Annotated in this window: 45 protein-coding genes and 1 pseudogene (1 of these 46 running past the window's edge); 28 read left to right on the top strand and 18 right to left on the bottom strand. The window is 72.6% G+C overall.

Annotation, left to right across the window (positions count from 1 at the left end; translation table 11 throughout):
• The 3 genes from ACIBJF_RS23875 to ACIBJF_RS23865 form a co-directional block, all read left to right on the top strand.
• Positions 1 to 986 carry the 3' portion of an aspartate-semialdehyde dehydrogenase gene (locus ACIBJF_RS23875; protein WP_399176474.1) on the top strand. 73 nt of this gene lie to the left of the window's left edge, so only the last 986 of its 1,059 coding nucleotides appear in the window; its start codon lies beyond the left edge, outside the window; the stop codon is at positions 984 to 986.
• A gap of 315 nt (positions 987 to 1,301) precedes the next feature.
• Complete coding sequence (locus tag ACIBJF_RS23870) at positions 1,302 to 1,985, top strand: SigE family RNA polymerase sigma factor (protein WP_399176472.1); 684 nt, start codon at positions 1,302 to 1,304, stop codon at positions 1,983 to 1,985.
• Between the two features lie 128 nt (positions 1,986 to 2,113).
• A complete protein-coding gene (locus tag ACIBJF_RS23865) occupies positions 2,114 to 3,247 on the top strand; it encodes a hypothetical protein (RefSeq protein ID WP_399176471.1) in 1,134 nt (377 codons plus the stop codon).
• Positions 3,248 to 3,263: 16 nt separating this feature from the next.
• Here ACIBJF_RS23865 and ACIBJF_RS23860 read toward each other — a convergent pair whose 3' ends face one another.
• Positions 3,264 to 4,052, bottom strand: a complete 789-nt coding sequence (locus tag ACIBJF_RS23860; RefSeq protein WP_399176470.1) for an SURF1 family protein — start codon at positions 4,050 to 4,052, stop codon at positions 3,264 to 3,266.
• Positions 4,053 to 4,095: 43 nt separating this feature from the next.
• On the bottom strand, positions 4,096 to 4,935 hold the full coding sequence (locus ACIBJF_RS23855) for a class I SAM-dependent methyltransferase (protein ID WP_399176468.1): 840 nt from the start codon (positions 4,933 to 4,935) through the stop codon (positions 4,096 to 4,098).
• Positions 4,936 to 5,018: 83 nt separating this feature from the next.
• Between ACIBJF_RS23855 and ACIBJF_RS23850 the strand changes: the two genes are divergently transcribed.
• Positions 5,019 to 6,836, top strand: a complete 1,818-nt coding sequence (locus ACIBJF_RS23850; protein ID WP_399176466.1) for a prolyl oligopeptidase family serine peptidase — start codon at positions 5,019 to 5,021, stop codon at positions 6,834 to 6,836.
• A 28-nt stretch (positions 6,837 to 6,864) separates the two neighbouring features.
• On the opposite strand, the gene ACIBJF_RS23845 is transcribed toward ACIBJF_RS23850, so the two are convergent.
• Positions 6,865 to 8,724: an NAD-binding protein gene (locus ACIBJF_RS23845; protein ID WP_399176465.1), complete on the bottom strand. Its 1,860-nt coding sequence runs from the start codon at positions 8,722 to 8,724 to the stop codon at positions 6,865 to 6,867.
• 162 nt (positions 8,725 to 8,886) lie between these two features.
• On the opposite strand from ACIBJF_RS23845, the gene ACIBJF_RS23840 reads away from it, so the two are divergent.
• From ACIBJF_RS23840 to ACIBJF_RS23830, 3 genes are all read left to right on the top strand, one after another.
• A complete protein-coding gene (locus tag ACIBJF_RS23840; protein ID WP_399176463.1) occupies positions 8,887 to 9,906 on the top strand; it encodes a permease in 1,020 nt (339 codons plus the stop codon).
• A complete protein-coding gene (locus tag ACIBJF_RS23835; protein ID WP_399176462.1) occupies positions 9,903 to 10,616 on the top strand; it encodes a TIGR03943 family putative permease subunit in 714 nt (237 codons plus the stop codon). Before ACIBJF_RS23840 ends, ACIBJF_RS23835 begins: the two co-directional genes overlap by 4 nt.
• Positions 10,617 to 10,701: 85 nt before the next feature.
• The gene (locus tag ACIBJF_RS23830; RefSeq protein WP_399176459.1) at positions 10,702 to 11,718 is read left to right on the top strand and encodes a hypothetical protein; all 1,017 of its coding nucleotides are present in this window, start codon (positions 10,702 to 10,704) and stop codon (positions 11,716 to 11,718) included.
• Positions 11,719 to 11,744: 26 nt separating this feature from the next.
• Here the strand turns inward: ACIBJF_RS23830 and ACIBJF_RS23825 are convergent, their stop codons facing one another.
• Positions 11,745 to 13,793: an NAD(+) synthase gene (locus ACIBJF_RS23825; protein WP_399176458.1), complete on the bottom strand. Its 2,049-nt coding sequence runs from the start codon at positions 13,791 to 13,793 to the stop codon at positions 11,745 to 11,747.
• 158 nt (positions 13,794 to 13,951) lie between these two features.
• Here ACIBJF_RS23825 and ACIBJF_RS23820 point away from each other — a divergent pair, with 158 nt between their 5' ends.
• Both ACIBJF_RS23820 and ACIBJF_RS23815 read left to right on the top strand, forming a co-directional pair.
• Positions 13,952 to 14,923 carry an ATP-binding cassette domain-containing protein gene (locus tag ACIBJF_RS23820; RefSeq protein ID WP_399176456.1) on the top strand — a complete coding sequence of 324 codons (972 nt, stop codon included), beginning with the start codon at positions 13,952 to 13,954 and terminating at the stop codon, positions 14,921 to 14,923.
• A complete protein-coding gene (locus ACIBJF_RS23815; RefSeq protein WP_399176455.1) occupies positions 14,920 to 15,714 on the top strand; it encodes an ABC transporter permease in 795 nt (264 codons plus the stop codon). Before ACIBJF_RS23820 ends, ACIBJF_RS23815 begins: the two co-directional genes overlap by 4 nt.
• 66 nt (positions 15,715 to 15,780) lie before the next feature.
• Here the strand turns inward: ACIBJF_RS23815 and ACIBJF_RS23810 are convergent, their stop codons facing one another.
• The 6 genes from ACIBJF_RS23810 to ACIBJF_RS23785 all read right to left on the bottom strand — a co-directional run bounded on the left by ACIBJF_RS23810 (position 15,781) and on the right by ACIBJF_RS23785 (position 23,331).
• Positions 15,781 to 18,927, bottom strand: coding sequence for an ATP-binding protein (locus tag ACIBJF_RS23810; protein ID WP_399176454.1), 3,147 nt, complete (start codon positions 18,925 to 18,927; stop codon positions 15,781 to 15,783).
• Positions 18,928 to 18,946: 19 nt separating this feature from the next.
• Positions 18,947 to 19,465: a hypothetical protein gene (locus tag ACIBJF_RS23805; protein WP_399176453.1), complete on the bottom strand. Its 519-nt coding sequence runs from the start codon at positions 19,463 to 19,465 to the stop codon at positions 18,947 to 18,949.
• A gap of 111 nt (positions 19,466 to 19,576) precedes the next feature.
• Complete coding sequence (locus ACIBJF_RS23800) at positions 19,577 to 21,535, bottom strand: amino acid transporter (RefSeq protein ID WP_399176450.1); 1,959 nt, start codon at positions 21,533 to 21,535, stop codon at positions 19,577 to 19,579.
• 112 nt (positions 21,536 to 21,647) lie between these two features.
• Positions 21,648 to 22,529 (bottom strand): GNAT family N-acetyltransferase, encoded by an 882-nt coding sequence (locus ACIBJF_RS23795; RefSeq protein ID WP_399176449.1) that lies wholly within the window; start codon positions 22,527 to 22,529, stop codon positions 21,648 to 21,650.
• 87 nt (positions 22,530 to 22,616) lie between these two features.
• On the bottom strand, positions 22,617 to 22,694 hold the full coding sequence (locus ACIBJF_RS23790; protein WP_399176572.1) for a 50S ribosomal protein bL37: 78 nt from the start codon (positions 22,692 to 22,694) through the stop codon (positions 22,617 to 22,619).
• A gap of 31 nt (positions 22,695 to 22,725) precedes the next feature.
• On the bottom strand, positions 22,726 to 23,331 hold the full coding sequence (locus tag ACIBJF_RS23785; protein WP_399176448.1) for an SDR family NAD(P)-dependent oxidoreductase: 606 nt from the start codon (positions 23,329 to 23,331) through the stop codon (positions 22,726 to 22,728).
• 673 nt (positions 23,332 to 24,004) lie between these two features.
• Between ACIBJF_RS23785 and ACIBJF_RS23780 the strand changes: the two genes are divergently transcribed.
• Entirely contained in the window at positions 24,005 to 25,417 is a 1,413-nt protein-coding gene (locus tag ACIBJF_RS23780) for a hypothetical protein (RefSeq protein WP_399176447.1), read from the top strand.
• Positions 25,418 to 25,459: 42 nt separating this feature from the next.
• Here ACIBJF_RS23780 and ACIBJF_RS23775 read toward each other — a convergent pair whose 3' ends face one another.
• Positions 25,460 to 27,031, bottom strand: a complete 1,572-nt coding sequence (locus tag ACIBJF_RS23775; protein ID WP_399176445.1) for a Na+/H+ antiporter — start codon at positions 27,029 to 27,031, stop codon at positions 25,460 to 25,462.
• 234 nt (positions 27,032 to 27,265) lie between these two features.
• Between ACIBJF_RS23775 and ACIBJF_RS23770 the strand changes: the two genes are divergently transcribed.
• The 9 genes from ACIBJF_RS23770 (at position 27,266) to ACIBJF_RS23730 (ending at position 40,295) form a co-directional block, all read left to right on the top strand.
• A complete protein-coding gene (locus ACIBJF_RS23770) occupies positions 27,266 to 29,761 on the top strand; it encodes an ATP-binding protein (protein WP_399176443.1) in 2,496 nt (831 codons plus the stop codon).
• A 548-nt stretch (positions 29,762 to 30,309) separates the two neighbouring features.
• Positions 30,310 to 32,148, top strand: a complete 1,839-nt coding sequence (locus ACIBJF_RS23765) for an APC family permease (RefSeq protein WP_399176442.1) — start codon at positions 30,310 to 30,312, stop codon at positions 32,146 to 32,148.
• A 103-nt stretch (positions 32,149 to 32,251) separates the two neighbouring features.
• Entirely contained in the window at positions 32,252 to 32,410 is a 159-nt protein-coding gene (locus ACIBJF_RS23760) for a hypothetical protein (protein WP_399176441.1), read from the top strand.
• Positions 32,407 to 32,496: a K(+)-transporting ATPase subunit F gene (kdpF, locus tag ACIBJF_RS23755; RefSeq protein WP_009326374.1), complete on the top strand. Its 90-nt coding sequence runs from the start codon at positions 32,407 to 32,409 to the stop codon at positions 32,494 to 32,496. The genes ACIBJF_RS23760 and kdpF overlap by 4 nt, the downstream gene beginning before the upstream one ends.
• 8 nt (positions 32,497 to 32,504) lie before the next feature.
• Positions 32,505 to 34,169, top strand: a complete 1,665-nt coding sequence (kdpA, locus tag ACIBJF_RS23750; protein ID WP_399176439.1) for a potassium-transporting ATPase subunit KdpA — start codon at positions 32,505 to 32,507, stop codon at positions 34,167 to 34,169.
• Positions 34,166 to 36,295, top strand: coding sequence for a potassium-transporting ATPase subunit KdpB (kdpB, locus tag ACIBJF_RS23745; RefSeq protein ID WP_399176437.1), 2,130 nt, complete (start codon positions 34,166 to 34,168; stop codon positions 36,293 to 36,295). Before kdpA ends, kdpB begins: the two co-directional genes overlap by 4 nt.
• A gap of 5 nt (positions 36,296 to 36,300) precedes the next feature.
• Positions 36,301 to 37,008: a potassium-transporting ATPase subunit C gene (locus tag ACIBJF_RS23740; protein WP_399176435.1), complete on the top strand. Its 708-nt coding sequence runs from the start codon at positions 36,301 to 36,303 to the stop codon at positions 37,006 to 37,008.
• A gap of 79 nt (positions 37,009 to 37,087) precedes the next feature.
• Entirely contained in the window at positions 37,088 to 37,771 is a 684-nt protein-coding gene (locus ACIBJF_RS23735; RefSeq protein WP_356300154.1) for a response regulator transcription factor, read from the top strand.
• Between the two features lies 1 nt (position 37,772).
• Complete coding sequence (locus ACIBJF_RS23730; RefSeq protein ID WP_399176433.1) at positions 37,773 to 40,295, top strand: DUF4118 domain-containing protein; 2,523 nt, start codon at positions 37,773 to 37,775, stop codon at positions 40,293 to 40,295.
• Positions 40,296 to 40,333: 38 nt separating this feature from the next.
• Here the strand turns inward: ACIBJF_RS23730 and ACIBJF_RS23725 are convergent, their stop codons facing one another.
• Positions 40,334 to 40,900 carry a universal stress protein gene (locus tag ACIBJF_RS23725; RefSeq protein WP_399176432.1) on the bottom strand — a complete coding sequence of 189 codons (567 nt, stop codon included), beginning with the start codon at positions 40,898 to 40,900 and terminating at the stop codon, positions 40,334 to 40,336.
• Positions 40,901 to 41,178: 278 nt separating this feature from the next.
• Between ACIBJF_RS23725 and ACIBJF_RS23720 the strand changes: the two genes are divergently transcribed.
• From ACIBJF_RS23720 to ACIBJF_RS23710, 3 genes are all read left to right on the top strand, one after another.
• The gene (locus ACIBJF_RS23720; protein ID WP_399176429.1) at positions 41,179 to 41,505 is read left to right on the top strand and encodes an SAV_915 family protein; all 327 of its coding nucleotides are present in this window, start codon (positions 41,179 to 41,181) and stop codon (positions 41,503 to 41,505) included.
• A 15-nt stretch (positions 41,506 to 41,520) separates the two neighbouring features.
• Positions 41,521 to 42,846 carry a diaminopimelate decarboxylase gene (gene lysA, locus ACIBJF_RS23715; RefSeq protein ID WP_399176427.1) on the top strand — a complete coding sequence of 442 codons (1,326 nt, stop codon included), beginning with the start codon at positions 41,521 to 41,523 and terminating at the stop codon, positions 42,844 to 42,846.
• Between the two features lie 77 nt (positions 42,847 to 42,923).
• Entirely contained in the window at positions 42,924 to 44,048 is a 1,125-nt protein-coding gene (locus ACIBJF_RS23710) for an MFS transporter (RefSeq protein WP_399176570.1), read from the top strand.
• A gap of 58 nt (positions 44,049 to 44,106) precedes the next feature.
• Here the strand turns inward: ACIBJF_RS23710 and ACIBJF_RS23705 are convergent, their stop codons facing one another.
• From ACIBJF_RS23705 to ACIBJF_RS23695, 3 genes are all read right to left on the bottom strand, one after another.
• Positions 44,107 to 45,033, bottom strand: coding sequence for a hypothetical protein (locus ACIBJF_RS23705; RefSeq protein ID WP_399176426.1), 927 nt, complete (start codon positions 45,031 to 45,033; stop codon positions 44,107 to 44,109).
• A gap of 96 nt (positions 45,034 to 45,129) precedes the next feature.
• Positions 45,130 to 45,675: a hypothetical protein gene (locus ACIBJF_RS23700; protein WP_399176424.1), complete on the bottom strand. Its 546-nt coding sequence runs from the start codon at positions 45,673 to 45,675 to the stop codon at positions 45,130 to 45,132.
• A gap of 87 nt (positions 45,676 to 45,762) precedes the next feature.
• Positions 45,763 to 46,737 carry a hypothetical protein gene (locus tag ACIBJF_RS23695; RefSeq protein ID WP_399176423.1) on the bottom strand — a complete coding sequence of 325 codons (975 nt, stop codon included), beginning with the start codon at positions 46,735 to 46,737 and terminating at the stop codon, positions 45,763 to 45,765.
• Positions 46,738 to 46,943: 206 nt separating this feature from the next.
• Between ACIBJF_RS23695 and ACIBJF_RS23690 the strand changes: the two genes are divergently transcribed.
• Together ACIBJF_RS23690 and ACIBJF_RS23685 are read left to right on the top strand one after the other, a co-directional pair.
• Complete coding sequence (locus ACIBJF_RS23690) at positions 46,944 to 47,216, top strand: heavy-metal-associated domain-containing protein (RefSeq protein WP_399176421.1); 273 nt, start codon at positions 46,944 to 46,946, stop codon at positions 47,214 to 47,216.
• Between the two features lie 111 nt (positions 47,217 to 47,327).
• A complete protein-coding gene (locus tag ACIBJF_RS23685; protein ID WP_399176420.1) occupies positions 47,328 to 49,592 on the top strand; it encodes a heavy metal translocating P-type ATPase in 2,265 nt (754 codons plus the stop codon).
• 133 nt (positions 49,593 to 49,725) lie between these two features.
• Here the strand turns inward: ACIBJF_RS23685 and ACIBJF_RS23680 are convergent, their stop codons facing one another.
• Entirely contained in the window at positions 49,726 to 52,380 is a 2,655-nt protein-coding gene (locus ACIBJF_RS23680; RefSeq protein ID WP_399176419.1) for a glycosyl hydrolase, read from the bottom strand.
• Between the two features lie 293 nt (positions 52,381 to 52,673).
• Entirely contained in the window at positions 52,674 to 53,429 is a 756-nt protein-coding gene (locus ACIBJF_RS23675; RefSeq protein ID WP_399176418.1) for a helix-turn-helix transcriptional regulator, read from the bottom strand.
• Positions 53,430 to 53,878: 449 nt separating this feature from the next.
• Between ACIBJF_RS23675 and ACIBJF_RS23670 the strand changes: the two genes are divergently transcribed.
• From ACIBJF_RS23670 to ACIBJF_RS23655, 4 genes are all read left to right on the top strand, one after another.
• The gene (locus ACIBJF_RS23670) at positions 53,879 to 54,064 is read left to right on the top strand and encodes a hypothetical protein (protein WP_399176416.1); all 186 of its coding nucleotides are present in this window, start codon (positions 53,879 to 53,881) and stop codon (positions 54,062 to 54,064) included.
• A gap of 1 nt (position 54,065) precedes the next feature.
• On the top strand, positions 54,066 to 54,722 hold the full coding sequence (gene folE / locus ACIBJF_RS23665; protein WP_399176414.1) for a GTP cyclohydrolase I FolE: 657 nt from the start codon (positions 54,066 to 54,068) through the stop codon (positions 54,720 to 54,722).
• Positions 54,723 to 54,922: 200 nt separating this feature from the next.
• Positions 54,923 to 56,179: a serine hydrolase domain-containing protein gene (locus tag ACIBJF_RS23660; RefSeq protein WP_399176412.1), complete on the top strand. Its 1,257-nt coding sequence runs from the start codon at positions 54,923 to 54,925 to the stop codon at positions 56,177 to 56,179.
• Between the two features lie 598 nt (positions 56,180 to 56,777).
• On the top strand, positions 56,778 to 57,437 hold the full coding sequence (locus tag ACIBJF_RS23655; RefSeq protein WP_399176410.1) for a hypothetical protein: 660 nt from the start codon (positions 56,778 to 56,780) through the stop codon (positions 57,435 to 57,437).
• Positions 57,438 to 57,570: 133 nt separating this feature from the next.
• On the opposite strand, the pseudogene ACIBJF_RS23650 reads toward ACIBJF_RS23655, so the two are convergent.
• Positions 57,571 to 57,671: pseudogene (locus ACIBJF_RS23650) on the bottom strand (IS5/IS1182 family transposase); the annotation flags it as partial.

The raw sequence follows: 57,671 nt of genomic DNA, 5'->3' as shown, positions 1-57,671 counted from the left end.
CCCAGCGCGCGGACGTCTGGGGCGAGATCCGCCTGGTCGCCTCCGCGCGCTCGGCCGGCCGCAAGCTGGCCGTGCGCGGGGAGGAGGTCGAGGTGGTGGCCCTGAGCGAGGAGGCCTTCGACGGGGTCGACATCGCCATGTTCGACGTCCCGGACGAGGTCGCCGCGCACTGGGCGCCGATCGCCGCCGCGCGCGGCGCGGTCGTCGTCGACAACTCCGCCGCCTTCCGGCTGGACCCCGAGGTGCCGCTCGTGGTGCCCGAGGTCAACCCGCACGCCGTACGGACCCGGCCGCGCGGGATCGTCGCCAACCCCAACTGCACGACCCTGACGATGATCGTCGCCCTGGGCGCGCTGCACGCCGAGTTCGGGCTGCGCGAGCTGGTGGTGTCGTCGTACCAGGCGGTGAGCGGGGCCGGGCGGGCCGGGGTGGACACGCTGCGGGCCCAGCTGTCGCTGGTGGCCGGGACCGAGCTGGGCACCAAGCCCGGCGACGTACGGCGGGCCGTCGGGGAGGACACCGGGCCGTTCCCGGAGCCGGTCGCGCTGAACGTCGTGCCGTGGGCCGGATCGCTGCGGGAGGACGGCTGGTCGTCGGAGGAGATGAAGGTCCGCGACGAGTCCCGCAAGATCCTCGGGCTGCCGCGGCTGCCGGTCGCCGTGACCTGTGTGCGCGTCCCGGTGGTCACCACCCACTCCCTGACCGTGCACGCGCGCTTCCAGGGCGAGGTGACGGTCGACCGCGCCCGGGAGATCCTCGCGACCGCGCCCGGCGTGGTGCTGTACGACGATCCGGCCGCCGGCGAGTACCCCACCCCCGCGGACGTCGTGGGCACCGACCCGACCTGGGTGGGCCGGCTGCGGCGGGCCCTGGACGACCCGACCGCGCTCGAACTCTTCGTGTGCGGAGACAACCTCCGCAAGGGTGCCGCGCTGAACACGGCGCAGATCGCGGAGCTGGTCGCGGCCGAATGGGCCGACCGCTGATACGGGTCTTACAAGAAGTTTGTAGGATCCATGTAAGAAGTGTGGCAGGGAGCATGGTCCAAACCACTTGAACCATTGCTCAAGGCAACAGAGGATTTCCCTCCCCGTCCCCGCAACCACGCGGTGGGCGGGGAGCGTCTTTGTCGTCACTCTTCGGGCGTGGGGACGCCGTGATCGGGTGGGTGTCGGGACACCCGTCCATATCGGATATAGGGGAAGAGCGGGACGCATGACGGCACTTGAGGCACGGCCGGTTGTCGCACATGTGACGCCCGGCACGTACAACCCTGGCGGGGTCAGACGTGTCCAACTGGCGTGGCAGAGGTACTCGAATTCAGCGCGGCCCGCGGCGCGGCGGCCCTACGGCCGCCCCGTACGGCGCTCCGGCCCCGTACGCCCGGCGGCATGCCGGTGATCGCGCCCATGCCCGCAGCGCGGCCCGCCCGCATTCCCAGTCAGCGTGACGGTGCCGAGGAGGCCGCGACCACCGCGGCGACCGAGGCCGCCGGAACGACCGTCGACCACCTCACCGAGACCTACCGGGCGCACTACCGCTCGCTGCTCGGCCTCGCCGCGCTGCTCCTGGACGACACCGCCTCCTGCGAGGACGTGGTCCAGGAGGCCTTCATCCGCGTGCACTCGGCCCGCAAGCGCGTCCGCGACCCCGAGAAGACCCTCGCCTACCTGCGGCAGACGGTCGTCAACCTCTCCCGGTCCACGCTGCGCCGCCGCATACTCGGCCTGAAGCTCCTCTCCAAGCCGATGCCCGACATGGCGAGCGCGGAGGAGGGCGCCTACGACCAGCTGGAGCGCCGCGACCTCATCAAGGCGATGAAGGGTCTGCAGCGCCGCCAGCGCGAGGTCCTCGTCCTGCGCTACTTCGCGGACATGACCGAGGCCCAGGTCGCCGAGAGCCTCGGGATCTCCCTGGGCTCGGTGAAGGCGTACGGGTCGCGGGGCATCGCCGCGCTGCGGGTGGCCATGGAGGCACCGGCATGAGCGAGCGCGCCCAAGGGGGCGATTCCGATGAACGCCATTCCCACGAACGTCACGAGCCCTTCGCCTGGCACGAGCCGACGAGGCGGGATGAGCAAGAGCACATGCAATCGCACGCTGGGAACGGAACTGTGAACCACGGCCCCGACGAGCAGGGCCCGGAGGGCCTCGACCAGGGCCCCGAGGGCCGCGAGCAGGGTTCGGGCGCCGATTCCGACGGCCTCGGGTTCGATCTCGGCGGCCTCGGCGGCCTCGGCGACGACGAGCCGGCTCTGCGCCGGATGCTGCACTCCGCCGTCGACGGCATCGAGCCGCGCACCGGCACGCTGGAGCATCTGCGCCGGGCCGTGCCCGCGCGGCGGGCCCGCAAGCGGCAGGCCGTCGTCGGCATGGCCGCCGCGGCCCTGTTCTTCGGCACCGCGATCCCGGCTCTCGTGCACGTCTCCGAGTCCGGCGGCACCGACCCCAACACGGCCATGGCCGGCCAGTCCTCGCAGGCCCAGGGCGGCACCGGGCAGGGCAAGGACAAGGGCGGCGGCAAGGGCGCCGGCAGTACGACCGTCAAGCCCGGCACGGGGCCCGGCAAGCCCGGGGAGAAGGGCAAGGGCGGCGGTGGCGGCGGCGGCGCTTCCACCGGCGGAGCCAACCCGACCTCCACCGTCGCCTCCAGCGGCGTCCCGGTGTGTACGACGGCCCAGCTGGGCTCGGCGACCGGCACCGCCGACGCCCCCGACAGCGCGGGCGTGGTCTACGGCACGTTCCGCGTCGTCAACGTCTCCTCCGCTGCCTGCTCCGTCGCAGGTGCGGGCACCATCACCCCGACCGCTGTGGGCGCGGCCGACGCGACCAAGATCAGCATCGCCCGGCATGTGGCCGGGGACGCGGCCACCAGTCTGCCCGACCCCTCGCTGGAGGTGACCGGGCTGGTCCTGCAGCCGGGCGCGGCCTACGAGGAGAAGTTCGCCTTCGTACCCTCCGAGACCTGCCCCACCAACGGCGGCGGCACCAGCACCACGGGCGGCTCGGACGCCGGCGGCCCGACAGCGGATCCGACGCCGACCCAGGACGCGAGTGCCACCGGCGGTTCGACGGACAGCGGGGCCTCGGCGGGCACCACGACCCAGCTGATGACCGAGGACGGCACGGCCGACGGCAGCGTACAGATCACCCACACCGCGCAGGGGGGCTCACCCTCGGCGACGGCGACGGTGACCGGGGAGTGCGCGGGGACGGTCATCTACACCGGGGTGCTGGCGGGGGCGTAGCAGCCGGCGCGGGTGCTCAGCTACTGGTCACCGGTGCCGGAGTCTCCTCCGGCACCAGGCCCAGCGCAGCGTCCCGCGCGGCCTCGGCCTCGCGTCGCAGCAGCCGGAACCACATGAACACCACGAAGCCGGCGAAGACGAACCACTCCCCGGTGTAGCCGAGGTTCTGGAACGCCTTCAGGTCCAGCCCGGTGCCGTCCGGCGCCGTCGCGGGCACGGCCCTCATCCCGGCGTCGGCCTTGTCGAGGGTCACCCAGGCGTCGTACAGCCGGTACGGCACCAGGTTGACCAGTGACGCCGAGCTGATCGCCGCCGTCTGCCCGGACGGCAGTCCGCCGGCCGCGCTGACCCCGTTGTCCCCGGGCGTCTCGGACGCCTGCAGCGCACCGGTGACGGTGACCTCACCGCTCGGCGGCGCGGGCGCCTTCGCCGGGTCCGCCTTGCCGGGCAGCCAGCCCCGTACCACCGGCAGCGCCTTGCCGGAGTCGGTGCGCAACAGGGTGAGGACGTAGAAGCCGTTCTTGCCGTCGAGCTGCCGATCGGGCACCAGCAGCTGTGTGCCGTAGTGCCCGCGCGCGGTGACCCGGCGACCCGAGGTGGCCTTGTCGACGGGCAGCATCGACGCCAGCGGCCGGGCGGCCTCCTGCTTGTCCGACGCGGCCTGCTCGGTCGCGCTGCGATGCTCCTGCACCCGCCCCTCGAACCGGCTCAGCTGCCAGGACCCCATGAAGACGCAGAACGGGATGGCGAGCAGCACGAAGACGTTGATGCCCCACCAGCGGGGTGTCAGCAGAAACCGGTACACGCCCTCCACGGTACGGCGCCGCCGCCGGGCGTCCGCCCGCGGGTCAGCTCTTGCTCGCCTTGAGGGAGTAGATCAGCGGGATGCGCGGGTGGTCCGCGGGGAAGCGGTGGTAGCCGCCTCGGACCTCGAAGTTCTCGAAGCGCGGGAAGAGGGAGACGTCGTGCTCGTGCAGGAACTCGATCCGCAGCCCGGTCGCGGCGAGCGCGGAGACGACGTCGCCGAGGGTGTGCTGCCACTCCACGCTGCGGTTGTGGACGGTGACGGCGTCCGGGTCGGCGTAGGTGCCGGGCTCGTCCCACACCTGGGCGCCGCGGCGGAAGTAGTCCCGCACGATCTGCGTGCCGGTCGCGTCGTCCAGGGACTCGGTGATCGGGTGGAACTCGGCGAGGTAAAGGAACCCGCCGGGGGCGACGAGGGAGGCGGCCGTCTGTGCCCAGCGGCGGATGTCGGGCAGCCAGCACAGCGCGCCGAGCCCGGTGTAGACGATGTCGTACGAGGCCTCGGGCACGGCTTCGGCGGCGTCGTACACGTCGCCGGTGACGAAGGCGGCGCGCTCCGGGCCGTGGCCGAGGTCGGCGGCGAGGGAGCGGGCGGCCTCGACGGCCGGGGCGGAGAAGTCGAGGCCGACGACGCGGGCGGCGCCCCGGTGGACCCAGGAGAGGGTGTCGGTCCCGATGTGGCACTGCAGGTGGAGGAGCGTCCTGCCGGTCACGTCGCCGACCTCGGCCGTCTCGAAGTCCCGCAGGACGTCCGGGTGGGCGCGGAAGCCGTCGAGGTCGTAGTACTCACCGGCCACGTGCACGGGAACCCGCTCGTCCCACATGGCCCGGTTGTCCTCGCGCCAGCCGTCGGGGGCGCAGTGATGGTCGGCCTGGGTGGTCATGGTCGGGAAGTTATCCACAGGCTGCGCACACCCGCCACCCAATTGTCGGCGCGGCCAGGCAGTATGGGCGCATGACTGGGGCGATGAGTGAGAGCAACGAGCCGGGCGCGCGGGACGCGGCCGGCATGCCGGACTGGGAGAAGCGCTTCCGGGCGCCGCGGGTGTCGCTGCCCGACTGGGCGGAGGACGCACCGGACCGCTCCCTGTTCGTGTCGAACGCGACGGGCACCTACGAGCTGTACGCCTGGGACCGCGCGACGGGCGGGCAGCGGCAGGTGACGAACCGGCCGAACGGCACGACGGACGGCGCGCTCTCCCCGGACGGCGCATGGATCTGGTGGTTCGACGACAAGGACGGCGACGAGTTCGGCATCTGGCGCCGCCAGCCGTTCGAGGGAGGGCAGGACGAGCCGGCCGTCCCGGGCCTCGAGCCGTCCTACCCGGCCGGGCTCGCCCTGTCCCGGGACGGGCGTACGGCGGTCGTCGGCCGCTCCACGGACGACGAGGGCACCACGATCCACCTGGCGCGCGAGGGCGAGGACCCGGTCGAGATCTACCGGCACCGCGAGTCGGCGGGCGTCGGCGACCTCTCGCACGACGGCTTCCTGATCGCCGTCGAGCACACCGAGCACGGCGACGCCATGCACGCGGCGCTGCGCGTGTTGCGCCCGGACGGCACGCCGGTCGCCGAGCTGGACGACACCAAGGGCGGCACCGAGGAGCTGGGCCTGGAGGTGCTGGGCTTCGCCCCGGTCGACGGCGACACCCGGCTGCTCATCGGCCATCAGCGCCGGGGCCGCTGGGAGCCGCTGGTGTGGGACGTGGCGACGGGCGAGGAGACCGACCTCGCCCTGGACCTGCCGGGCGACGTCGGCGCGGAGTGGTACCCGGACGGCTCCGCGCTGCTCATCGCCCACGGCTTCGAGGCCCGCAGCGAGCTGTTCCGCTACGACCTGGCGAGCCGTGAGCTGACCCGCATCCCCACCCCGCCCGGCACGGTCTCCGGTCACACGGCACGTCCCGACGGCAGCGTGGAGTACCTGTGGTCGTCGGCCGCCGAGCCGCCCGCGGTCCGCTCGACGTCCGGCGGCGTCGTCCTGGACCCTCCCGGCATGGCCTGCCCGCCGTCGGTGCCCGTGGAGGACGCGTGGGTGGAGGGCCCCGGCGGCCGCATCCACGCCCTGATCCAGCGGCCGGCCGGCGCGAGCGGCCCCTTGCCGACGGTCTTCGACCTGCACGGCGGCCCGACCTGGCACGACAGCGACTCCTTCGCCGCCGGCCCGGCCGCCTGGGTCGACCAGGGATACGCGGTGATCCGCATCAACTACCGCGGCTCCACCGGCTACGGCCGCGCCTGGACCGACGCGCTGAAGCACCGGGTCGGCCTGATCGAGCTGGAGGACGTGGCCGCGGTCCGCGACTGGGCGGTCGCCTCGGGCCTCGCCGACCCCGCCCGGCTGGTCCTCACCGGCGCCTCCTGGGGCGGCTATCTCACCCTGCTCGGCCTGGGCACCCAGCCCGAGGCGTGGACGGTGGGCATCGCGGTCGTGCCCGTCGCGGACTACGTCACCGCGTACCACGACGAGATGGAGGCCCTGAAGGCCATGGACCGCACCCTGCTGGGCGGTACCCCCGAGGAGGTCCCCGAGCGCTTCGAGGCCTCCTCCCCGCTCACGTACGTCGACGCGGTCAAGGCCCCGGTCTACATCTCGGCGGGTGTCAACGACCCCCGCTGCCCGATCCGCCAGATCGACAACTACGTCAAGCGCCTGGAGGCCAGAGGCGCGAGCCACGAGGTGTACCGCTACGACGCCGGTCACGGCTCCCTGGTGGTGGACGAGCGGATCAAGCAGGTGAGACTGGAGATGGACTTCGCGGCCCGGCACCTGGGCGCTTCCTGAGCAGTGGGACCTGGTCGCGCGTCCTGGCTCAGCGGAGCTCCGCCAGGCCCCTGCGGGTGGCGGCGACGACGACCCGGTCCCCCTTCTCCAGGACATGGTCCGGGGCCGTGTCCGCCCGCCCCTCCAGGGCCAGCACCCGCCAGGACCCGGCCCGGAAGGCGTCCCGTACGGTCCGGCCCTCCAACTGGGGATGGCCGGAGACGTCGACCGCAGCGAACAGCAGCACCCTGCGCTCCACCGCGATGGCGCCCAGCACCTGCCGCCCCAGCATCGCCCCGGCGAACGCGGGCGCGGCCAGGTGCGTGACGCTCCGGCTCCGGGTGAGGGCGTGCGGGTACGCGGCCCGCAGGGTGCGGTACACCGCGGTGGCGAAGTCGTCGTCGTACAGCCGCAGCACCACCCGCAGGTCGGGCCGTACGTTCCGGGCGTACAGCACGGCCTCCAGGTTGGTGGTGTCCGCGCTGGTCACCGCGAGCAGCGCGTACGCCCGGTGGATCTTCGCGGACTCCAGCACGCCTTCCTGGGTGACGTCCCCGAGCACCACCGGCACCCGCAGCCGCCGGGCGGTCGCGAGTCCGCGCGCCTCCGGGTCGGACTCGACGCACACGACGGGGATGTTCAGTTCGCGCAGCCGGGTCAGCACCCGGGTGCCGATCTTCCCCAGCCCGAGCAGCACCACGTGCCCGCCGAGACCGCGCGGCGGTTTGCGCAGGGCGGAGGCGGTGCGGAAGGTGCCCAGTGCCTCCAGCACGGCCGCCAGCAGCACCGGCAGCAGCAGCAACCCGACCAGTCCGGAGAGGAGTTGGAGGATCTGCCGGCCGAGCGGCGCCCCGAGGGCGGGGTCGTCGATCGCGAACAGGTCCAGCAGCGTCAGGTAGAAGGCCCGCAGCGGATGGATCCCGGTGACCACCCACAGCGCGACGGCGAGCGCGACCACGCACGCCACCATGCCCGCCAGCGACCACCGCAGCCGCCGGGAGAACAGCGAGGCGAGCGGGGGCACCCCGCCGCGGCCGGGCGCGGCCGACTCCCCGCCGCCCGCGGAGGACACCTGCTCCAGTACGACGGCCGCCCGACCGGCGCCCTGCCGTACCTCGTCGTCGTCCGGCAGCAGCCGGGGTTCCAGGTCGGCGCCGCCCTCGGGATCCGCGCCCGGCGGGGAGAGCAGGGCGAGCGTGCACAGCCCGGTGCCGGCGGCCGGCCGTTCGACGGCCCGCAGCAGCAGCCCCTCGGTCTGGACGACCTTGCTGGTGCCGGCGACCGCGGTGGCGGCCAGTGCGGGCGCGGCGGTGTCGGCGTCGGACAGCACGGTGGTGGACGCGTCGGTGCCGCCGGCGCCGTTGCCAGCGGCCAACGCGGCGGCCTGGTCGAGGAGTTCCTCGATGTGCTGGCCCAGCCGCCGGTTGTACAGCCTCAGGACGAGCCGCAGCCGCGGGTTGAGCCGACGCGCGGTCAGCGCGGCCCGGATGTTGGTCTCGTCGTCGTCGAAGACGAGGGCGAGCGCGGCGGCCCGCTCCACTCCGGCCTGGGCGAGCACGGACTCGGTGATCTCGGCGGCTTCCAGCACCCGTTCGGCGTCACCGCCGTTGCCGCCGCCGGCCGTGCCGCCGGTGCCGCCGGTGTTCGCGGCGGTCGCGGTCGGTCCCGAGCCGGCCCTCGACCCGGAGCCCGAGCCGGAGCCGGCTCCGGGTCCGTTGCCGCCGCGGCCGACCGTGGCGCTCACCACGCGGTCGAACAGCGTGGCCGAAGCGGACCGGGCCCGTCCGACCACCGGAGGCCTGGCGGTGCGCTCGTTCGGCGGTACCACAAGGGTGACCTGCTCGCCGTAGACTCCGCGCAACTCGGCGGCCAGCCGGTGCGCGAGCCCGTCGTCACCGCACACCACCATGTGCGGGGCACTGGGCCCACCTTGATACGGAACGCTCCCCACGGGGGAAAAGACTGCCCCAAGGAGAGGAGTGGTTCCAGCAACGATGTGAACACCCGGGGGACGACTCACGTACCGAAGGGGAGGGAGCGAACCAGGACAGCCGGCCGGAGGTAACCGCACGTGGCCATCACCGAAGACGCCCCGCCCGGCGCGGAGACCGGCCCCGCCGGCGAGCCGGGCGGCCCGGAGAGCCGCAGGCTCAGCTCCCCCCTCGTGCTGACGCTGACCCTGCTCCTCGCGGTGCTCGCCCAGTCCCCGATCCGCGGGCTCCTCGGCACCCCGCTGATGCAGAGCTGGATGACGGTGTTCGTCGCGGTGACGGTCCAGGCCCTGCCCTTCCTCGTCCTCGGCGTGCTGCTGTCGGCGGCGATCGCGGTGTTCGTGCCGCCGTCCTTCTTCGCCCGCGCCCTCCCGCGCCGCCCCGCCCTGGCCGTCCCGGTCGCCGGGGTCGCGGGCGCGATCCTGCCGGGCTGCGAGTGCGCCTCGGTCCCGGTGGCCGGCGCCCTGGTCCGCAGGGGCGTCACCCCGGCCGCCGCCCTCGCCTTCCTGCTCTCCGCCCCGGCGATCAACCCGATCGTGCTGACCGCCACCGCCGTCGCCTTCCCCGGCCGGCCCGAGATGGTCCTGGCCCGGTTCCTGGCGAGCCTGCTGGTGGCGTGCGCGATGGGCTGGCTGTGGCAGCGGCTGGGCCGTACCGACTGGCTGCGCCCGCCGGCCCACGACGCGCACGAGGGCGCCACCAAGGGCGAGGCGTTCTGGAGCTCCGTACGGCACGACACCGTGCACGCGGGCGGCTTCCTGGTGCTCGGGGCGATGGCCGCGGCCACGCTGAAGGCGGCGACCCCGGCGGACTGGCTGCGCACGGCGGCCGGAAACCCGGTGTTCTCGGTGCTCGCCCTGGCCGTCCTCGCCGTCCTGCTCTCCATCTGCTCGGAGGCGGACGCGTTCGTCGCGGCCTCCCTCACCCAGTTCTCCCTGACGGCCAAGCTGGTGTTCCTGGTGGTGGGCCCGATGATCGACCTCAAACTGTTCGCGATGCAGGCCGGCACCTTCGGCCGTACCTTCGCCCTCCGCTTCGCCCCCGCCACCTTCGCGCTGGCGATCGCGGGCGCGCTCGTGACCGGGACGGTGCTGCTGTGAACCGCCAGTCCCAGGCCGCCGTCATGTTCCTGCTCGGCGCCGCCCTCCTCCACGCGGGCAGCACCGACCTCTACCTCCGGTACGTCAAGCAGGGCCTGCGTCCGCTGCTGCTGGCCTCGGGCGCGGTACTGATCGCGGCGGCGCTGGCGACGGTCTGGTACGAACGCCGGCGCAACCGCCGCCGGGGGCACACCCACGAGCACCCCGAACCGAAGGTGTCCTGGCTCCTGTTGCTCCCCCTCCTCGCCCTCATCCTCGTCGCCCCGCCCGCCCTCGGCTCCTACAGCGCCCTGCGCTCCGGCACGGCCCTGCAGAAGCCGTTCTCCTACGGCAGGCTGCCCGCCGCCGACCCGGCTCCGCTCTCCGTGATCGACTACGCCTCCCGCGCGGCCTACGGCCACGGCCGCTCCCTGCGAGGCCGCACGGTCCGCGTCACCGGGTTCCTCGCCCTGGACCACTCGGGCGCGCCGTACCTGGTCCGCATGGCCCTCAACTGCTGTGCCGCGGACGCCCAGCCGGTCAAGATCGCCCTCACCGGGACACTGCCCCCGGTGCTGCGCCCGGACGCCTGGCTGGAGGTGACCGGCACGTACACGCCCAGGCTCAGGCGGGACCCCGTCAACAACGGCCCCGTTCCCTACCTGAAGGTCACCTCGGCGAAGCCGGTCCCGGTGCCGCACGATCCGTACGACGAGAGCTGGAACAACTGACGTCGGATCACGGCATTGCCGGCCGGCCCTTCGTTGCCGGACCCGGTACAAGACCGGTCGGTCCGGCGCGGCGACAATCCCGGGCATGAACAGCAGGATCGGTCAACTCGTGGTCTGCGCGCTGCTGCTGGTGTGCGCGGCGGTGGCCGCCTGGTTCGTGCCGGCCGTCACCGCGGACGAGCGGGCCTGGCGCGCGGCCCGGCCCTGCGCCGCCGCCACGCGCGGGAGCGACTGTCTGCGCACCCTTCCGGCCGTGATCGAGCGGACCGATCCGCGCTCGCCCAAGCAGGGTGGCCGCCTGTACTTCGCCGAGGGCCGTCCGACGCCCCGGCTGAGGGTGTCCTACGACGCCGCCGAGGCCTTCGAGGCCGGTGACCGGGTGCGGCTGACCGTGTGGCGGGGTCAGGTGATGAAGGTCGCCGGTGCGCGGTACGTCTGGCACGAGCATGTGGCCACCGGCGGCGGCCAGGCGGTCGTCGCGGTCCTGTGCGCGCTGGCCGCGGGCTGGCCGGGAGCCCGGCTGCTGCTGCGGGCGCGCGGGCGCCGGCGACCGAAGGACGAGGTCCAGCCGTCGGCGCTGCCGTTCCTCGTCCCGCTCCTCGGCACGGCGGTGTGGCTCCTGCCGCTGTGCTACCGGCACCCCGTGTCCCTGTTCGGCTCGACGGTCACGGTCGCCTGGTGGGCGGTGGGCGCGCTGGTCAGCGTGGTGCTGTCCGGCTGGGCGTGGCGGGCGACGCGGATCCGCACGCCCGGTGAGGCCACGGCAGCCGAACCCGCCGCGGACGGCGAGGTGTTCCTGCCCGCGCGTTTTCTGGAGCACACCGGCTACAACCCGCACGGCTTCGGTACCCACGTCGTGCTCGGCGCGGACGGGCCCGCGGTGACGCCCCACGCGGGGCCGGGACGGTTCGCGGCGAAGCGGATCCCGGTGGGGCGGCTCACCGTTCGGGGCGTGCGGCGGCCGCGGGGCGAGGAGGGCGACCTCGTCCCGCACAGCTGGCACATCGCCGAACTCGACGACGCGGGCCGCTCGGTGCGGTTGGCCGCCGCGCCGGACGACCTCGCACGCATCCTCCGCGCGCTTTCAGCGGTGCGGGTCTGAGCCGATCGCCCGGCGGCTCGGGGCGCCTACGCCTCGGCCTCCGTCGGATCGACCCGCTCCAGATCCCGCAGCCACGCCTGCGCCGTGCCGTCCGAGGGGGCCCGCCAGTCGCCGCGCGGGGAGAGGGAGCCGCCCGCCGAGACCTTCGGGCCGTTCGGCATGGCCGAGCGCTTGAACTGGGAGAAGGCGAAGAAGCGGCGGATGAAGACCTCCAGCCAGCGGCGGATCTCCGCCAGGGAGTAGGTGCCGCGCTCGGCCTCCGGGAAGCCGGGGGGCCAGGCGCCGTTGTCCCGGTCGTGCCAGGCGTGCCAGGCGAGGAAGGCGATCTTGGAGGGGCGGAAGCCGTAGCGCAGCACGTGGAAGAGGGTGAAGTCGTGCAGCGCGTACGGGCCGATCTTCGACTCGGTGGACTGCATCTCCTCACCGGGTACGAGCTCGGGGCTGATCTCCGTGTCGAGGATCGCCGTGAGGATCTTGCCGGTCTCCTCGTCGAACTGCTCGCTGCCGACGACCCAGCGGATGAGGTGCTGGATCAGTGTCTTCGGGACGCCGGAGTTGACGTTGTAGTGGCTCATCTGGTCGCCGACGCCGTACGTCGACCAGCCAAGCGCCAGCTCGGAGAGGTCGCCGGTGCCGAGCACGATGCCGCCGCGCTGGTTGGCGAGGCGGAACAGGTAGTCGGTGCGCAGGCCCGCCTGGACGTTCTCGAAGGTGACGTCGTACACCGGCTCGCCGGAGGCGAAGGGGTGGCCGATCTCCTTCAGCATCAGCCGTGCGGTCGGGGTGATGTCCAGCTCGGCCGCGGTGACGCCGAGGGCGCGCATCAGCCGGTGGGCGTTGTCCTTGGTGTGGTCGCTGGTGGCGAAGCCGGGCAAGGTGAAGGCCAGGATGTCGCTGCGCGGGCGGCCGGCGCGGTCCATCGCCCGGGCGGCGACGATCAGCGCGTGCGTGGAGTCCAGGCCGCCGGAGACGCCGATGACGACCTTGGGGCCGCCGATCGAGGCGAGGCGCTGCTGCAACCCCGCGACCTGGATGTTGTACGCCTCGTAGCAGTCGAGGGCGAGGCGGTCGGCGTCGGCGGGGACGAAGGGGAAGCGTTCGACGCGGCGGCGCAGGCCGAGGTCGGCGGTGGTCGGTGGGGCGAGCTCGAAGGAGACGGTCCTGAAGTCGGCGGAGCGTGCGGCGTGGGTGCGGCGGTTGTCGCCGAAGGTGCCCATCCGCTGCCGCTCCTGCCGCAGCAGGTCGAGGTCCACGTCGGCGACCGCGTACTGCTCGCCCAGCGGGAAGCGGTCGGTCTCGGCCAGCAGCGCCCCGTTCTCGTAGATCAGGGTCTGGCCGTCCCAGGACAGGTCGGTGGTCGACTCGCCGAGGCCGGCCGCCGCGTAGACGTAGGCGGCGAGGCAGCGCGAGGACGCCGAGCGGCACAGCAGCTTGCGGTCCTCGGCCCGGCCGACCGTGATCGGGCTGCCCGAGAGGTTGAGCAGGACGGTCGCCCCGGCGAGCGCCGCCTCCGCGCTCGGCGGCACCGGCACCCACATGTCCTCGCAGACCTCGGCGTGCAGCACGAGACCGGGCACGTCCGCCGCCGCGAAGAGCAGGTCCACGCCGAACGGCACGTCCGCGCCGCCGAGCCGGATCGTGCCGCCGCGCTCGTCGTCGCCGCCCGCGATCTGCCGGCGCTCGTAGAACTCGCGGTAGTTCGGCGGGTACGACTTCGGTACGACGCCCAGGATCCGGCCGCGGTGCACGAGCACCGCGCAGTTGAAGATCCGGTCGCGGTGGCGCAGCGGGGCGCCGACGACGAGCACCGGCAGCAGGTCCGCCGACTCGGCGACGATCGTGGCGAGCGCCGTCTCGACGTCGTCGAGCAGGGCGTCCTGCAGCAGCAGGTCGTCGATCGCGTACCCGGACAGGCCCAGCTCCGGGAACACGGCGACGGCGACGCCCTCCTCGGCGCACCGGCGTGCGTGCCGCAGGACCGCCTCGGCGTTGGCGGGCGGGTCGGCGATGACGGTGTGGCCCGTGCACGCGGCGACGCGCGCGAAGCCGTGCTGGTAGATCGACCAGAAGCTCAACGGGACCTCTTTCCGAAGCGACTTTCCCACAAGACGAAGCCTAAAGGCCGGGCCGCCCGTCCCCGCCACCTGCGGGTTTCAGCGTTCGCCGGCCCTTGCCGCCGGGCTGAAACCCGGCTGAAGCCGCTCTGAACCGCCCCGGCGGCACGCTCTGGGGCATGACGACGACGGAACAAGAACTCGCGATCGCGGCCACCGGGCTGCGCAAGGCCTACGGGGACAAGACGGTCCTCGACGGCATCGACATCCAGGTGCCCGCCGGCACGATCTTCTCCCTGCTCGGTCCGAACGGCGCGGGCAAGACCACGGCGGTCAGCATCCTGTCCACGCTGATCTCAGCCGACGGCGGCCGGGCGAGGATCGCCGGGCACGACCTCACCGCCGAGGCCCAGGCGGTCCGGGCGGCCATCGGGGTCACCGGGCAGTTCTCCGCCGTGGACGGGCTGATCACCGGCGAGGAGAACATGCTGCTGATGGCGGACCTGCACCACCTGTCCAAGCGGGAGGGACGGCAGGTCGTCGCCGGTCTGCTGGAGCGCTTCGACCTGGTCGAGGCCGCGAAGAAGCCCGCCTCCACCTACTCCGGCGGCATGAAGCGCCGCCTCGACATCGCCATGACCCTGGTCGGCGACCCGCGGATCATCTTCCTCGACGAGCCGACCACCGGCCTCGACCCGCGCTCCCGCCACACCATGTGGCAGATCATCCGGGAGCTGGTCTCCGGCGGCACGACCGTCTTCCTCACCACCCAGTACCTCGACGAGGCCGACCAGCTCGCCGACCGCATCGCGGTGCTCAACGGCGGCAAGATCGTCGCCGAGGGCAGCGCGGCCGAGCTCAAGCGGCTCGTGCCGGGCGGCCATGTGCGGCTGCGGTTCTCCGACCCGGTGACGTACGAGCGGGCGGCGACCGCGCTGCGCGAGACCACCCGCGACGACGAGGCGCTCAGCCTCCAGATCCCCAGCGACGGAAGCCAGCGCGAGCTGCGCGCCGTCCTCGACTGGCTCGACGCCGCCGGCATCGAGGCCGACGAGCTGTCCGTGCACACCCCGGACCTGGACGACGTGTTCTTCGCCCTGACCGGCAGTTCCGTACCCGCTCAGACCACCGACAAGGAGACCGTCCGATGAGCACCGCCGGCTACGCCTTCCGCGACAACCTCACCATGCTGCGGCGCAACCTCCTGCACGCGCGCCGCTACCCGTCCCTCACCCTGAACCTCCTGCTCACCCCGGTCATCCTGCTGCTGTTGTTCGTCTACGTCTTCGGCAACGTGATGAGCGCCGGCATCAACGGCGGCCACGCGGACCGGGCCGACTACGTCGCCTACCTCGTCCCCGGCATCCTCTTCCTGACCGTGGCCATGACCTCGCTCGGCACCGCGGTGTCCGTGTGCACCGACATGACCGAGGGCATCATGGCCCGGTTCCGCACCATGGCGATCTCCCGTGCCTCCGTGCTGATCGGCCATGTGATCGGCAGCGTGATCAAGACGCTGGCGGCCCTGGTGCTCGTCCTCGGCATCGGACTGGCCATCGGCTTCCGGCCGAACGCGACGCCGGTGGAGTGGATCGCGGCGGCCGGGCTGATGGCGCTGGTCAGCCTCGCGCTGACCTGGATCGCGGTCGGCATGGGCCTGGTGAGCCCCAACCCCGAGGGGGCCAGCAACATCGGGACGCCGCTGGTCATGCTGCCGTTCCTGTCCAGCGCGTTCGTACCGGTGGACGCCATGCCGGGCTGGTTCCGCTGGTTCGCCGAGTACCAGCCGTTCTCGCCCTTCATCGAGACGCTGCGCGGACTGCTGCTGGGCAGCGGGATCGGCACGAAGAACGCTGTGCTGGCCCTCGCGTGGTGCGTGGGGCTGACGGTGCTGGGCTATCTGTGGTCCAAGGCGCAGTTCGACCGCGAACCGAAGCGGTGAGTCCGGCCGGCCGGCGGGCGCGGGCCGGTGGGGCAGGCCCCCGACAGCCCGACAGCCCGACAGCCGTCAGCCCGTCAGCTCGCTCAGCGCCTCCGCCCGCAACTCCTCGCGCCCCAGGGCGGCGTACCTCGACCTCGCGTCGGTGTACGCCGCCCTGTCGGCGTGCTCGGCCGCTTCCCGGGAGCGGGTCAGGGACAGGGTGGGGAACTCCCGTACCACCGGCATCCGTTCGGCCAGCGCCACCAGCCGTACGGCGGCCGGGTCGCCCTGGGCCAGCCGGGCGTGGCCGAGCGCCAGCAACAACGTGCCGTACACCGGCAGTTCCACCGGGGCCCCGTCGCCCGGCGAGCCGTCGGCCAGGGCACCGGACAGCAGCCCGAGCAGCCGGGCGCGCAACTCCTCGGTGAGCCGGGCGACCGGGTCGGGCCGGCCGTGCAGCGCGTGCGCGGCCACGGCGGCCGACTGCAGCTGCAGCGCCCACGGGTCCACGAACGGATCGTCGGCGGCGTACAGGGCACTGATCTGCCGTACCCGCTCCGCCGCCCGGCGCCACAGTCCGAGCCCGAGCTCGGTCAGCCCGCGGGCCAGCGCTATCTCCGCCCTGGCCGGCAGCTCGGGGCTGAACGTCCCGTCCGTCTCCGGCGGCTGGTCCAGGGTGGCGCGGTCCAGCCAGTACTCGGCCTCCTCGACCTCGCCCTTGTGCAGACAGGCCAGCGCCAGCCCCCAGCGGACGCCGATCGTGTCCTGCCAGTCGCCGAACGCGTCCAGCGCGCTCAGGGCGGCGCGCAGATGGTCGTACGCCTCCGCGCCCCGCTCGGTCTGCAGGCACAGCTCGCTGACCCGGCCGTGGCTGAGCAGGTGCATGGCCGGGTTGTTCAGCGGGGCCAGCGCGTCGACCATCCGGCGGGCGCTCGCCAGCGCGCGCTCCACGTCGTGCCCCGACTCCCAGACGTAGCTGGCGACGCCCGCGGCGATGCCCGCCAGCAGCGGCTCGTCGGCCTCGCACAGCTCCTGGAGCCGGGCGAACTCCGGCGGCCGCATCTCCGGTACGGCGCACAGCACGACGGACAGGGCCCGCAGCACGGTGTCCGGCGGAGCGGGCGGCAGCCGGCGCAGGGTCACCAACTGGCGTACGGCGTGCGGGCCGTGGCCCATGAAGAGGCTCGCCGCGCACACCGCCGCCGCGCTGCGGGCCGGTTCCACGTCCTCGGGGTTCTCGGGCCGGAAGTGGGACAGGGGGCCCGCGGTGTCGACGGCCAGCGAGGCCAGCCGCGCGTAGTTGGAGCCGGTGGACCACAGGGAGGACAGCACGGCGGTGACGGCCGCAGTGGTGGGTCCGTCGGCGCGGGCCAGCGCGTGCCGCAGGGCGAGGACGAGGTTGTCCTGCTCGGCGCGGATGCGGGACCAGGCGGGCACCGGATCGTGGCTGAACAGCTGGTCGTGGTGGGCGCGGCCGAAGTCCCGGGCCCAGGTGAGGTACCGGTCGGTCACCGTCTCCTCCTCGCGGGCCTCGGCGCGCTTGGCGGAGCCGAACTCGCGCAGTGTCTCCAGCATGCGGAAGCGCACTCCGCAGGGGCTGTCGTCGACCTTGATCAGGGACTGCCCGGCCAGCTGCTCCAGGAGGGTCAGTGCGTCCGCTCTCTCGCCGAGGACGTACTCCGCCGCGTCCTCGGTGAAGCCCCCGGGGAACACGGACAGGGCGCGCAGGGCGGCCCGGCCGTCGGGTTCCAGGAGGTTCCAGCTCCAGTCGACCACGGCGCGCAGCGTGCGGTGCCGCTCGGGTGCGTCGCGGGCGCCGCCGCGCAGCAGCGCGAACCGGTCCCTGAGGCGGCTGGAGATGTCGGCCACGGAGAGCACCCGTACCCGGGCCGCGGCGAGCTCCACGGCGAGCGGCAGCCCGTCCAGGTGCCGGCAGATCTCGGCGACCGGACCCGGGGGCAGTTCCACGCCGGGCCGGGCGGCGCGGGCCCGCTGGGTGAAGAGTTCCACCGAGGTCGCCTGGGACAGCTCCGGAAGGGCGTAGACGGACTCCGAGCTCAGCCCGAGCGGGGCCCGGCTGGTGGCCAGGACCCGCAGTTTGCTCGACCGCGACACCAGCGCCTGGACGAGGGCGGCCGCACCGGCGATGACCTGCTCGCAGTTGTCCAGCACCAGCAGCACCGGCCCGGCGCCCAGCGCGCCGACGATGCCGCTCACCACGTCCGTGCCGCCGGTGAACTGCCGGCCCTCCCCGGCGCCGACCGCCGAGGCCACCTCACCGGGCACGTCGTCGTCGGCGGTGACACCGGCCAGCGGCACGAAGTGCACCACGGGCTGCTCGGCCGCCCGGCTCACCGCGTGGGAGAGCCGGGTCTTGCCCAGTCCGCCGGGACCCACGACGGTGACCACCCGGGCCTCGCGCAGCAGCCCGGTCACGGCGGCGAGGTCGGCGTCCCGGCCCAGCAGCGGGTTCGGCTCGTGCGGCACACCGTGGCGCACCGGCGCCGCGTCCGCGCTCAGCAGATCCTGGTAGACGGCCTTGAGGCCGAGGCCGGGATCGGTCCCCAGCTCGTCGCGCAGCCCGCGCCGATAGGTGTCGTACCGGGTCAGCGCGGCGGCCCGGCCGGCGGTGGCGGCCTCGCAGCGCAGCAGCTCCGCCAGCACCTCCTCGTCCTGCGACAGCTCCCGCGCCAGTTCGGCCAGGGGCGCTGCGGCCTCCTCCCGCCGCCCCAGCCGGGCGAGCGCGAGCGCCCGGGAGCGGACCAGCGAGCGGTGCGCCCTCAGCCGGCCGGCGCGCAACGCCACCACCGGGTCGTGCAGGTCCTCGCCGGCTCCGGCGCCCACGTTCCCGTCCCACAGGGCCAGCCCGGCCTCGGCCTCGGCCAGCGCGCCCTCGTGCTGCCCGGCCCGTGCGCGCTCGGCGGCCGCCGCCTCGTGCAGCAGCAGCGCGGAGCTGTCGACCTGCGTCTCGTCCAGCGTCAGCCGGTAGCCGGACGGGGTGCTCGCGACCAGGTCGGTGCCCAGCTGCGCCCGCAGCCGCGAGACGAGGATCTGCACCGCCTTGCCGGGCCGTTCGGGCAGTTCCTCCGCCCACAGCCCCTCCACGAGCCGGCCCGTGCTGCATCCGGTGCGCGGATCCTCCGCGAGCAGGGCGAGGAGCCCGCGCAGCCGGGGTGCGGTGATCTCCCGCCCACGACAGGCGACGCGGGACAGCAGTGTCAACTCGGTGGTCACCCGTGCAGGTTAGCCAGAGTCACGACAACCCCGAAGCCCGGAGCACCGCCCGCACGGTCTCGTCGTCGATGCGCCGACCCAGGCGGTGCAGGACGTCCGCACCCCGCAGCAGGGTCCCGCGTTCCAGGGAGCGGCGGACGCCGGTGTCGAGCTCGTGCCAGAGCAGGGGGTTGGCGGTGAGGACGCGGGGGTCGAGTTCCAGGCGGTGACCGTGGGCGTCCCGCAGGACCAGGTGGGAGGAGACGCCGTCGTACTGCCGCACGGAGACCAGCGCGTCCGTACGGACCACGTGCCGGCGCCAGGGCGTGCGCACCACGAGCCAGCCGGGGCCCGCGCTCACCCGCTGCGGGAGCAGCACGGCGCACACCGCGGCCGACAGGGTGACCCAGAGCAGGGCGCGCACAGGCGTGAGGCTGCCCGCGTCCCAGTCGACCAGGAGGCTCAGGGCGCAGAACAGCAGGGCACAGGTCAGCGCGAGCCGGGCGCTGCCGCGCCAGTGGCGGTCGCCGGCCGGGCCCGGCGGTCCGCTCCGTCGCATGGCGCCGACGCTAGGCGGCCGCACGGGATGCGGCAGCCGCTGCATACGGGGTCCTAGCGCCGTACGGGCGTATCTTGACGGGATCCTGACGCCGGCCGGCGCGGCCGGTCCTCAGCCGGTGTGCACGCGGGGGCGCAGCGGCCGGTTCGGTTCCGCCTCGCGCAGGACCTCGCGGGTGACCGGGGCGACCTCGCCCTGGCCGAAGAGGAAGAAGCGCAGGAAGTTGGCGAAGGGGTTGCCCTCGGTCCACTCGAAGTAGATGTGCGGGGTGCAGCCGGTCACGTCGCGGGCGTGCAGGAGGAGCGCGGCGAGGGCGTTGGGGATGGAGGAGGACTCCAGGGTCAGGACGCGGTAGCGGTTGTGCAGGACCTCGCCGCGCACGGACATGCCGGACTCGAACTCGGAGGGGTCGGTGACCGTGACCTCGACGAAGACGAAGTCCTCCGTGCCCGGGACGTCGTTGTCGGCCCGGATCTGCTCGATCTTGTCGCGGTACTCGGCCTTGTCGCGGTGCCCGGGCTTGTTCGCGATGAAGCGGATGCGGCGGTGGGACATGTCCCGGATGAATCGTTGCGCCATGTCGTCCAGCTCGACATGGGTGACGCGCAGCTCGAAGGCGCGGGCCAGCCGGGAGAGGAAGGAGACGAGCATGATGCCGACGATGAAGCAGGCACCGATCTTCACACCGTCCGGGCGTTCGATGACGTTGGCGACGGTGACGTAGAGCAGGACGGCCGAGACGACCGAGAAGCCGATGGTCCAGCCGCGCTGGCGGGCCCTGCGGGCGGCGATGGTCACCGCGATCGCCGCCGAGGACATCAGGACCAGCACGCCGGTGGCGTAGGCGCCGCCCTGCTTGTCGACGTTGGCGTCGAAGATCCAGGTCACCAGGAAGGCGACCAGCGTGAAGACCATGACCATCGGGCGCACGGCGCGGGCCCAGTGCGGGGCCATGCCGTAGCGGGGCAGATAGCGGGGCATGAGGTTGAGCAGGCCGGCCATCGCGGAGGCGCCGGCGAACCAGAGGATGGCGATGGTCGACAGGTCGTAGACCGTGCCGAAGGCGCCGCCGAGGTATGCGTGCGCCAGGTAGGCCAGCGCACGGCCGTTGGCCTTGCCGCCCGGCTTGAACTCGCCGGCCGGGATCAGCACCGTGGTGATGAAGCTGGTGGTGATCAGGAAGGCGCTCATGATCAGCGCGGCGGTGGTGAGCAGCTTCTTGGTGTCCCGGATCCGGCCGGTCGGCTTCTCCTCGGTGTCGTCCGGGTCGCCGCGCACGTGCGGCATGACGGCGACGCCGGTCTCGAAGCCGGACAGGCCGAGGGCGAGCTTGGGGAAGACCAGCAGGGACACGCCGATCATGGCGAAGACGTTGCCGTGCTGGGTGATCAGGGCGCTGGTCCAGTCGGTGACCAGGTTCTCGGCGGTCAGCACGTGCCACAGTCCGGCCACCACGACCACGGCGTTCAGGGCGAGATAGACCGCCACCAGGGCGAACGCGACACCGATCGCCTCCAGAAAGCCCTTGAGGAACACCGCGCCCAGCAGGGCCACCAGCAGCAGCGTGATCAGCATCCGCTGTCCGTGCAGCGTGCTCGTCAGATGCGGGTTCTCGATCAGGTGGGTGGAGGCGTCGGCGGCCGACAGGGTGATGGTGATCAGGAAGTCGGTGGCCGCGAAGCCCAGCAGGGTCAGAACGAACAGCTTGCCCTTCCAGAAGGACAGCAGCCGCTCCAGCATGGCGATGGAGCCCTCGCCGTGCGGGCTCTCCTCGGACACCCTGCGGTAGACGGGGAGGGCGCCGGCCAGGGTGACGGCGACGAGGACGAGGGTGGCGACCGGGGAGAGCAGTCCGGCGGCCAGGGCCGCGATGCCGGGCTGGTAGCCGAGGGTCGAGAAGTAGTCGACACCGGTCAGGCACATCACCCGGTACCAGCGCTGGCCCTTGTGCGGGGGTTCCGGCTCGGCGTGCGGTCCGGTGTAGCCGCCGGCCTTCCCCATGTCGGACAGGCCCTCCAGCATCCAGGCGCGCAGCCGGCCGGCATGCGCAGGGTGCTCGGTCGTCGCCATCGGCGTGCTCCTGAGGTGCGGCTCGGCATGGGGTTCCGGTCATCACGCGTACGGCGACACCAGCGTAGGCAGACGGTGAGGCACGGGCCCATGGGTCGCTTCGCCGGGGGCGTCAAGCTTGCGTTAAGACGGGCGGGGCGAGCGCTGGCCGGACGTCAAGGTCGGAGGCTTTCGCTTGCGCGGGGGGCGATTGCGCCGTATGGGGGAGCCGACGCCCGTCAGGCGCTGAGACGAGGGCTTCCCGCCGGGCTGCCGACGGCGTAGTGGACGTACTCGCGGACCAGGCGGAAGCCGCGTGCCAGGCAAGGAGGCGGCTGGGGCGGTTGTGGAGGGAACAGTTCCAGCCGGGGGTGTGACCGCGGCGGGTGATGTCCGCGCACAGGGCGGTGACGCAGGCGAGGGCGAGGTGGTGGCGTCTGCGGTCGGGGACGGTGTAGACGGCGACGTCCTCGTAGCCGGTGCCGCGGAAGTAGGTGTAGGCCACCGCCTGGACGCGGCCGGTGCGGCCCAGCGCGGCCCAGGCGTGCCCGGAGGCGGCGAGGCCGTGCGGGCCGCCCCAGCCGGCCGAGAGCCAGGACGCGTCCGGACCGAGGGCGCGCACCGCATCGGCGTCCGCCGGTTCCAGGCGCCGTACGGTTACCGCGTGCGGGACGGTGGCGGGCTGGGGCATGGTCTGGAGCGTCCAGATCATGCGCTCCCAGGGCGTGAGCCGGTCGTAGGCGGCGTCGAGGGCGGGCAGGAAACGGGCCGGGGCCTCGACCCGGTTGCCGGTCAGCGGGGCCAGGACATCCGGCGTGAGGTCCTCCGCGCTGCCGCGCAGCACGACGTGGCCGGCGCAGGAGACGGCGACCACGCGCGGCTGGACGGGCCGGTCGGCCCACCACCGGCCGACGCCCGTGGCCAGCACGTGTTCGCCGATCGTGGCGGGGCCGGGCAGGTGTGTGGGGAACCAGCCGGCGAGCACCCGACGGTCCGGCGGCGAGATCTCGATCATCACATGCCTCGGGGAAGCGGGGACGGGATACCGGATACGGGGCGGGCGACCGGAGTGTGTTGCCCCTGTCGCCCGCCCCGGTCGTCGTCAGCTCTGGCCGGCCTTGCTGCCGTGGTTGGCCTTCTTCTTGCGGCGGTCCTTCTTCTTGCGGGAGCGCTTTGACATCTGCGTCAACTCCTGTCCGGGTGTGGGTTCTTCAAGCGGTGCGGCCGACCAGCAGATCCGCGAGCTTGTTGAGGCGCCTGATCGTGCGGTCCTCGGTCGCGGCCGGGGCCGGGTCGACCCGCTGGTCACGGTCGTAATAGGCGCCGTTGGGGTCGGCCCACTGGATCGACCCGGTGCGGTGCAGGGAGGACGAGACGTTGACGACCCGGCCGCCCGGGTCGCTGGTGAGCGCCGGCTCCAGCAGGTAGGTCAGCAGGTAGTGGGCGAGGAAGTTGACCTGGAAGGCGATCTCGTTGCCGTCGGCGGTCACGGTGTGCCGCTCCGGAGCCGCCATGCCCGCGTTGTTGACGAGGACGTCCAGGTGCGGGTGCTCGGCCACCAGCTTGTGCACAAAGGTCTCGACCTCGTCCAGGCGCGCGAAGTCGGCCGCATAGGTGCACAGTTGCCCGCCGTCGACGCCGGCCGTGGCGACCAGGTGGTCTGCGGCGGCCCGCGCCTCCTCGGCGGTACGGCCGTGCAGCAGCACGGTGGCGCCGCGCTCGGCGAGCTGCCGGGCGGTCTCGAGGCCGATGCCGGAGGTGGCGCCGGTGACCAGGACGGTGCGGCCGGACAAGGGGAAGGGTGTGGAGTTGGACATGATCCGATCCGGGTGCGGGCACGCCGGTGCGGCCCGGTGAGGGCGGTGGGCGTGCGGTGGTGAAGGGAGGGCGAGGGGCGCCGGAGCCGATCACGACGCCCCTCGGGTCACGGAAAGCGGCGTCGGCGGGACGCGGCGCCGGCGGGACGCGGCGCCGGCGGGACGCCCTGCCGCGCCGACGCGGGCGTTTCCGGGTCAGCGCGGCTCGCGACGCGACGGCCGAGCGGTACTCGGCGGCCGGTCGAGCAGGAGCCAGGCGCTGTTCACATCGTTCATGGAAGCCGTTCGCCTCGGGCCGGGCAAGCCGAAGTGCCGTTCCCTGACAGGGCCCTGACGTCGGCCGGTCCGCTTGACGCCGGCCGTCCACACCCGGCGTCAACGTCCCGTCAAACCGGGCTGAGGACCCGTCAGGGAGCCGTCAAGGCCGGCCACGTGTGGCCGGATCCGGTCGCAGACTGATCGGCAACGGGGGACGGGCGACCGTCCGTGGCGTGACGTTGGGGGGACCGTGACTCTCACGGCCGGAACGGCTCAGGGTCCTGGGACCGAGGGGGCCGCCGCAGCGCCACGACAAGCGGAGGAAGCCCCCTCCGGGGGCAGCCCCGGACCGGGACGACGAGGGAGTTCACGGACGGCCGGACCGGGTCCGGGGCTGCGCCCGAAGCGCCGGGCCGTGGCCGCGCGGGCCGCTCTGCGCCGCCGATTCCGGGCCACCGTGCCCGCACGGCTGCGCCTTCTGCGCGCGGCCACGGTTCTGCTCACCACCGCCCTCGCCGTGCTGGTGCTGCTGGCAGGGCTGGCCGCTCGCGGCACCTGGAGCAGCGTCGCCGATCGCGACGCGCCCCGCACCACCAGCGCCGCCGACCTCGACCTGGCCCTGAACGACATGGACGCCCAGGCCGCCAACATCCTGCTGTCGAACGGCGACGCGGGAAAGGGGCGTCTGCAGACGCCGTACACGAAGGCCGTCGGCTTCTACGGCGACGCCCGGCGCGAGATCGGGCACGACCTGCGTGCGCTAGCCGTCGCCGCGCAGGGCAGCCGGGCCGACGAGAAGACCGTGGAGTCGATGACCGACGACTTCGCCGAGTACCAGGAGCTGATCGGGCGCGCCCTGGAGAACGACGGCCACCGCGGCGGCAGGCCGGCCGCCCTCGCCGACTACCGCCGCGCCACCGATCTGCTGCGCACCAGGCTCCTGCCCGCCGCCGGCACCTTGGTGTCCTCCAACGACACCGCCTTCGACGCCGAGTACTCCTCCGCCCGCTCCACCCTCTCCGCACAGCTCGCCGCCGTGCTCGCCTTGGGCGTGCTGCTGTCGGCCGTGCTCGGCGTCCTGCAGTGGTACCTCGCGCGCCACTTCCGGCGCGTCCTCAACCCCGGGGTGCTGGCCGCCACCGTCTGCACACTGCTCGCGGTGATCCTCGGCTCCCAGATGCTGTCCGCGTCCGCCGATCACCTGCGCGTGGCCCGGCGCGACGCCTTCGACTCCGTCGTCGCCCTCTCCCGCGCCCGCGCCGTCGCCTACGACGCCAACGCCGACGAGAGCCGCTACCTGCTCGACCCGCAGCGCCGCACCCGGTACGAGGAATCGTTCCTGGCGAAGTCCCAGCAGCTGTACGGCCTCAGGGGCGCGACCCTGCCGACGTACGACACCCGACTGACCACCACCTGGCGGGCGTACCGGACCGACCACCACGACCTGCGTTTCACCGGCGAGTTCCGCCGCGAGCTGGACAACATCACCTTCCCCGGGGAGCGGGCCGCGGCGGAGCGGACGGTGGACGCGTACGCCGTCTACCAGCGCGACGACCGCAGGATCCGGGCCCTGCTGGCGTCCGGCGAGGAGCAGGAGGCGGTCGAGTTCTGCATGGGCTGGGCGCCGGGCACCTCCAACGCCCACTTCGGGGCCTGGATGGCCGCGCTGGACAAGGTGGCGGACATCAACCGCGCCCACTTCACGTCGTCCGTGCGGGACGGCCGAGCGACGGTGAACGACCTGCTCCCGTGGGCGGACGGCCTGCTGACGGCGGCCGCCCTGCTGACGCTGCTGGGCCTGCGCCCGAGGCTGGCGGAGTTCGAGTGAGGTACGGAGCCACGAAAGCGCCGGGACGGCCGTCGAGGCCCCTCACGCGTCGGACAGGCGGGCCTCCTCCAGGTCCAACGCCCGCTGCAACCGCCGCCGCGTGGTGTCACTGATCGCGTGCGCGTCGTACAGCCGCTGGAGTTCACCGGTCTCGACGGCGATCAGATCGCGCCGCAGCTGGCGGTAGACCCGGTCGGCGGACTCGGTGGCGACGCCGCCGTTGCCCTGGGCGAGGCGGTCGCGGGCGTCGTCGAGGCGGGCGGTCAGGCCGCGGCGGAGCCGGTCCAGGACGACCTCGGGCACGACCTCCAGTTCGGCGAGCTCCTCCAGGCGGGCGAGGCCGGCGTGGGCGAGGTGGGAGCGGGCCTCGGCCTCCTCGCGCGCGGTGTGGGCGGGCTCCAGGGCGATGCCGGAGGCGCGGACGACCGGGGCGAGGGTGAATCCCTGGACGACGAGGGTGACGACCACGACGGACGTGGTCAAAACCAGGACGAGCGGGCGGTCGGCGAGCGGGCTGCCGTTCTTCGCGACCTCGGGTATGGACAGCGCGGCGGCGAGCGGCATCACGCCGCGTGTCCCCGCCCAGGTCAGCACCATCGGGATGCGCCAGTTCAGACGGCCGATCCCGCCCTTGCGCTGCACGACCGCCGACAGCGGCGCCAGCCACAGCAGACGTACGGCGACGAGGGTGACGGCGACGGCGAGGGCGTACAGCGGCCAGGCACGGTCGCCGTCCGCCAGATCCCGCACCTCGCCGGGGAGAGCCAGTCCTATCAGGCTGAAGACGACGCTCTCCAGGAGGAACACGACCGTGCCGTACACCGCGTGCAGCTGGAGCCGGATGCGGGCGTTGGTCAGGCGGTCGCCCCGGCCGCCCAGCACCACCCCGGCGACCACGCAGGACGTCACTCCGGAGGTGTGCGCGACCTCGGCCAGCAGGTAGGCGGCGTACGGGGTGACCAGGGCGATCACCGTCTCCAGGACCGGGTCCTCGGTGCGGCGCCGGATCAGGGTGACCACTCCGGCCACCGCCGTCCCGATCACCGTGCCGCCGCCCGCGAGCAGAAAGAACTGGCCGCTCGCCGCGCCCCAGCTCGCCGCGGCCGAGGCGATGGCGATGCCCGCCGCCACCCGGACCAGCACCAGGGAGGTCGCGTCGTTGAAGAGGCTCTCCGCCTGGACGAGGACCTGGACCCGGGGCGGCAGGGCCAGCCGGCGGCCGAGCGCCGTCACCGCCACCGGGTCGGTGCTGGCCAGCACTGCGCCCAGGACGAACGCCATCTCCCAGGACAGGGGGGTGACCAGGGCGGCCACGGCCGCTACGGCCGCCGCGGAGGCCAGCACCAGGCCGATGGCGAGGATGCCGACCGGCTTCCACACCGCCCGCAGCTCCCGCCAGGGCATGTCCTCGGCGCTCGCGTACAGCAGGGGCGGCAGCACGACGAGACCGATGATCTCGGGGCTGATCTCGATCCGCGGGGTGCCCGGGAGCAGGGCCACCGCGAGACCGGCGACCACGAGCAGGGAGGGAGCGGGGATGCGCCAGCGGCGCGCGAAGGTGGCGACCACCGTGGCGAGGACCACGAGAGCGAGAACCGTACCGACGCTGCGCATGCCGTCCCCCTGGGATTGCGGAAGCCGCTCCGGCTCCCGGCCGACCAGACTTCCCGGCACACCTGCCCTCACCCTATCGGGCCAGGTCACGTCAAGACAGTGTCAAGGTCCACGGAGCCGACGCCAAGGAACCGCTAACACGCGCCCCGGCCGCCCCTTCGAAGCGGCTTCCTTGGGAGAGGAAACCCTCCCGCCTGGGGGAGTTGGATCGGTGAGCGGAGCGCGTCGGCGGCGATGAGTGACGTACGGCCCGGACGACTGAAGGTCTATCTCGGTGCGGCACCGGGGGTCGGCAAGACCTACCGGATGCTCGACGAGGGGCGGCGCCGTGCCGCGCGCGGCGCGGACGTGGTGGTGGGGTTCGCGGAGTGCCATGGCCGCCCGCGCACGGAGGCGATGCTCGACGGCCTGCAGACCGTCCCCCGGGCGCCCTGCGCCTACCGGGGCGGGCGGTTCCAGGAAATGGACCTGGCCGCGGTGCTCGCCCGGCGCCCGCAGGTGGCGATCGTCGACGAGTTCGCGCACAGCAACGTCCCCGGGGACGGCCGCAACCCCAAGCGCTGGCAGGACATCGAGGCCCTGCTCGACGCCGGGATCGACGTGATCACCGCGCTGAACATCCAGCACCTGGAATCCCTCAACGACGTGGTCGAGAAGATCACCGGCGTGCCGCAGCACGAGACGGTGCCGGACGAGGTCGTACGGCGGGCCTGGCAGATCGAGCTGGTGGACATGCCGCCCGAGGGGCTGCGGCGGCGCATGGCGCACGGGAACATCTACGCTCCCGAGAAGATCGACGCCGCCCTCGCCAACTACTTCCGGCCCGGCAACCTCACGGCCCTGCGGCAGCTGGCGCTGCTGTGGGTGGCCGACCGGGTCGACGAGGCGCTACAGGAGTACCGCTCGCAGCACGGGATCGGGCGGGTGTGGGAGACCCGGGAGCGGGTCGTCGTGGCCCTGACCGGCGGCCCGGAGGGCGATACGCTGGTACGGCGGGCCGCCCGCATCGCCGACCGGTCCGCCGGCGGCGATCTGCTCGCCGTGCACGTGGCCCGCAGCGACGGTCTCGCGGCCGGGGTCTCGCACGCCTCGCTGACCCGCCAGCGCCGGCTGGTGGAGGACCTCGGCGGCAGCTACCACTCGGTCGTCGGCGACGACGTGGCGACCGCCCTGGTGGAGTTCGCGCGCGCCGAGAACGCCACCCAGCTGGTGCTGGGGACCAGCCGGCGCGGGCGGCTGGCGCGGTTCCTGACCGGGCCCGGCACGGGGGAGACCGTGACCGAGCTGTCCGGCGACATCGACGTGCACCGGGTCACCCATGAGCGGGCCGGGCGCGGCACCCTGCTCCCGTCCCGGCGCCGCACACTGTCCACGGCCCGGCTGATCGCGGGCCCGGTGGCCGGACTGGTACTGCCGGTCCTGCTCACCGTCGTCCTCGCCCAGCTGCGGGGCACGCTGAACCTGACCAGCGAGGCCCTGCTGTTCCTGCTCGCCGTGGTGGGCGTGGCCTGCATAGGCGGGGTCGCCTCCGCGGTGGTCGCGTCCGTGACGGCGTCCCTGCTGCTCAACTACTGGTTCATCCCGCCCATCGGCGCCTTCACGCTGAACGATCCCAACGCCCTGCTCGCGCTGGCGGTGTTCGCGGTCGTCGCGGCCACGGTCGCCGGCGTCGTCGACCGGTCACTGCGGCTGTCGCGCCGCTCCGCCAGGGCCACGGCCGAGGCGGAGACCATGTCGTCCCTGGCCGGCAGCATCGTGCGCGGCGAGGCGACCATCCCGGCCCTGCTGGAGCGGACCCGCGAGACCTTCGGCATGGAGTCGGCGGACCTGGTGGACGAGCCGCCCGACGCGGAGGCCGGGGTGACGGCCGTGCCCGCCGGCCCCGGCGCCTGGCTCGCGCTGCGCGGCCGTACCCTCTCCTCCTCCGAGCGGCGGGTGCTGGCCGCGTTCGCCGCGCACGCGGGTTCCGCGGTGGAGCGGGCCCGGCTGGCCGAGGCGGCGGCCGAGGTGGAGCCGGTGAAGGCCGCCGACCGGCTGCGGACGGCGCTGCTGCGGGCCGTCGGTCACGACCTGCGCACGCCGCTCGCCGCCGGATGGGCCGCCGTCACCTCGCTGCGCAGCCGGGACGTCGCCTTCTCCGCCGAGGACCGCGACGAACTCCTCGCCACCGCCGACGAGTCCATGGCCAAGCTCAACCGCCTGGTGGAGAACCTCCTCGACCTCAGCCGTCTGGAGGCCGGCGCCCTCACCCTGAACCTGCGGGCGACCTCCCTGGAGGAGGTGCTGCCCCTGGCGCTGGCGGACGTTCCGGAGGCCGAGGTGGCCGACGTGGAGGACATTCCGGCCGTGCTGGCCGACCCGCCGCTGCTGGAGCGGGTGATCGCCAACCTGGTCGGCAACGCGGCCCGGCACACCCCGCCCGGCAGGAGGGTGCTGGTGACCGCCAGTGCCCTGGCCGGCCGGGTGGAGCTGCGGGTGGTGGACCGGGGGCCCGGGCTGCCCGCCGAGGGCCGGGAGCGGATGTTCGAGCCGTTCCAGCGGCTGGGCGACACCGACAACACCACGGGCCTCGGTCTCGGCCTCGCCCTCGCGCGCGGCCTGACCGAGGCGATGAACGGCACCCTGAGCCCCGAGGACACCCCCGGTGGCGGGCTGACCATGGTCGTCTCGCTGCCGTTCGCCGTACGGGGCATCGGTGCCGAGGCGGCCGAACAGACGACTTCTTCCTGACTCGGCCGTACGAGACCTTCGACATCACGGCCTCCGAGGACATCGAGACGGCGGTACTGCTGCCGGCCGTCGGCGTGTTGGTGTCCCGACTGGCCGCTCGCGTCCACCGGTAAGGGGTCGTGGCGGTCACCGACGCGTCCCATCTCGCCCGCATCCACCGCACGGCCGACCTGGCGGAGGCGGCCACCTCGGCGGACATCGTGGTCGACCACGTCCGCGCCGAGCCGACCGAGCTGCTCGGCCTGCGCGCCTGCCGCTTCGAGCGGCCCGGGCGCCGTACCCCCGCTGCGGGCCCGTCTGGTCGCGGTGACCCTGGCCGACCGGACGGGAGCCGCCCTGGACACCTCCGGGCCGGTCGCCTGACGCCTCCCGCGCTCGCTCCGGACCGATCGCCGCCCCACCCGCCGATGCGGCTCCGACGGCGATCCCCGTCAAGATCGCGTCAAGCCGGGCCGGTTGGGCGCGAAGATGCCGCAAGGACCAGCCGGACGCGGCGGGGAACGGACGGAATCTGGGTGCACCCGTCCATGAAGAAGGAGTACGCGCCCATGTCCGTCCTGACCACCGAGCCGGATGCCGTCCCCGCCGGCGAGGAGCCGCCCGATACCGGCGAACGCCACCGGCTGACCGCCGTCACGGGGCTCGCGGCACTCTCCCTGGACGCGATGGCGTCCGTGGCCTACGGCCCGGAGGCGATCGTCCTCGTGCTGGCCGCCGCGGGCGCGCACGGGCTCGGCTTCACGCTGCCGGTCACGCTGGCCATCGCGGCGCTGCTGGCGGTGCTGGTGGCCTCCTACCGGCAGGTGATCGCGGCCTTCCCGGACGGCGGCGGCTCGTACGCCGTGGCGAAGACGCACCTGGGGGCGCGGACCAGCCTGGTGGCGGCCGCCTCGCTGGTGCTGGACTACGTGCTGAACGTCGCCGTCGCCGTCACGGCGGGCGTGGCGGCCCTGACCTCCGCCTTCCCCTCCCTGTACGCCGACCGGCTGTGGCTGTGCCTGGCGGTGCTCGCGCTGATCACGGGCGTCAATCTGCGCGGGATCGTGGAGACGGCGAAGGCGTTCATCGTGCCGACGGTGGTGTTCGTCGGCTCGATCTTCGTCCTCATCGCCGTCGGCCTGTTCCGCTCGCACCCCGTGAGCACGGTGACCGCCGCCGGACACGCCTCGGTTCTCGCGGGCAACGCCTCCACCGTGGGGGCGCTGCTCCTGCTCAAGGCTTTCGCTTCAGGGTGTTCCGCCCTGACCGGCGTCGAGGCCATCGCCAACGCCGTCCCCTCCTTCCGCGTCCCGCGGGTCCGCCGGGCCCAGCGCGCGGAGGTCGCCCTCGGCGCCGTGCTCGGGCTGATGCTGATCGGCCTGTCGGTGCTGATCGGGCGCTTCCACCTCCAGCCGGTGGCGGGCGTCACGGTCCTCGCCCAGCTCGCGGACGCCTCGCTCGGCCACAACTGGGCCTTCTACGTCATCCAGTTCGCGACGACGATCCTGCTGGCACTGTCCGCGAACACCTCCTTCGGCGGGCTCCCGGTGCTGCTGAAGCTGCTCGCCCGCGACAACTACGCGCCGCACGTCTTCGCCCTGAAGGCGGACCGGCAGGTGCACCGGCACGGCGTCCTGGCGCTCGCCGTGGTCTCGGCCGGCCTGCTGGTCTTCTCCGGCGGCGACACCGACACCCTGGTGCCGATGTTCGCCATCGGTGTCTTCGTCGGCTTCACGATCGCCCAGGTGGGCATGGTCCGGCACTGGCGGCTCGAAAGGGGTTCCGGCCGGCGCGGGAAGGCGCTGCTCAACGGTTTCGGTGCGCTCCTCACCGGTGTCGCGACCGTCGTCGTCACGGCGAGCAAGTTCACCGACGGCGCCTGGCTGATCGTCATCGCGCTGCCCCTGCTGGTGCTGGGCTTCACCACCGTGCACCGCGCCTACGGCCGGATCGGCGAGCGGCTCGGGATCGGCCGCATACCTCGGGCCCCGTACCGCGAGCGTTCGCTGGTGGTCGTCCCCGTGGCCGGCCTGTCCCGGCTGACGTCGGAGGCTCTGACCGCGGCCACCTCCCTCGGCGACGAGGTCCGTGCGGTGACGGTCTGCCATCCGGACCCCGAGGACCGGGCCCAGCTGCACGCCCTGGAGCGGGCCTGGGCGCAGTGGGACCCCGGTGTGCCACTGGTGCTGCTGTCCTGTGCGCGGCGCAGCCTGGGCCGTCCGATCGCCGCGTACGTCCGTGAGGTGGCCGCAGCCGAGCCCGGCACCCGGGTCACCGTGCTGATCCCGGAGGCGGAGCCGGAGCGGCTGTGGCAGCGGCTGCTGCAGAACCAGCGGGGCGCGGTCGTCGCGCATGCCGTGCGGCGGGAGACGGACGCGGTGATCTGCCGGCTGCGGTTCCGGCTGTGAGCCTGGTCACCGACCGTCGCGGGGGGCTACCCACCGGTACCGATCAGGGGTCGTAAGAGACCCGTCAAAGCCGTGAGCGCTGCCGTAAGAGGGTCGTCAACGGGTGGCCGGATACGGCCGGACAGGCGCTTTCCTCGTACACGTCCGTTTCAACCGAACCTCACTCCAGGAGTTCGCGATGGCCGATCTGGCCTTCGTCGTCACCGTGCTCGCGGGTTTCGCGCTGGTGGCCCTTGTCGCCAAGGGGGTGACGAAGCTGTGACCGCCGAAAACGTCGTCGGTCTGGTCGTGGCCGTCGCCCTGCTGGGCTATCTCGTCCTCGCCCTGATCTTCCCGGAGAGGTTCTGAGACACGACATGGGTCCCGTACTCGCCGGCGTGCTTCAGCTGCTCGCCCTGATAGGCGCGCTGGCGCTCGTCTACGTTCCCGTCGGCAACTACATGGCCAGGGTCTACTCCTCCACCAAGCACCTGCGGGTGGAGAAGTGGGTCTACAAGGCCATCGGTGCCAACCCCGACGCCGAGATGACCTGGCCCGCGTATCTGCGCGGTGTGCTGGCCTTCTCCGCCGTCAGCGTCCTCTTCCTCTACCTGCTGCAGCGGCTGCAGGGCGTGCTGCCCGGCTCGCTGCACTTCTCCGCGGTCGACCCGGCGCAGTCGTTCAACACGGCCGTGTCCTTCGTGACCAACACCAACTGGCAGTCGTACTACGGCGAGCAGACCATGGGTCACGTCGTGCAGACCGCCGGTCTGGCCGTGCAGAACTTCGTCTCGGCGGCCGTCGGTATCGCCGTCGCGGTGGCGCTCGTGCGTGGTTTCGCCCGCTCGCGCACCGGTGAGCTGGGCAACTTCTGGTCGGACCTGGTGCGCGGCACGCTGCGCATCCTGGTGCCCGGTGCGGCGATCGCCGCGGTGATCCTGGTCGCCTGCGGTGCCATCCAGAACTTCTCCGGCATCCACGAGGTCGGTCAGTTCATGGGCGGCTCGCAGCAGTGGAACGGCGGCGCGGTCGCCTCCCAGGAGGCCATCAAGGAGCTGGGCACCAACGGTGGCGGTTACTTCAACGCCAACTCCGCCCACCCCTTCGAGAACCCGACCCCGTTCACCAACCTCTTCGAGATCTTCCTGCTCCTGGTGATCCCGTTCGCCCTCACCCGCACGTTCGGTGTGATGGTCGGCAACGTGAAGCAGGGTTACGCGATCCTCGCCACGATGTTCACCATCTGGCTGGGCTTCGTCGCCCTGATGATGTGGACCGAGTTCGCCCACCACGGCCCGGCGCTCCAGGCCGCTGGCGGCGCGATGGAGGGCAAGGAGGTCCGCTTCGGCATCGGCGGCTCCTCGATCTTCGCGGTGTCGACCACGCTCACCTCGACCGGTGCGGTGGACTCCTTCCACTCCTCCTTCACCGGCCTCGGCGGCGGCATCACCATGCTGAGCATGATGCTGGGCGAGATCACGCCCGGCGGTACCGGCTCCGGCCTCTACGGCATCCTGATCATGGCGGTCATCGCGGTGTTCATCGCCGGTCTGATGGTCGGCCGTACGCCCGAGTACCTGGGCAAGAAGATCGGCGGGCGCGAGATGAAGCTCGCCGCGGCCTACATCCTGATCACCCCCGCCCTGGTGCTGGTGTTCACGGCCGCCTCCATGGCCCTGCCGACCCCGCCGCACTCGATGCTCAACTCCGGCGCGCACGGGTTCTCCGAGGTGCTGTACGCGTTCACCTCGGCGGCGAACAACAACGGCTCGGCCTTCGCCGGTCTGAACGCGAACACCGACTGGTACAACACCATGACCGGGCTCGCGATGCTGCTCGGGCGCTTCCTGCCGATGGTGTTCGTGCTGGCGCTGGCCGGCTCGCTCGCCGAGCAGAAGCCGGTGCCGGCGACCGCGGGCACCCTGCGCACCGAGAAGCCGCTGTTCACCGGCCTGCTGGTGGGCGCGATCCTGATCATCACCGGTCTGACCTACTTCCCGGCCCTGGCGCTGGGTCCGCTGGCCGAGGGGCTGGCGTCATGACGACCCGAACGGAAAACCACGAGGACGCGATGTCCACTCCCACCCTTGCGCCCCACCAGGACGCACCCACCGGGCACAAGCCCGCCGAGGGCCGTGTCGGAGCGGGCCTCTTCGAACCCAAGGCGCTGGTCAAGTCCCTGCCGGACGCCCTCCGCAAGCTCGACCCGCGGGTGATGGTCAAGTCCCCCGTGATGTTCGTGGTGTGGATCGGCTCCGTCCTGACCACGGTCTTCTCCTTCAAGGACCCGACCGATTGGTTCGGCTGGACCATCAGCGCCTGGCTGTGGCTGACCGTGGTCTTCGCCAACCTGGCGGAGGCGGTCGCCGAGGGCCGCGGCAAGGCGCAGGCCGACACCCTGCGCAAGGCCAAGACCGACACCGTCGCCCGCCGGCTGCTGAAGGACGGCGCCGAGGAGCAGGTCCCCGGCACCGCGCTGACCATCGGCGACCTGGTGGTCTGCGAGGCCGGTGACGTCATCCCCGGTGACGGCGATGTCGTCGAGGGTGTCGCCTCGGTGGACGAGTCGGCGATCACCGGCGAGTCCGCCCCGGTCATCCGGGAGTCCGGCGGTGACCGCAGCGCCGTCACGGGCGGTACGAAGGTCCTGTCCGACCGGATCGTCATCAAGATCACGACGAAGCCCGGCGAGACCTTCATCGACCGGATGATCAACCTGGTCGAGGGCGCGGCACGGCAGAAGACGCCCAACGAGATCGCGCTGAACATCCTGCTCGCCTCGCTGACCATCGTCTTCCTGCTCGCGGTGGCCACCCTGCCGCCGTTCGCGGACTACGCGGGCACGCACCTGACCATGGTCGTGCTGGTCGCCCTGCTGGTCTGTCTGATCCCGACCACGATCGGCGCCCTGCTCTCCGCGATCGGCATCGCGGGCATGGACCGCCTGGTGCAGCGCAATGTGCTCGCCATGTCCGGCCGCGCGGTCGAGGCCGCCGGTGACGTCTCCACGCTGCTGCTGGACAAGACCGGCACCATCACCCTCGGCAACCGCCAGGCCGCCGAGTTCGTGCCGGTCAAGGGCACCACCGAGGCGGAGGTCGCGGACGCGGCCCAGCTGTCCTCGCTGGCCGACGAGACGCCCGAGGGCCGCTCGATCGTCGTCCTGGCGAAGGAGAAGTACGGGCTGCGCGAGCGGCACCAGGGCGAGCTGGCCGGCGCGGAGTGGATCGAGTTCACCGCCCAGACCCGTATGTCGGGTGTGGACGTCGACGGCCGGAAGATCCGCAAGGGCGCCACCGCCTCGGTCATCGCCTGGGTCGAGGAGCGGGGCGGCACGGTCGCCGAGGACGCGGACGGCATGGCCGACCGCATCTCCGAGGCCGGTGGCACCCCGCTGCTGGTCGCCGTCCACGACGACAGGGGCGCCCGTGTGCTGGGTGTCATCCACCTGAAGGACGTCGTCAAGGAGGGCATGCGGGAGCGGTTCGAGGAGCTGCGCCGCATGGGCATCAAGACGGTCATGATCACGGGTGACAACCCGCTGACCGCGAAGGCGATCGCCGAGGAGGCGGGCGTCGACGACTTCCTCGCGGAGGCCACTCCCGAGGACAAGATGGCCCTCATCAAGCGGGAGCAGGCCGGCGGCAAGCTGGTCGCGATGACCGGTGACGGCACCAACGACGCCCCGGCCCTCGCGCAGGCGGACGTCGGCGTGGCGATGAACACCGGCACGTCGGCCGCCAAGGAGGCCGGCAACATGGTCGACCTCGACTCCAACCCGACCAAGCTGATCGAGATCGTCGAGATCGGCAAGCAGCTGCTGATCACGCGCGGTGCGCTGACCACCTTCTCCATCGCCAACGACGTCGCGAAGTACTTCGCGATCATCCCGGCGCTGTTCGCGGCGGTCTACCCGGGCCTGGACAAGCTGAACATCATGCAGCTGTCCTCGCCCGACTCCGCGATCCTGTCGGCCGTCGTCTTCAACGCGCTGATCATCATCGCGCTGGTGCCGCTGTCCCTGAAGGGCGTGCAGTACAAGCCGGTCAGCGCCGACAGGATGCTCCGCCGCAACCTCGGGATCTACGGCATCGGCGGACTGATCGCGCCCTTCATCGGCATCAAGATCATCGACATGCTCATCTCCCTCATCCCCGGAATCGGCTGATCGCCATGAACAACTCCGTAACGAACACCGTCCGGTTGCTCGGGGCGGGCCTCAGAGCCCTCCTCGTGCTGACCCTGGTGACCGGCGTCATCTACCCGCTGGTCGTCACCGGCATCGCGCAGGGGCTGTTCGGCGACAAGGCGAACGGCTCCGAGATCAAGGCGGACGGCAAGGTGGTCGGCTCGTCCCTGATCGGGCAGTCGTACAACCAGCCGCTGAAGAAGGGCCAGACCAGCCCGGACCCGGACCTGAAGTGGTTCCAGGGCCGCCCCGCCAACGGGCTCGGCAGCAACAGCGTCAACACCCGATACAAGCTGCTGCTGTCGGGGGCCACCAACCTCTCCGCCGACAGCGGCGCGGTGAACGGCACGTGCCCGGCCAAGCCCGAGGACGGCACGCTCTGCGCCCAGGTGCTCGCCGCCAAGGCCGCGGTCGTCAAGGACAACTCCGTCCCCGGCTACACCGTGAAGTCGTCCGACGTCCCCGCCGACGCCGTCACCTCCTCCGGCTCCGGCCTGGACCCGGCCATCTCCCCCGAGTACGCCGAACTCCAGGTGCACCGGGTCGCCGAGAAGAACGGGCTGCCCGTCGCCTCCGTGGAGAAGCTGGTGAAGGACCACACCCAGGGCCGCACCCTCGGCTTCATCGGCGAGCCCCAGGTGAACGTCCTCGAACTCAACATCGCGCTCAAGGACCTCGCGGCGAAGAAGTGACGGCCTTACGCGATTCGCGACGGGAGCCGGCACCTCGGGGTGCCGGCTCCCGCAGGCATGACAGGAAGGGCACACACCCATGACCAGGGTGCTCGTGGTGGAGGACGACCCGCAGCTGGTACGGGCCCTCGTCATCAACTTGCAGGCACGTCACTACGGCGTGGACGCCGCCCCCGACGGGGCCACGGCCCTTCGGCTCGCCGCCGCGCGCCAGCCCGACGTGGTGCTGCTGGACCTCGGTCTGCCCGACATGGACGGCGTCGACGTCATCAAGGGCGTACGCGGCTGGAGCCGGGTGCCGATCCTGGTCCTGTCCGCCCGGCAGGCGTCCGACGAGAAAGTGGCCGCGCTCGACGCCGGCGCCGACGACTACATCACCAAGCCGTTCAGCATGGACGAACTCCTGGCCCGGCTGCGCGCCGCCGTCCGCCGCACCGAGGAGACGCCGCTGGTCCCCGAGACGACCCTGGTCGAGACGGAGCACTTCACCCTGGACCTGCTCGCCAAGAAGGCCGTACGGGACGGGCGGGACGTACGGCTCACCCCGACCGAGTGGCACCTGCTGGAGATCCTGGTCACCAACCCGGGACGGCTGATCACCCAGAAACAGCTGCTCCAGGAGGTCTGGGGCGTCTCGCAGAGCAACAAGACCAACTACCTGCGCGTCTACATGGCCCAGCTGCGCCGCAAGTTGGAGACCGACCCCTCCCACCCCCGCTATCTGATCACCGAGCCCGGCATGGGCTACCGCTTCGAGGGATGACATGGCACGCGGAAAGCTCCGGATCTACCTCGGCGCGGCACCCGGCGTCGGCAAGACCTACGCGATGCTGTCGGAGGGACACCGGCGCGTCGAGCGGGGCACCGACTGCGTCGTGGCCTTTGTCGAACACCACGACCGGCCGCGCACCGAGGTGATGCTGCACGGCCTGGAGCAGGTGCCGCGCAAGGAACTCGAATACCGGGGCAGCACGTTCACGGAGATGGACGTGGACGCGGTCCTCGCGCGCCGCCCTCAGGTCGCCCTCGTCGACGAACTCCCCCACACCAACATCCCCGGCTCCCGGAACACCAAGCGCTGGCAGGACATCGAGGAACTGCTGGCGGCCGGCATCGATGTGGTCTCGACCGTCAACATCCAGCACCTGGAGTCGCTGGGCGACGTCGTGGAGTCGATCACCGGGGTGCGGCAGCAGGAGACCGTGCCCGACGAGGTGGTACGGCGGGCCGACCAGATCGAGCTGGTCGACATGTCCCCGGAGGCGCTGCGCCGCCGGATGGCGCACGGCAACATCTACAAGCCGGACAAGGTCGACGCGGCCCTGTCCAACTACTTCCGCCCCGGAAACCTCACCGCCCTGCGCGAGCTGGCGCTGCTGTGGGTGGCGGACCGGGTCGACGAGTACCTGAACGCCTACCGGCGCGAGCACCGGGTGTCGGCGATCTGGGGCTCCCGCGAGCGGATCGTCGTCGGGCTGACCGGCGGCCCGGAGGGCCGCACCCTGATACGGCGTGCCGCACGCCTGGCGGAGAAGGGCGCCGGCGGCGAGGTGCTGGCCGTCTACATCTCCCGCAGCGACGGTCTCACCGCCGCCTCCCCGAAGGAACTCGCCGTCCAGCGCACCCTGGTGGAGGATCTGGGCGGCACCTTCCACCACGTGGTCGGCGACGACGTACCGGCCTCCCTGCTCGACTTCGCGCGGGGTGTGAACGCCACCCAGATCGTGCTGGGCGTCTCCCGCCGCCGGAGCTGGCAGTACGTCTTCGGGCCGGGCGTCGGCGCCACGGTCGCCCGCGAGTCCGGTCCCGACCTCGACGTCCACCTCATCACGCACGACGAGGCGGGCAAGGGGCGCGGACTGCCGGTGGCGCGCGGCGCCCGCCTCGGCCGCTCCCGGGTCGTCTGGGGCTGGGCCGTGGGAGTCATCGGCCCGGCCCTCCTGACCTGGCTGCTCACCAGTGCCACTCCGGACGTCGGCCTCGCCAACGACATGCTGCTGTACCTCACCCTGACGGTCGCGGCGGCCCTGCTCGGCGGGCTCTTCCCGGCGCTGGCCTCCGCGGTCGTGGGCTCCCTGCTGCTCAACTGGTACTTCACCCCGCCCGTCCACACGCTCACGATCGCCGACCCGAAGAACATCGTCGCCATCGCGATCTTCGTCGGCGTCGCCGTGTCGGTGGCATCGGTGGTGGACCTCGCAGCCCGGCGCACCCATCAAGCCGCCCGGCTGCGCGCCGAGTCCGAGATCCTGTCCTTCCTCGCGGGCAACGTCCTGCGCGGCGAGACCACCCTGGAGGCGCTGCTGGAACGGGTCCGCGAGACCTTCGGCATGGAGTCGGTGGCCCTGCTGGAACGGACCGGCGAGACCGCTCCCTGGACCTGCGCCGGCAGCGTGGGACCCCGGCCGGCCGGGATCCCGGAGGACGCCGACGTCGACGTACCGGTCGGCGACCACATGGCGCTGTCCCTGCGCGGCCGGGTGCTGCCGGCCGCCGACCGCCGGGTGCTGGCCGCGTTCGCCGCGCAGGCCGCCGTGGTCCTGGACCGGCAGCGGCTGCAGAGCGAGGCCGGCCGGGCGAAGGAACTGGCGGAGGGCAACCGCATAAGGACCGCGCTGCTCGCCGCCGTCAGCCACGACCTGCGCACCCCGCTCGCCGGCATCAAGGCCGCGGTGACCTCGCTCAGGTCGGACGACGTCGCATGGTCCGAGCAGGACCGGGCGGACCTGCTCCAGGCCATCGAGGAGGGCGCCGACCGCCTCGACCATCTCGTGGGCAACCTGCTCGACATGTCCCGCCTGCAGACCGGCACGGTCACGCCCATCATCCGCGAGACCGACCTCGACGAGGTGGTGCCCATGGCGCTCGGCGGGGTGCCCGAGGACAGCGTGGACCTGGACATCCCCGAGACGCTGCCCATGGTCCACGTGGACCGGGGGCTGCTGGAGCGGGCCGTCGCGAACGTCGTCGAGAACGCCGTCAAGTACAGCCCGGCCGGGGAGCGGGTCCTGGTCTCCGCGAGCGCCCTCGCCGACCGCGTCGAACTGCGGGTCGTGGACCGCGGGCCGGGAGTCCCGGACGAGGCCAAGGACCGCATCTTCGAACCCTTCCAGCGGTACGGGGACGCCCCGCGGGGGGTCGGGGTCGGGCTCGGCCTCGCCGTCGCCCGCGGGTTCGCCGAGGCGGTGGGCGGCATGCTGCGTGCCGAGGACACGCCGGGGGGCGGGCTGACCATGGTGCTCGCCGTGCCCACGGCGCCGGATCGCCTGCCGGTGGCCACGCCCTGACATCGGGTTCGGGGGATTGCCGCGTTCGTTCGGCGCCCTCAGACCTCCGGCGGTACCGAGCGCAACTCCCGCTCCAGATCGTCCGTGTTCAGCCGCAGCCGCCAGACGTTCCGGCGGTGTACCGACGCCAGGTCCGCCTGCAGCGGTGACGGGGGGACCGCGAGGACGGGGCACGTGGCGTGGGCGAGGCAGTGGCGGCTGACCGACGGCCACAGGGCGCGATGCAGACGGCCGCGCCGGCCGGCGCCGATCACGAGCAGGTCGTCGGCCCGGCCGGCGGTCCGCACCAGCGCCGGTCCGGGTGCGCCCCGTACGACGAGCGCCTGGCCCGGCAGCCCGGTGTCCGTGCCGCCGAACGCCTCGCGCAGGGCCTTGATCAGCCGCTCGCGCGCCAGCCGCTCCCACTCCTCGGCCATGTGGGCCGAGGACGGGAACCTGCGGGAGACGACGTCCCCCTCCGGCGGCTCCCACGCCAGCACCGGCCAGAGTTCGGCTCCCCGGCTCCTTGCCTCGTACGCGGCCCGGCCCAGGGCGGTGGCTCCGCCCAGCGAGCCGCTGACTCCCACCACGACCCGGGCGGCCGAAGGCGGGCGGTTCTCGGACATCGGCTCCTCCTTGGGAAATCCCCTCCATCACACCTCGCCCCCGCGGCCCTCGAACAGGGCGTACGCCTGTTCATGACGCCGTTCTGACGACCGCTCCGATGCCCTCCCACCAGCGGCGTCAGCGTGCCGTCAAGGCCGGCCGGATCGCCGTCAGCGTCACGTCAGGGCCCTTCCCGTATCGCCGCCGACCGGGCATACCGTCGACACCGAGCCCCGGTCCGCCTCCCCGCTTCCGGGGCCTCCCAGAACCTCGCCCACCACCTTCCGGGAGGCACCCCATGGCAGAACTCCGCTACGACGAAGACCCCGAGCCCTCCGATCCGTTCCCGGCCGGACCCCTGTACGTCCCGGTCCGGCCGGGGCCCTTCGGATACGCGGCCCGGATCTTCCGGACGCCGCTCGGCGACCGTACGGCCGTCGGCTTCACCTCCGCGCACCGCCTGGCCGCCACCCTCGGCGCCGGCCAGGCGTGGATCCGTCTCGCCGAGCCCGCCCTGCGCGCCCTGACCGCGCCGCTGGGTGTCACCGTCCTCACGGTGGACCCCCAGTTCACCGCGCCCGCTCCCGGCCCGGTGTCCGTCCCCGCGCCCGTTTTCGCAGCCTGAGAGGGGAGGACGACGATGACCACGGTCCACGAACCCGCCACCGCCGCCGACCTGTTGGTGTGGCCCGCGTCCGCCGCCGAGCCGGCCCCCGGCGGCCTGTCCGTGGGCGGCGTACCGCTCGCCGAGGTCGCCGACCGCTTCGGCACCCCCGTCTACGTCCTGGACGAGGCCGAGGTCCGCGACCGCTGCCGTACCTACCGGGACGCCTTCCCGGACGCCGAAGTGCTGTACGCGGCCAAGGCGTTCCTGTGCCGGGCCATGGCCCACTGGATGGACGAGGAGGGCCTCGGCCTGGACGTCTGCTCCGCCGGTGAGCTCGAACTCGCCGTCACCACCGGCTTCCCGCCTGAGCGGATCGTGCTGCACGGCAACGCCAAGTCCCCGCGCGACCTGGACACCGCCCTGCGGCTCGGCGTGGGCCGGATCGTCATCGACAGCCCCGCCGAGATCGCGCGGCTCGCCGCCGCCGTCGGGCCGGACGGCCACCAGAAGGTCATGGTCCGGGTCGTCCCCGGGGTCAGCGCGGGCGGTCACGAGAAGATCCGCACCGGCACCGACGACCAGAAGTTCGGCCTGTCCATCTCCGACGGCCACGCCCAGCACGCCATCGCCCGCATACTCGACCAGCCGCAACTCGAACTCACCGGCCTGCACTGCCACTTGGGCTCACAGATCGTCGGTGTCAAGCCGTACCTCGTCGCCGTACGGCGGATGGTCGGGCTGATGGCCCGCCTGCACGAGCAGCACGGCCTGGTCCTGCCGGAACTCGACCTCGGCGGCGGCCACGGCATCGCCTACCGCCCCGGCGAGGCGGCGCTGGACCTGACGGCACTGGCCCGCAAGGTGCGCGCGGAACTCGCCGGCTCCTGCGCGGCGGCCGGGCTCCCCGTACCGCGCCTGATCATCGAGCCGGGACGGGCGATCGCGGGCCCGGCCGGGATCGCCGTGTACCGCGTCCTGTCCGTGAAGCACACGGGCGACCACGTCTTCGTGGCGGTCGACGGCGGCATGAGCGACAACCCGCGCCCGGCCCTGTACGGCGTCCGGTACGCGCCCCGCCTGATCGGCCGGCCCAGCACGGCGGACCGCTCCCGGGTCACCGTGGTGGGCCGGCACTGCGAGGCCGGTGACGTCCTGGCCGCCGACGCGGAACTGCCCGCCGACACCCGTCCCGGGGACCTGCTAGCCGTACCGGTGGCCGGTGCCTATCACCTGTCCATGGCCTCCGGCTACAACCTGGTCGGCCGCCCGCCCGTGGTCGCCGTACGCGACGGCCACGCCCGCCTCCTGGTCCGCCGCGAGTCCCTGGAGGACCTCCGCAGCCGCGACGTGGGCCTGTAACCCGGCCTGCTACGTTCGCCGGTGTGGTGAACCTGCGCAGAACCGGGGCGGAGGCCGCGCCGGCTTCGGCCCGGCGGATGTGGCCGCTGTACGCGGCCGGGTTCACCACGGCCTTCGGGGCGCACGGCATCGCCGCCAACCTCGGCGGTCACACCCGGGGCGCGGTCACCTCCGTGCTGGTGCTGGGCGGGCTGCTCGCCCTGTACGACGGCGCCGAGGTGATCCTCAAGCCGGTGTTCGGCACCCTCGCCGACCGGATCGGCGCCCGCCCGGTGCTGCTCGGCGGACTCGTGGCCTTCGCCGCTGCGTCCGCGCTGTACGTCGTCGCGGACGACCCCGGCTGGCTCTGGGCCGCCCGGCTCGGGCAGGGAGCCGCGGCCTCCGCCTTCTCTCCGTCCGCCTCCGCACTGGTCGCCCGGCTCAATCCGGCGGCGAAACACGGGCGGGCCTTCGGCGGCTACGGCTTCTACAAGTCCCTCGGCTACACCCTCGGTCCGCTCCTCGGCGGTGTCCTGGTGTGGGCGGGGGGCCTGCGGCTGCTGTTCGCCGTCCTGGCGGTGCTGGGCGCGGCGGTCGCCGGCTGGGCCGCGCTCGCCGTGCCCGTCGTACCCCCGCTGCCGAAGGCCCGGCAGACCGTGCTGGACCTGGCCCGCCGGCTCGCCGACCCGGCCTTCCTCGCCCCGACGTCCGCGCTCGCGGCGGCGACCGCCGCGCTGTCGGTCGGGGTCGGTTTCCTTCCGGTCTCCGGCCGCGCCGCCGGGCTGGGCACGGTCGCGACCGGCGCGGCGGTGTCGCTGCTCGCGGGCTGTGCGGCCGTGGTCCAGCCGCGCGCGGGGCGGGCCCTGGACGACGGGCGGCTCACCACTCGCTCCGGTCTGGCGGCAGGGCTGCTGGTCACCGCCGTGGGCCTGGCCTGCGCCATGCTGCCGGGCCTGCCCGGCATCCTCACCGCAGCCGCCCTCATCGGCATCGGCACGGGTCTCGTCACCCCGCTCGGCTTCGCCGCGCTGGCCGCGTCGACGCCGCCAGAACGGCTGGGGCAGACCATGGGGGCGGCGGAACTCGGGCGTGAACTGGGGGACGCGGGCGGGCCGTTGCTGGTGGCGGCGGTCGCTTCCGGCGCCTCGCTGAACCATGGCTTCGGCGCGCTGGGGGTTCTCGTGGGTTTGGGGGTCCTGGTGGCGTTCCTCCATCGGGGCTGAGGACGGGCACCACCTGCCGGCGAGGCCTCGGCGCGTGGGCGCCGAGGCCTCGCGGCCGTCAGCCGACGTGCAGGGTGAGGGACGCGGTGTGCAGCTTGCCGCCGGTCTGGAACTGGAGGAACATCCGCCAGTTTCCGGACTGGGCGAACTCGGCGTGGAAGCCCAGCGTCGGCCCGCCGTGGTCGCCGTCGACCTCGGTCTCCGGGTGGAAGTGGGCGAAGGCGAGGTCACCCTGGTGGAATGCGGTCAGGTGGGCGTAGGTGTCGAGGTACGGCTGGAGGTCGGTGACCGGCTTGCCGTCCTTGGTGACGGTGGCGGTCAGCTGGTGCGCCATGCCCGCCATCGGATCGCCCTTCACCGACACGGTGTAGCCGTCGACGGTGGCGGTGCCGGACGCCTTCGGCAGGGGCGCGGCCATCGCCATGCCGGACACCTTCACGGTGCGGCTGAGCACGAAGCCCTTGCCCTTGCCGGCGCCGCTGTCCGGGGTGAAGGAGGCGTACAGCCGCCAGGTGCCCGGCTGCAGCGCGGCCAGCGGCACGGTCCAGGTGCCGTCCTGGGCCATGGTGGGGTGCAGGTGCTGGAAGCCGGTGAGGTCGGAGCGGACGGCGTAGAAGTGCATCCGCTTGGTCTGGTCGACGGCGAAGCCGGTGACCGGCTTGCCGTCCGGGCCGGTGATGGCGAAGCGGTACGCGGTCGCCTCGCCGGCGGGGACGGTGGCGGCCGTGGAGGCCATCTTGTAGCCGTCCTTGGCGGCGGCCAGGCCGTTGCCGGCGGACACGGGCTCCATGCCGGGCATGGACGCCATGTCGTCGCCCGGGGCCGAGGCCGAGGCGGACGGTGTGGCGCTGTGGTCCATGTCGGACATGCCGGAGCCGTGGCCGGAGCCCGAGCCGGAGCCGCAGGCGGCGAGGGCCAGGGTGAGGGCCGCGGTGGCGGCGGCCGCCGCGAGGGCGCGACGGGAGGTGCGAAGACGCTGGGACATGGCTGTGTCTTTCCAGGTGGGCGCCGTGTGGCGGCGCGGCTGAACGTGGGGGAGCCGTGCGGGACCGCGGCGACGAGCCGGATCCCGGAGGTCTCGTCACGTCCGCGCGACGCACACCTGGAGCAGGAGTCGGCGCCCGCCGGCCGGTGGACCCCGGCGCCGGGTGCCGTCGGAACCCGGCCGGGCCCACGGCAGCAGGACGGCGGCCGGGAACACGAGCCCGGCCGCGGCGAGCGGAGGCGCCGGGATCCCGGACCGGGGCGTCGTGGCCAGACACAACGCGCCCCGCATGGCCTCGTCCGCGCGGGGGGTGGCCTTGGCGGCCGCGGTCGCGGCCGCCGGATGGCCGGAGGAGTGCGCGGCCGGTATCGCGGGTGCCGAGCGCATCTCGTCCGCGTGTGCGGTGACCTTGCCGCCCGTCGCCTCGACGTGGTCGGCGGGGTGCGCGGCCATCGGCGCGGCTGCCGAGCTCATGACGGCGGCGTCGGTGGCCGGCATGGCCCCGTGGCAGCCGTCGGCGGCCGCTGCCGGGCCGCCGTGCATCAGGAACAGCCCGAGCAGAACGGCGACCAGAACGGAGGCCCGCACCGACTGACGGATGCGGGCCCCGGCCGGGCCGGCGGCGGGCTGCGCGAGAATCACGGCTCCACCTTACGGGGACGTACGAGCGGGCACGCGGGCAGCGGGCCGAACGGGGGAGGACGGGCCGGAGCGGAGGCTCGGCGGTGTTCAGTGGCCGTGCCCGGCGTGGCTCGAGGGCACCGGGGTGGCCGTTCCGGCGGCTTCCGGCCGCTGCGATGGCCCGGCGGCCCGGACGGTGAACGCGGCGGTGTGGACCTCGCCGCCGTGCTTGAAGTCGAGGAACAGCCGGTAGGTGCCCGCGCTGGGCGCCGTGGCGGTGAACGGGATGTCCGGCCCCGCCTCGGTCGTGCCGTCGCCCGCCTCGCCGCCCGGGTGTACGTGGAGATACGCCAGGTCGCCCGCGCGCAGGGCCACCAGATGCCCGTAGGCGCCGAGGTAGGGCTGGAGGTCGCGCACCGGCCTGCCGTTCCTGCGCACGGTCAGCGTCAGCTCGCTGCCCTTGGCGGGTTCCAGACGGCCGCGGAGGGTCACCTCGTACCCGTCGACCTCCGCCGTGGTGCCGGGGGCGGGGAGCGCGGCGGGCTCGTACGACCCCGACGCGGTGAGGTCGGCGCCGAGGGTGAGCCCTTCGCCGCCGCGCGGCGTGAAGTCGGCGAAGACCCGGTAGGCACCTGACTTGGGCAGCGTGACGGGTGCCGACCAGGTGCCATCGGCGGCGCGGGTCGGGTGCAGATGCCAGTAGAGGGACAGGTCGCGCGAGGCGATGATCAGATGCAGTTCCTTGGTGTGCTCCCGCTGGTAGGCGGTGAGCGGGCGTCCGGTCGCGTCCTGTACGACCGTGAACCGCAGGTCGGTCGCCCTGCCCGCCGCGACGGCCGGGGTCTTCAGGGCCAGGGTGTAGCCCCGCTCGGACATCTGGAGTCCTCCGGGGAGCGCCATGGACGCGTGGCCTGCGCCGTGGTGTCCGCCGTGACCGGCCCCGTCGTGCCCGTCGTGCGTCTCGTGTGCCGCGCGCTTTGGCTCGGGTGAGATCTCGCCGACGCCGCTGCCCACGCCGTAGGCGGTGCCGAAGGTGGCGGCGAGCGCGGCGGCGAAGACGGTGATCTTCAGTCCGGTGTTCATGGCCCCTCCTCGTCCGTTGGCCGCCCCGGGTGGGCGGCTCGATGCACTTCAAGATACCCCTGGGGGGTATCAAGTCAAGCCGTGGATTCCCTTGCGTCGAATACGGGTGGGGGGTATACATGGGCCACTGCCGGATACCCCCACCCGGTATCCGGCCAGGTGTCCGAGACCGATGTCGAGACCGATACCGACACGAGGAGAAACCCATGTCCGGCTGCTGCACGCCCGAGGGAACCTGCCACACCGCCGCCCAGACCAGGACCGTCTACAAGGTGGACGGCGTCGGCAGCGCCCATTGCCAGGGCGTCGTCACCAAGGCCGTGGGCGCGTTGGACGACGTCGTCGCCGTGGAGGTCGAGATCGGCACGGGGTTCGTCACCGTGACCACCGCCGCCGCTCCCGACGAGGCGTTCGACGCGCTGCTCGCCGTGACCGTGGACGAGGCCGGCTACGACTACGCCGGCCGCGTCGACGCCTGACCGGCCGCGCACCGGGCGGGGTCCGTCACCGGAAACCGGTCCCCGCCCTCGCCCTCGCCCCCGCCCTTCGAACCCACACCCGCCGCGTCCATGAGCTGCGAGGAGCAGAGAATGACCACCACCACACCCGGTGCCGCCGAGGTCGAACTCGCGATCGGCGGCATGACCTGCGCCTCCTGCGCCGCCCGCATCGAGAAGAAGCTCAACCGCATGGACGGCGTCGAGGCCACCGTCAACTACGCCACCGAGAAGGCCAAGGTCACCTTCCGCGAGGACATAGCGGTCGCCGACCTGATCGCCACCGTCGAGGCCACCGGCTACACCGCGCGCGAGCCCGAACCCGTCCGCAGCGAGCCGGAGCCGGGCGGCGGCCCCGCGGCGCAGGAGGCCGACGAACTGCGGCCGCTGCGGCAGCGGCTGACCACCGCGGTGGTGCTCGCCGTGCCGGTGATCGCGATGGCGATGGTCCCGGCGCTGCAGTTCGAGTACTGGCAGTGGCTGTCGCTGACGCTGGCGGCGCCGGTGGTGGCGTATGCCGCCTGGCCCTTCCACCGGGCCGCCTGGACCAATGCCCGGCACGGCGCCGCGACCATGGACACGCTGATCTCGGTCGGCACCTCGGCCGCGTTCCTGTGGTCGCTGTGGGCCCTGTTCTTCGGCACGGCCGGCATGCCCGGCATGCGGCACCCCTTCGAGCTGACCATCGCCCGCAGTGACGGCGCCGGGAACATCTACCTGGAGGCCGCGGCCGGCGTGACCGCGTTCATCCTGGCCGGCCGGTACTTCGAGGCCCGCTCCAAGCGCAAGGCGGGCGCGGCGCTCAGGGCCCTGCTGGAGCTGGGCGCCAAGGAGGTCACGGTACTGCGCGGTGGGAGCGAAGTGCTCGTGCCCGTGGCCGAGTTGAAGACCGGCGACCGCTTCCTCGTCCGCCCCGGGGAGAAGATCGCCACCGACGGTACGGTCGTCGAGGGCTCGTCCGCCGTGGACGCCTCGATGCTCACCGGAGAGTCCGTGCCCGTCGAGGTGGGTGTCGGGGACGCCGTCACCGGGGCCACCCTGAACGCGGGCGGACGGCTGGTCGTGGAGGCCACCCGGGTCGGCGCCGACACCCAACTCGCGCGGATGGCCCGGCTGGTGGAGGAAGCGCAGAACGGCAAGGCGGCGGCCCAGCGGCTCGCCGACCGGATCTCCGGCGTCTTCGTCCCCGTCGTCATCGGCCTGGCCCTCGCCACCCTCGGCTTCTGGCTCGGCAACGGGGCGGGCCTGACCGCGGCCTTCACCGCCGCCGTCGCCGTACTGATCATCGCCTGCCCCTGCGCCCTGGGCCTGGCCACGCCGACCGCGCTGATGGTCGGCACCGGGCGCGGGGCCCAGCTCGGCATCCTCATCAAGGGTCCCGAGGTGCTGGAGAGCACCCGCAAGGTCGACACCATCGTCCTGGACAAGACCGGCACCGTCACCACCGGCCGGATGACCCTGCTGGCCGTGCACACGGCGGACGGCACGGCCGAGACCGACGTCCTGCGCCTGGCGGGCGCCCTGGAGCACTCCTCCGAGCACCCCGTCGCCCAGGCCGTCGCCGCCGGTGCCGCCGCCCGCGTCGGCACCCTGCCCACCCCGGAGGACTTCGCCAACGTCCCCGGCCTCGGCGTGCAGGGCATCGTCGACGGACACGCCGTCCTGGTCGGCCGCGAGCAACTGCTCGCGGACTGGGCCATGACCCTGCCGGAGCGCCTCCGGCGCGCCAGGGCGGAGGCCGAGGCGGCCGGCCGTACGGCCGTCACGGTGGCCTGGGACGGCGAGGCCCGCGCGGTCCTGGAGATCGCGGACGCGGTGAAGGAGACCAGCCCCGAGGCGATCCGCCGCCTGCGCGCCCTGGGCCTGACCCCGATCCTCCTCACCGGCGACAACCAGGCCGTCGCCGAGGCGGTGGCCGCCGAGGTGGGCATCGACCCCGAGCACGTGATCGCCGAGGTCCTGCCGCAGGACAAAGTGGACATGGTCAAGCGCCTTCAGGGCGAGGGCCGTTCGGTGGCCATGGTCGGCGACGGCGTCAACGACGCGGCCGCACTGGCCCAGGCCGACCTGGGCCTGGCCATGGGCACCGGCACCGACGCCGCGATCGAGGCCGGCGATCTGACCCTGGTCCGCGGCGACCTGCGGGTCGCGGCCGACGCCATCCGGCTCGCCCGCAAGACCCTCGGCACCATCCGCTCCAACCTCTTCTGGGCCTTCGCCTACAACATCGCCGCCCTCCCGCTCGCCGCGGCCGGCCTCCTCAACCCGATGATCGCGGGCGCGGCCATGGCCTTCTCCTCGGTCTTCGTCGTCGGCAACAGCCTGCGCCTGCGCCGCTTCCGCGCGACCGGTCAGTGAGCGATCGGCCGGGCGGGCCCCACGCACCCGCGGCAGATGCATACCGCCCGGCCAGGAATGTCGTGAGGCGCCGGCTCACACACAAAAGGGCCCCGGACCGACCGGTCCGGGGCCCTTCGCGCTGCCGACGGTGTTACGGCGTCCGGGTCTTCCAGATGCCGCGGCCGTGCGTGGCCACGTACACCTGGCTGCCGTCCGGGCTCGGCGAGAGGTAGACCGCCGGCGCGGTGGGCAGGTTCGTGCCCAGGCGCGCCCAGTGGCCCGCCGAGGTGCTGGTGAACACGCCCAGGTCGGTGGCGACCACCAGGGTGCCGCTCTTGGTGATCAGCGCCGCGTTGGCCGGGGCGTCCGGGAAGGAGTCCGAGGCGGCGGGGTCACCGCTGACGTCCGTCCAGGTCGTGCCGCCGTCGGTGGTCTTCCAGACGTGGCCGTAGCCGGCGCCGGGGCCCTCGTTCCAGTGCCGCGAGAAGCCGTTGACCACCGCGTAGACCGTCTTGCCGGAGGCGTCGGACGGGTCGATGGCCAGACCGGAGACGTAGCGGTTGGGGAAGGCGGCGGGCAGGCTCACCTGGTGCCAGCTGCCGCCGTAGTTGGTGGCGATGCCCCGCCCGAAGGTGCCGTCGACCTTCGAGCAGGGTCCGCACCAGGCCGCCCACGTCACGTGGCCGCGGCTGGCGACCGCCGAGGCGGAGTGGCCGGCGCCCAGGTCGTACAGCTTGGTCCAGTCGGCGCCGGAGGTGCTCTTCCAGGTCTTGGTGTTGCCCCAGACGTACTGGCCGCCCGCGACCCACAGGCCGTTCGGGTCGGTCTCGTCCGCGCTGAACGGGGCGATGAAGCGGGCTCCCGGGTCGCCGGGCGCGATGTCCGTGATCACGTCCTCGGCGCCGTCGTCGCTCGCGGTGTAGCCGCAGTTGTTCGTGATCTGCAGCGCCAGGTCGACGTACTCGCCGACGGTCTGGCAGCCGTTGTCCGGGTTGACCAGCTGGTCGCCGCCGTCACCGCCGAACGGGGAGACCATCTCGCCGTTCGGGTTGAGCTGCTGCCCCTGGTAGGTGGCGCCCTTGGGGGCGAGCAGCGAGACGCCGTTGTCCTGCAGGCCGCCCCAGACGGCGTCCCCGCTGCCGTCGGTCATCTTCCCCGCGCGCACCGAGTAGTACTGCAGGTCGCGCAGGGTGCCGGACTCGTTGAGGTTGCGCCAGCCGGCGGTGGTCTGCGTGGTCGGACGGGCGTAGGCGCCGCCGTCGTTGCCGACGAACACCTCCGGCGTGCTGCCCTTCCACTGCGAGAAGGCGAGGGCGTGCTGGTCGGAGTGCATCACGTCGCCGTCGCAGGAGTTCTCCGCCGGGTCGTACGAGTAGCACTTCATGCCGAAGTTCCAGTACCGGCCGACCGCCTTCCAGGTGGCGCCGCCGTCGCGGGACTCGAACATCTCCTCGAGGCCCAGGTAGACGTGGTTCGGGTCCTTCGGGTCGACCGCGATGACCTGGTCGTACCAGGCCTGGGAGCCGGGCTGGTAGCCGCTGCCGATCTCGTTGACCTTCATCGCGGAACCGCTCGCCGACAGCGACGAGGAGTTCGCGATCTGCTTGAACGAGCCGCCGGCGTTGCCGCTCTGGCTGACGTACACGCCCGCGAGGACCGAGTACACCCCGGAACCGGACGTCTTGTTGAGGAGCTTGGGGGACTCCATCGAGACGTACAGCCTGCTGCCGTCGGCCGAGTACGCGAAGGCGGCGTTGCCGATCTCGGCGGGATTGATCGCGCCGGTCGGGTTGGCGCGCTTCCAGGTGGTGCCGGCGTCCTCGGAGTAGTAGAAGCCGTTGTAGGCGGCGCCGCTGCGCCAGGCCACGTTGGCCAGCAGCTTCTTGCCGTCGCTGCCGGGCTGTACGGCGATGTCGTTGGCGATGTCGGCGTAGTGGCTGTCCACCCCGCAGCCCACGCCGCTGATGCCGATGCCCGCGCAGGGGGCGAGGACCTTGGACCAGGCGGCGTCCTGCCCGGCCGGCAGCGGGCGCCGGAAGACGCCGTGCGAGGAGGCCGCGAAGACGTACCCGGCGGCCTTGTCGAAGGTGAGGGTGTGGATGGAGCTGGAGTCCAGCTCGGTGCCGCCCACCTTGTCGCTCTCGCTGAAGGAGCCGGTGACCGGGTCCGCGAGCCGGTAGACGCCGCTGCCCAGGTAGTTGTCGGAGGCGGTGGTCGCCTCGCCGGTGGCCAGCCACAGCGAGCCGTCGGGCGCGACCGCGAGGGCGCCCACGGACAGGGCGGGCAGCCGGTCGGCGATCGGCGTCCAGGTTTTCCCGTCGTCGGTGGACCGGAACACACCGCCGCCCGCGGCACCCGCGTACACGACCCCCTGGTGCGTCGGATCGGTGGCCAGGGCGGCGATACGGCCGGCCGAATGCCCCGCGCCGCCACCGGAGTTGGAGGCGGACTGGTCGCGGTAGTGCAGGGCGTCCTCGTTGTACGGCGAGGTGGTGACCTCACTCCAACCGCCGGACGCGACCGGCATGTTCTTGATGTGGGCCCAGGCGCCGGCGTAGGCGCCCGGTGCGATCTGCCCGCTGGGCGAGAGCCTCGGCTCGTTGAACGAGTCGATGGACTCCATCAGTTCGTGGGACTCCTCGCCCGCCACGTCATGGCGGCCGGTTCCCGAGTCGCTGTCCATTCCGTACGCGGCGACGGGTCCCGTCCCCGCTATCAGGAGCGCGGCGGCGACGACGGCGAACGCCGGTCGACCCCCGCCCTCCGTCCCGCGGCGCGATCTGCGCCGTGCGGCATACACACGCATGGACTGTCTCCGGCTTCTTCGGCGTAAGTGGCAGCCGCCCCTACGGCCGCACTTGATCTCCTACTGCCGAGCGCCGGAACCGTACCTCCGCGCCTTCCCTCAACCCCAGGGGTTTACAGCGACTTTATAGCCCGACAAACGTAACGATTGTCAAAAGTCGCCTCGTTCGCCCTCTCGACTCTCGTGAGCGACAGCACGCACTCATTACGTGCAGCGCAGCGGCCCGCGTCTCCGTTACCGCCGCGGGCCGGCCCGCCGCACCGGAGCCGACGGGGCAGGCGGCCGGTGCGCCATCAGCGGTCCTGAGCCGCCTGGCCACCCGGATCGTCGTCGCCGCTCGGAGTCAGCCGCACGCAGCATTCCCCCGGCACGGGAGCGAGGACGGCCTGGAGCCCGTTGACCTTGAGGCCGCCCAGGTAGCCGGTGAGGAAGGCGTGGTTCATCCCGCACACCAGGTCGGGGGCCTTCGCGGCCAGCGGGTGGAAGGGGCAGTTGCGCAGCCGGAGTTGGGTGGGGGTGTCCCGGACGGGTTCGTAGCCGTACTGGTCCAGCAGCCGCTCGCAGGCGGTCAGCCCGCGCTCGGGGCCCAGGCGGCCCGGGCGGGTCTCCTCCCGCGCGGCCTCGCCCAGCTGCCGACCGCGCTGCTCGGCGGCCCGCACCGCCGCCTGCGCGGCGTTTTCGTCCGCGCCTTCGGTCAGGACGGCGTCCAGCAGCAGGTCGGCCAGGAGTTCGTGGCGCCTGTCGGGGATGTTCACGGTGATCTGGGCGTCGGTGGGCTCGTACACCTTCGGCTGCCTGCCGACCCTGCGGATCCCGCCGGGCGTTTCGTAGCGCGCCCTGAGCAGGCCCGCGTCGACGAGCTTGTCGAGGTGGAAGGCGGCGAGCTTGCGGGAGATGCCGACGCTGGCGGCGGCCTCGTCGCGGGTGACGGCGCGGCGGGCGCGCCGGATGAAGGCGAACATGCGCCGGCGCGAGTCCTCGCTCAGGACGCTGACGGAGTCGATGGCGCTGTCGGCCGCGTCGGCCGGCGCACTCGGATCGGAAGCCACACGACCACGGTAACTCCCACCTGCGTGGGCACAACTGTTCTTCATTCGCCTTGGACTGCGTGTCTTGACCCCGCGCCGCAATAAGACCAATATTCGTTGGCGAAACCCGAGGGGGAGGTTGTCGCCCCCCGCCATGGCGGCCGGGTCTCTTCCGGCCGCCCTCGACACCGACGTCACCTGGGAGTTCCCCATGGACATCGCCGCACTGATCACCTGGGTGGTCACCGCCCTCGGCGGCTTCTACATGCTCGGCACCTGGATCCAACACGGTGGAATCCGGCAGCGGCGGACCGGCGGCAGCCGCCTGCCGGCGCCTGTCGTGTTCGGCCACTTCGCCCTGGCCGCGATCGGACTGGTGGTCTGGATCGTCTATGTCGTGGCGGACAGGACCGCCCTGGCGTGGACCTCCTTCGGCCTGCTGCTGCCGGTCGCGCTGCTGGGGATTCGTGATGCTGGCCCGCTGGATCCCCGTCCACCGCGACCGGGCCACGGCCGGGGCCGCCGCTCAGGGACCCGAAGCGACCGCTCCCGCCGAACGGCACTTCCCGGTGGCCGTCGTACTGGCACACGGCCTGCTCGCCGTGGTCACTCTCGTCCTGGTCCTGCTCTCCGCCCTGGGTGCCGGGGGCAGCTGACATGACCGAGCGCCCGCACCGCGGCACCGCCCGCACCGACCTGCGCGACGAGGAAGAAGCGGCACCCGTACGGCCCGCCCTGCGGGTCGTCCACGAATCCGAAGGCATCGACCTGGCCGCCGCCGAGGCCGCGGCCGGCCAGTTCCTCAACGCCCTCGGCATCTCCACCGCCTCCGAGAGCCTGCGCGGCACACCGGGCCGGATGGCCCGCGCGTACGCCGAACTGTTCAGTCCGCGCCCCTTCGACCTGACCACCTTCCCCAACGACGAGGGCTACGACGAACTCGTCCTGGCCCGCCGCATACCGGTCCGGACCGTCTGTGAGCACCACCTGCTGCCGATCGTCGGTACGGCCCACGTCGGCTACCTGCCCGGCGCACGGATCCTGGGCCTGTCCAAGCTGGCCCGCGTAGTCGAACACTTCGCCTGCCGCCCCCAGGTCCAGGAACGCCTGACCAAACAGGTCGCCGACTGGCTGCAGACACACCTGGAACCCAAGGGCGTCGGCGTGGTCGTCGAGGCCGAACACGCCTGCATGACCCTGCGCGGCGTCCAGGCCACCGGCTCCAGCACCATGACCTCCACCCTGCTCGGCCTGCTGCGCTCCGACGCCCGAACCCGCAGCGAGTTCCTCGGCCTGACCGGAGCGACCTCATGACCGACGTGCGCCGGGAGCCGCCCGAGGCGGGGGCCGGCGGGAGGCGACGGCAGAAGATCCTCCTCCTACCCCCCATATGCATTGAAAGGTAATAAAGTCACTTTGTAGGGCCCTGGCCACGGTGCTGGACCGCCGAGCACGAGGGTTGTGACGCCACTATGAGGAACGTCCGAGCCGGCGCCTGCCGCATGGCTGTGCCGATGTCATGCGCAGTACTGCTGATCACCGGTTCCGGATCGCCCCCGGAGACGAGCTTCACGGCCCCCGTCACGCCGTCGGCCCCTGCGCCGACGACGAGCACCCCCACCCCCACCCCGTCGCCGCTGAAGCACATCGATCCGGCCGCGCTGCAGTCCGTGGTGGAGCGTGCGGCGAAGAAGCTCATGGTTCCGGGCGCGGTGGTCCTTCTCCGCACCCCGCAGGGAACCTTCCGCGCGACCGTCGGCACGACCGAGTCGGGCACGGCCCAACCGCCCACCACGGGCGACCACTTCCGGATCGCCTCCAACACCAAGACCATGACCTCGGCGCTGATCCTCCTGCTCGCCCAGGACGGCAAGCTCCGGCTCGGCGACCCGGTGTCCGCGTATGTCCCCGGAGTGCCGGACGGCGAACACATCACCATCGCCGAGCTGCTGAAGATGCGCAGCGGGCTCTACAACTACACCGACGCACCCGAACTCGCGGCCCGCATGGACGCCGACCCGGGCAAGGCCATGACACCGCGGGAGATGCTGGCCATCGCGTTCCGGCACCCGCCGAACTTCGCTCCCGACGCGTCCTACGAGTACAACAACACCAACTACGCACTGCTGGGCCTCGTCGCCGAGAAGGCGGGCGGCCACCCGCTGGCCCAGCAGTTCCGCGACCGGCTGTTCGCCCCGCTCGGCCTGGCGGACACCTCACTGCCCGGCGCCGACGACCTGTCCCTCCCCGCCCCCTACTCGCACGGCTACATGTACGGCGGAACGGCCTACGCGCTGGTGGACCGGCCCTACCCCGCCGACATGCAGGCGGCAGCCCGGTCCGGAAAGCTCCGGCCCGTGGACTACACCCACCAGAACCCCTCGTACGCCACCGCCGCCGGAGGCGCCATCTCCACCGCGGACGACCTGGCGACCTGGATCGGGGCCCTGGTCACGGGCAAGGTCCTGGGCCCCGCGTTCCAGCAGCGGTGGCTCCACAGCCCACAGGCGGAGGACCCGGCCGCGCCCAACGGTCAGCGGTACGGGTACGGCATCGCCCACCAGCGCTTCGGCCCGAACGCCTCGATGTACTACCACGGCGGTGAACTCCCCGGCTTCAACTCCTTCATCGGCTACGACCCGGACAACCAGGTCACGCTCGTGATCTGGACGAACCTGACCCTGTCCCCCGACGGCCGCCCCACCGCCCAGACCCTGCTTCCCACCGTCCTCAACCGGATCTATGTGGGGCTCTCCCTTCCCGCCGCTTAGCGGGCCAGTGGGCCGGACCCGCCTAAAGGAGCCGCGCGGGTTCGAGGGGGGGAGCTGTGCTGCTCACAGGTGGCCGTGCGCGTACCGTCGGCCTGAACTGTGGGGTGGAAAGCCTGCGTTGTACGCACACGAGCTGATCCGATAGTCAGGAATGTTCTGCAACCATCCCCGCTAGGACGGCCAATGTCCCGCGGGGCTGACCGGGCCTGGTCGGCACGGCACATACAGGTGCACCCAGATCACGTACACACCCCCGGATCGCGCTGACATCTACGCCCCATCGCACTTAGCGGGCCAGCCGCTGCGGACTCGGTCAAGGTCACCTCTGCGCCACCCACCGCTGGGTATCGGCCATTCAGAACAGCCGAACGCCTGCATCTGAGTACAAGTGCTCATGTGCTTCATCACTCCGGCTTGTTGGGTGGTGACATGCCTGACGGGTCGTCGGCCTCCTGGCCACGGGCGGAGCGGCCGGGCGTGGAGGGCCTGTTTTCGGTCACTTGCCGCTACGTAGTGACTGCGGACTGTCACTGGTGGTAGCTAGAGTTGTCGGCGCGAGTTCGGGCGTCCGGTAGCTCTGACGTGCGAGGAGGGCGTTGTGGTGCCGAACGATGGCGGGTCGGCGTCGGGACCGTCGTCGTGGGCGTCCGGTCTGTTCGACGGCGCACGTGACGCCGTCGCCGATGTGACCACGGAACTGCCGTCCTTCACCACGTTCCAGACGCGTGCCGACGTCTTGATCCACGGCCTGAAGGGCTTGCAGGCAGGTCCGGGCAAGATCGGGCAGGAGCAGCTCGTGCGCCATCAGTTCGGGGGCGGGGCCGATGCGTGGGCGGAGGCGGCCGGGCTGTTGAGCGAGTACGAGACGGTGATCGGCGGATTGGAGACGCTGCCGGAGCTGCTGTCGGACTCGATGGAGGGCATGGGCATCGCGGTCATGGCCTCGCACAAGGGCTACCAGGACGTCGACCTGGGTGTCCACGACCGTATGGCGGCGATTACCGCCCAAACGACGAAGTACTGCGGCGGCAGTTACGACTCTGACGGGCCGAGCAAGCACCGGTGCCTCTCGACCACCGCAGCCTTGCGGTCGCGCGTTCTCAGCATCTCGGCGACGTACGACGACACACGGGGAGGGGCCACGTATGGCGTGGGACGAGTGGGAGCAGCTCAAGGCCGCAGCGGCCGAACGGCACTCCACGCGAATGCAGCTCAACCAGCTGCCCGGCGACCAGAACGGCAACAGTCCGAGCGGTAGCGGCGCATCAGGCAGGCTCCGGTCCGACAAGAAGGCGTGGTCCGAGGCCGGCGAGGGCGTGGGCGGCCTGCGAGACAACATCGGCAAGACACTGAGCCTTTCCCGGTAAGCGATCATGCCTGTGTGTGATCGTTCAGATGGTGCGGTCGTATTCGAGCTGGAGCAGGACGAGGGCTGCGGCGGCGATCTGGGTGATGCGGCTGGGATCGAGGCTGACCCGCCGCAGGGCCTTGA

This window comes from Streptomyces sp. NPDC050743, from assembly GCF_044456925.1.
GTDB lineage: Bacteria > Actinomycetota > Actinomycetes > Streptomycetales > Streptomycetaceae > Streptomyces.
Note: the sequence above shows the minus strand (reverse complement) of the source record. Positions and strands in the feature narration are given on the sequence as shown.

Bases quoted from the DNA above. Each gene is read 5' to 3' on its own strand.
- ACIBJF_RS23855 (WP_399176468.1), bottom strand. From the start codon at position 4,935: ATGACCACCCAGGCCGACCATCACTGCGCCCCCGACGGCTGGCGCGAG.
- ACIBJF_RS23850 (WP_399176466.1), top strand. From the start codon at position 5,019: ATGAGTGAGAGCAACGAGCCGGGCGCGCGGGACGCGGCCGGCATGCCG.
- ACIBJF_RS23845 (WP_399176465.1), bottom strand. From the start codon at position 8,724: ATGGTGGTGTGCGGTGACGACGGGCTCGCGCACCGGCTGGCCGCCGAG.
- ACIBJF_RS23830 (WP_399176459.1), top strand. From the start codon at position 10,702: ATGAACAGCAGGATCGGTCAACTCGTGGTCTGCGCGCTGCTGCTGGTG.
- ACIBJF_RS23820 (WP_399176456.1), top strand. From the start codon at position 13,952: ATGACGACGACGGAACAAGAACTCGCGATCGCGGCCACCGGGCTGCGC.
- ACIBJF_RS23815 (WP_399176455.1), top strand. From the start codon at position 14,920: ATGAGCACCGCCGGCTACGCCTTCCGCGACAACCTCACCATGCTGCGG.
- ACIBJF_RS23805 (WP_399176453.1), bottom strand. From the start codon at position 19,465: ATGCGACGGAGCGGACCGCCGGGCCCGGCCGGCGACCGCCACTGGCGC.
- ACIBJF_RS23800 (WP_399176450.1), bottom strand. From the start codon at position 21,535: ATGGCGACGACCGAGCACCCTGCGCATGCCGGCCGGCTGCGCGCCTGG.
- ACIBJF_RS23795 (WP_399176449.1), bottom strand. From the start codon at position 22,529: ATGATCGAGATCTCGCCGCCGGACCGTCGGGTGCTCGCCGGCTGGTTC.
- ACIBJF_RS23790 (WP_399176572.1), bottom strand. From the start codon at position 22,694: ATGTCAAAGCGCTCCCGCAAGAAGAAGGACCGCCGCAAGAAGAAGGCC.
- ACIBJF_RS23785 (WP_399176448.1), bottom strand. From the start codon at position 23,331: ATGTCCAACTCCACACCCTTCCCCTTGTCCGGCCGCACCGTCCTGGTC.
- ACIBJF_RS23775 (WP_399176445.1), bottom strand. From the start codon at position 27,031: ATGCGCAGCGTCGGTACGGTTCTCGCTCTCGTGGTCCTCGCCACGGTG.
- ACIBJF_RS23770 (WP_399176443.1), top strand. From the start codon at position 27,266: ATGAGTGACGTACGGCCCGGACGACTGAAGGTCTATCTCGGTGCGGCA.
- ACIBJF_RS23765 (WP_399176442.1), top strand. From the start codon at position 30,310: ATGTCCGTCCTGACCACCGAGCCGGATGCCGTCCCCGCCGGCGAGGAG.
- kdpA (WP_399176439.1), top strand. From the start codon at position 32,505: ATGGGTCCCGTACTCGCCGGCGTGCTTCAGCTGCTCGCCCTGATAGGC.
- kdpB (WP_399176437.1), top strand. From the start codon at position 34,166: ATGACGACCCGAACGGAAAACCACGAGGACGCGATGTCCACTCCCACC.
- ACIBJF_RS23740 (WP_399176435.1), top strand. From the start codon at position 36,301: ATGAACAACTCCGTAACGAACACCGTCCGGTTGCTCGGGGCGGGCCTC.
- ACIBJF_RS23735 (WP_356300154.1), top strand. From the start codon at position 37,088: ATGACCAGGGTGCTCGTGGTGGAGGACGACCCGCAGCTGGTACGGGCC.
- ACIBJF_RS23730 (WP_399176433.1), top strand. From the start codon at position 37,773: ATGGCACGCGGAAAGCTCCGGATCTACCTCGGCGCGGCACCCGGCGTC.
- ACIBJF_RS23725 (WP_399176432.1), bottom strand. From the start codon at position 40,900: ATGTCCGAGAACCGCCCGCCTTCGGCCGCCCGGGTCGTGGTGGGAGTC.
- ACIBJF_RS23720 (WP_399176429.1), top strand. From the start codon at position 41,179: ATGGCAGAACTCCGCTACGACGAAGACCCCGAGCCCTCCGATCCGTTC.
- lysA (WP_399176427.1), top strand. From the start codon at position 41,521: ATGACCACGGTCCACGAACCCGCCACCGCCGCCGACCTGTTGGTGTGG.
- ACIBJF_RS23710 (WP_399176570.1), top strand. From the start codon at position 42,924: ATGTGGCCGCTGTACGCGGCCGGGTTCACCACGGCCTTCGGGGCGCAC.
- ACIBJF_RS23705 (WP_399176426.1), bottom strand. From the start codon at position 45,033: ATGTCCCAGCGTCTTCGCACCTCCCGTCGCGCCCTCGCGGCGGCCGCC.
- ACIBJF_RS23695 (WP_399176423.1), bottom strand. From the start codon at position 46,737: ATGAACACCGGACTGAAGATCACCGTCTTCGCCGCCGCGCTCGCCGCC.
- ACIBJF_RS23690 (WP_399176421.1), top strand. From the start codon at position 46,944: ATGTCCGGCTGCTGCACGCCCGAGGGAACCTGCCACACCGCCGCCCAG.
- ACIBJF_RS23685 (WP_399176420.1), top strand. From the start codon at position 47,328: ATGACCACCACCACACCCGGTGCCGCCGAGGTCGAACTCGCGATCGGC.
- ACIBJF_RS23680 (WP_399176419.1), bottom strand. From the start codon at position 52,380: ATGCGTGTGTATGCCGCACGGCGCAGATCGCGCCGCGGGACGGAGGGC.
- ACIBJF_RS23670 (WP_399176416.1), top strand. From the start codon at position 53,879: ATGCTGGCCCGCTGGATCCCCGTCCACCGCGACCGGGCCACGGCCGGG.
- folE (WP_399176414.1), top strand. From the start codon at position 54,066: ATGACCGAGCGCCCGCACCGCGGCACCGCCCGCACCGACCTGCGCGAC.
- ACIBJF_RS23660 (WP_399176412.1), top strand. From the start codon at position 54,923: ATGTCATGCGCAGTACTGCTGATCACCGGTTCCGGATCGCCCCCGGAG.